Genomic DNA, 56,682 nt, shown 5'->3' with positions numbered 1-56,682 from the left:
CCCCGCACTGAAATTCAGGCGGGGCTTTTTGTTGTGCGGCTTTCAGCGATTACGCCGAAGGATGCACTGCGGCGATCATATCGACTTCGATGGCTGCGTTTTTCGGCAACTGATAGACGCCGACGGTGGTGCGGGTGTGTCGCCCGACATCGCCCAACACATAACTGAACACATCCGACGCGCCATTGGCGACTTCGCTGAGGTCAACGAAATCCGGCGTGGACTTCACGTACACCGTGACCCGCAACAACGACCTGACCTTGTCCAGCGAACCGACTGCATCGACGATAAAGGCCAGACAGCGCATCGCACTGATGCTCGCCGCGGCCTGCGCATCCTTGAGCGTCAACTCCTGCCCCACCCGCCCTGGATACTGAATCTTGCCCTCGGTGCGCGGCACCATGCCGCTGATGTAGATCTCATCGCGATGACGGATCAACGGCGCGTAATTGCCACCCACCGTGTTCTCGCCATTGATGTCGTAGTTCAGCTCTTTTGCCAGGGCAATGAATCGCTCGTCGCAGGTCATCCTCTCAGTCATTTCGCCCAGCCTCTTGATCGATGCATGAAGTTGGATCCGAATCTAGGGCTTTTGCCTGTTGATCGCAACCTGTCGATTTCTAGCTAGTCGTTTCGAGGGAATGGCTGATTACCGCACCCCTTTGGTAGCGAGGCTGTTCACGACAAAGGACGTCGTTTCTCCATCATCCGAGCAACAAAAAACCCCGCTCATCTCTCGATGAACGGGGTTTCTCGTACAACGTTCGAACCTTACGGCGCGTACGTCAGCAGCAGCTCGGTCGGCACCTTGAAGTCCAGGGACATCATGACGCTCAGCGCGGTGATGGTGAAGATCGAGAACACGAACAGCTTGCGTGCCCAGACCGTGTCATCCACCGCCTTGTAGCCGGTCCAGGCCATGTACAGCCAGTACATGCCCATGGCCGCGGCGACGGCGAGGTAGCTCATGCCGGCGTAACCGCTGAAGGTCAGCATCAAGGTCGCCACGAGGAAGGCCAGGATGTAGAACAGGATGTGCTTCTTGGCCACCTGGATCCCGCGCTTCACTGGCAGCACCGGAATCGATGCGGCCAGGTAATCGTTGAAGCGGAAGATCGCGATGGCGTAGGAATGCGGCATCTGCCACAGGCTGAACATCACCAGCAGGGTCAGCGCGGCCATGTCGAAGCTGTTGGTCACGGCCACGTAACCGATCACCGGCGGCATCGCGCCCGACAGACTGCCCACCAGCGTGCCGTGAACCGACTTGCGCTTGAGGTACAGGCTGTAGAAGCCGACGTAGATGATGAAGCCGATCACGGCGAACAGGGCAGCCAACGGGTTGGCCACCTTGTACAGCAACGCAACGCCGGCGACACCCAGGACGGTCGCATAGACCAGGGCCAGTTTCAGGGAGATCAAGCCCTGGACCAGCACCCGGTTCTTGGTGCGCTCCATCTTCAGGTCGATGTCGCGGTCGATGCAGTTGTTGAACACGCAACCGGAGGCCACGACCAGGGAAGTGCCGATCATGGCTGCCAGAAACACGGCCAGATCGACATGCCCTTTCGAGGCCAGGAAGAACCCGCCTGCCACAGAAAGCACGTTACCGAAAATGATCCCCGGTTTGGTGATTTGGATAAAGTGCTTGAGCGACATCGGGTTTACCTCACTTCGCCATCATGTAGGTGTGGATGCTGAACATGATCCACAGCGACAGACCGACCAGCAGCACGATCACGATGGCCGTAAAGACGAACGCAATCACGTTGTTACGTTGAGCGATGGAACGGTCCAGGTGCAGGAAGTAATACAGGTGAACGATCACCTGGATCACGGCGAACAGCAGGACGATTGCCAGCGTCGTCGACTTCGGCAGGGTCGGGAACATCACCAGGCCGAACGGGATGACGGTCAGGATTACCGACAGGATGAAGCCGATGGCGTACGACTTAACGCTGCCGTGGCCAGCATCATGGCTGTCATGGGAGTGTGCATTAGCCATTACAGGGTCCCCATCAGGTAAACAACGGTGAATACGCAGATCCACACCACGTCCAGGAAGTGCCAGAACAGGCTCAGGCAGCTAAGACGGGTCTTGTTGGTCGCCGTCAGGCCGTGCTTGTTGACCTGGTACATCATGATGCCCATCCAGATCAGACCGGCGGACACGTGCAGACCGTGGGTACCGACCAGCGTGAAGAACGCCGACAGGAAGCCCGAACGGCTAGGACCGAAGCCCTCGGAGATCAGCAGGTGGAACTCGTTGATCTCCATGGCGATGAAGCCTGCGCCGAGCAGGAAGGTCATGAACAACCAGCCCAGAACCTGCTGCTTTTTACCCTTGTACAACGCCAGCATGGCGAAGCCGTAGGTGATCGAACTGAACAACAGCAGAGCGGTTTCGCCCAGCACGTATGGCAGTTCGAAGATGTCGTGGCCCGACGGGCCACCGGCGACGTTGTTTACCAGTACCGCGTACACCGCGAAGATCGACGCAAACAGAATGCAGTCGGTCATCAGGTAGAGCCAGAAACCGTATACGGTCATCTCGCCCGAGTCGTGGTGATGGTCATCGTGCCCATGGTCATGACCATGGGCGTGTCCAGCATTGGTCACTAAGTTCGACATTGTTTAAGCCTGTTCCAACTTGGTTTCAACACGGGTTGCGGAAGCAGGGATCTTCCCGGCCGCTACCAGACGCTTGTGCTGCTCGGCTTCGATGCGCTCGATCACGTCGACCGGCACCATGTAGCCCTGATCGTCACGTGCTGCGTGGATCACGAAGTAGATGACAGTGCCGGCCAGGCTGGCGATCGCCAACCACCAGATGTGCCAGATCATCGCGAAACCGAACACGGTCAGCAGTGCGCCCATCACCACGCCAGTGGCGGTGTTGTTCGGCATGTGGATCGGTTCGTACTTGGCCGGAGCCTTGTACGCGGTACCGTTTTCCTTGGCCTCGGTAAACGGATCGATGCAGTCTGCCTTTGGCAGTACAGCGAAGTTGTAGAACGGAGGTGGCGACGAGGTCGACCATTCCAGGGTATGGGCATTCCACGGGTCACCGTGTTCGCACATGTTTTCCGGTTTCTTGCGGTCACGCACCGACACGTACAGCTGGATCAGCTGGCAGGCGATACCCACAGCAATCATCACCGCACCGAACATGGCAACGTACAGGTACGGTACCCACTCAGGGTTGGTGGTGGCGTTCAGACGACGGGTCATGCCCATGAAGCCCAGAGCGTAGAGCGGCATGAACGCGACGAAGAAGCCCGAGATCCAGAACCAGAACGCTGCTTTACCCCAGCCTTCGTGCAGCTTGAAGCCGAACGCTTTAGGGAAGTAGAAGCCGAAACCTGCGATGTAGCCGAATACCGCGCCGCCGATGATCACGTTGTGGAAGTGCGCGATCACGAACAGGCTGTTGTGCAGAACGAAGTCAGCACCCGGGATGGCCAGCAGTACGCCGGTCATGCCGCCGATGGCGAAGGTCACCATGAAGCCCAGGGTCCACAGAACCTGGCTGGTGAAGCGCAGACGGCCCTGGTAGATGGTGAACAGCCAGTTGAACAGCTTCACACCCGTCGGGATGGAAATCAGCATCGTCGCCAGACCGAAGAAGGCGTTGACGCTGGCACCCGAACCCATGGTGAAGAAGTGGTGCAGCCAAACCATGAAGCCCAGTACCGAGATCGCGCCCGAGGCGTAGATCATCGAGTGGTGGCCGAACAGTTTCTTGCCGGTGAAGGCCGAGATGACTTCCGAGAAAATGCCGAATGCCGGCAGGATCAGGATGTAAACCTCAGGGTGGCCCCATGCCCAGAACAGGTTGACGTACATCATTGGATTGCCACCAAGTTCATTGGTGAAAATGTGGAAATCCATGTAACGGTCAAGGGTCAGCAGTGCCAGGGTAGCGGTCAGGATCGGGAACGAAGCCACGATCAGAACGTTTGCCCAGGTGCAGGTCCAGGTGAAGATCGGCATGTCCATCAGTTTCATGCCAGGGGTACGCATTTTCAGCACGGTCGCGAGGAAGTTGACCCCGGTTAACGTTGTACCCAGACCCGATAGCTGTAGCGCCCAGATGTAGTAGTCCATCCCCACGCCAGGGCTGTATTGCAGACCCGACAGCGGTGGATAGGCAACCCAGCCGGTCTTGGCGAATTCGCCGACGCCCAGGGACAGGTTGATCAGCACGACGCCGGACACCAGCAGCCAGAAGCTCAGGGAGTTCAGGAACGGGAACGCAACGTCACGCGCGCCGATCTGCAGCGGCACTGCAAGGTTCATCAGGCCGGTGAAGAATGGCATCGCCATGAAGATGATCATGATCACACCGTGAGCGGTGAAGATCTGGTCATAGTGTTCAGGTGGCAGGTAGCCAGGCGAACCCTCGGTGGCCATGGCCAGCTGGGTCCGCATCATGATGGCGTCGGCAAAACCGCGCAGCAGCATGACCATGGCGACGATGATGTACATCACGCCGATTTTCTTGTGGTCGACCGACGTCAGCCACTCGGTCCACAGGTAAGTCCACTTCTTGAAGTAGGTGATTGCAGCGAACAACGCCAGACCACCGAGCGCGATCATCGAGATGGTGACCATCACGATCGGCTCGTGGAAAGGGATCGCTTCCCAACTTAATTTACCAAACATCGTTTACTCCTCTGCCCCGGCAGCTGAATGCGAATTCGAGTCCATATCCGTTGCCGCCACTTCTTTCTCTTTCTTCTCGTGCTTCAGCGGCTTGCCTGGTTTCATGCCTTCGTACTTGTCGACGATGGTCTGGAACAGGTTCGGCGTGACCGAGGAGTAGAGCTCGACTGGATTGTTCTGGCTTGGCTTGGCAAGGGCTGCGTATTCAGCGGCTTCAAGCTGTTTAGGTGCCTTTTTGACTTCACTTACCCAGGCGTCGAAATCTTCCTGAGAAGTTGCGATCGCTTTGAATTTCATACCGGTGAAACCAGCGCCGCTGTAGTTGGCGGAGATACCGTCCATTTCAGCGTTGCGGTCAGCGATCAGGTGCAGCTTGGTGGTCATGCCCGCCATCGCGTAGATCTGGCCGCCCAGGCCCGGGATGAAGAACGAGTTCATCACCGCGTCCGAAGTGATCCGGAAGTTAACCGGGGTGTGCGCCGGGAACACGATCTTGTTGACCGTGGCGATGCCTTGTTCCGGGTAGATGAACAGCCACTTCCAGTCCAGCGCGACCACTTCGATGGTCACCGGCTTGACGTCGGATTCGATCGGACGATACGGATCCAGCGAGTGGGTCGACTTGTAGGTGATGTAACCCAGGGCAATGATGATCAGGACCGGGATGGTCCAGACTGCCACTTCGATCTTGGTCGAGTGCGACCATTTCGGGGTGTAGACGGCGTTCTTGTTGGAGGCGCGGTACTTCCAGGCGAACAGGAAGGTCATGACGATGACCGGCACAACGACCAACAGCATCAGCAGCGTGGCGGTGATGATCAGGTTGCGCTGTTCCAGGCCGACCTGGCCCGTTGGATTGAGCAAGGTCATGTTGCAGCCTCCCAGCAACAACGTGCCGAGCAGCGGCACTAGGCCTAGTAATCTGGGGTACCTGTTTTTACTCATCTCACGACCTCTAAAGCAGCTTGCGCAATGCAGTTGGGTTTTGATCGCCAACACTTCACCCTGCCAAGGGTTGGCATTTTCTTTGGATTGAATAAGGGCCGCCCGTCGCGCGTCAGACGCTCGACAAAACCTGGGACAGCGGTCAGTTCTTATTCGAATTCGTGGTCAAAGGCCTTGTTACAGACCAATTCCATTTGGTGCGGAAAGTTGGAAAGGCACCGACACCTGGGTGTCTCGCAAGCCTCTCGGCTGCCCGACACCCGACTTCCTGCTCGCCTCCTTAATAAAGGCTGAACAGTGCCGGGAATTCAGTGCGGGCGATTGTAGATAGGTAGCGCCCTATACACCATGTCTTATCCCGAAATAATTTTTATCGCTCAGAGCAACAATCCATCATCGTTTTTGCAAAAGTGCCCCATGTTATCGAAATCGATTCTCAACAAAAACATCAAAAAATGTAGGCCTATCGGCCTCAGTTCAGACAGCTCCGAGAGCTTTTTCCCACGGCGCGATCCGCGCAAAGCCCGATATGCCAAGGCTTTTGGCCATCTGTCAGAGTCTGTTAAAACTGCCTGATCCGGCACTCCCGTGCAAAAACCAAAAAACGCTGAAACAGACCAATCCTTTTTTGTAACAGCACTCCAATCCGGGCCTGTGAACCGCGCTGCGACTGGGCGCGTGTGACAACATGTCGCACACCTGTCGCACCCTTCCTTGCCGTTCGTCACGGTGTTTTCACCAAGACCCTGAAATGCAAAACGCCTCGATTTGCGTCACCGCAAATCGAGGCGTTTGTATTATCGGCGCAGGCGCCGAAAAGTTGATTCAGCGCAATGCTTTTCGGTTACGCGAGGTCAGCAGCGGCACCAGAATCACCACCAGCACAAAGGCCACCAGCGCCCATTGCGCCAGCGACAGGCCGAGGATCGGCGGGTACGGCGTCGAGCAGAAACCGTCAACCTGGAAGCCCAGCGGGAAGATCTTCGCCAGCGGCAGGTCATCGACGATCGGCTGCAACACATCGATGCCGCAGCTCACCGCCGGATAGAACTGGGTGTACACGTGATGCCCGGCGACGCCGGCCCCGGCGATGGCACAAATCACCACCAGCACCTCGAACACGGTGATGGTGCGCCGGGTGCGCATGGCCGCGCCGATGAACGCGAACAACGCGATCAGCAGCAACGCATAACGCTGCAGGATGCACAGCGGGCACGGCGCCTCGCCCAGCACGATCTGCATGTACAGCGCGCCACCGATCAGCGCCAGGCAGATGATGCCCAGCAACACCAGATAGCGCCGTTCACGTCCCAATCGAATCGTTTCCTCGCTCATCGCGTTTCCCTTTCATGTCCATGGTTCAGCTGGCCGGCGGCTGCGCTTGCAGTTGCGCCATCAGGCTGATGTTGTCTTCGATATGCCAATTGGCCGCGATGCGACCGTTGTCGATCTGATAGATATCGGTTGCCCGGAAGTCTACACGCTGGCCCTGCCCATTGAGAGCCTTGAACGTGCCGGTGAAATGCCCGCGAAAGTGCAGGTGCACCACCACGCGATCCCCGGCGACGATCATTTGCTCGATCTCGCAACTCAAGTCCGGCACCGCCGTGCGAAAGAACTTCGACGCCAGCAACGGCCCGGTCGGCCCCTGCACCCGGCCTTCCGGCGGGGTCTTGTCGACGAACTGCGGCGACAGGGCGGCGGTGGCCAACGCCTCTTCGCCCGTGTTCCAGAAACTGCCATAACGCCGCGCCGCCAGTTCCATCGCATCACGCTGGGCCTTGGGCAGGCTCTGATCGACGATCAGGGTCTGCGGCTGGATCAACGCGGATTCGGCGAAGGCGAACGGACTGGACAGCAAGACAAGCGACAGGCCCAACGTGGCCAGGCTGAAACGACGGGAAGAGGCGAAGTGCGACATGGGGACGATCCTGATCATGTAAACGAACGAGCGCCTATCATCAGCATCGGGGAATAAACGATAAACCGGTTAAGAAACGATTAACCTTTAAACAGAATTTAAGAATCAGGGCCGTGTAACGGCCAATCGCTGGCAAGCCAGCTCCCACAAGGACCGCGTCGAACTCAAATCCTGTGGGAGCGGGCTTGCCCGCGAATGAAGGCGACTCGGTTCCGAATTATTCCAAAGCAGCCGCCGGCCCGAAGAACTCATACCGGCTCTGCTTCTCCGGCACACCCAGTGCCTTCAGGTGACGCTTGATCGCCCCCATGAAACCTTTCGGCCCAAGGAAGTAAGCGTCTACATCACGCTCCGCCGGCAGCCACTCGCCCAGTTGCTCTTCACTCAACAACCCGACCTTGTCCGCCGCCGGGCTCACGCCGTCATCTTCGGCGTAGCAATAGAAGCGCTTGAGCTGCGGATGGCGCGCGGCCAGCCCGTCGACCCAGTCACGAAACGCATGCACGCTGCCGTTGCGCGCACTGTGAATGAAGTACACCGGACGCTCGGTTTCCAGCGCCGCTTCCAGCATCGCCAGCGTCGGCGTGATGCCGACGCCGCCGCTGATTAGCACCAGCGGTTTATCACTGGCGGTCAGGGTGAATTCGCCCGATGGCGGGAACAGTTGGATGCTGGAACCGACATGCAACTGATCGTGCAAATAATTGGAAGCTCGACCACCCGGTTCACGCTTGACGCTGATGCGGTACTGACCTTTGTTGGCCAGGGCCGACAGCGAATAGTTGCGGCGGATTTCCTCACCGTCGAGCACCAGCTTCATGCCGATGTACTGGCCAGGTTCGGCTGCGAGGATCGGGCCTTTGTCCGCCGGTTCAAAGTAAAACGAAATGATTTCCGCACTCTCCTCGACCTTGGCCGCGACAATGAACTCCCGCGCCCCGCGCCAGCCGCCGACGGCTTGTTCTTTCTGGTCATAGATGGCGGTTTCGGCGCCGATCAGGATATCGGCCAACTGCCCGTAGGCCGCGCCCCAGGCGCTCATCACCTCCGGGGTGGCGATTTCTTCGCCGAGCACTTCGGAGATGGCGCGCAGCAGGCAGCTGCCGACGATCGGGTAGTGTTCCGGCAGGATCTGCAGCGCAACGTGCTTGTTGATGATCTTGGCAACCAGATCGCCCAACTGGTCGAGTTGATCGATGTGGCGGGCGTACATCAACACACCGTTGGCCAGGGCGCGAGGCTGGTCACCGCTGACCTGGTGAGCCTGGTTGAACAGCGGGCGGACTTCCGGGTACTCGGAGAGCATCATCCGGTAAAAGTGGGTGATCAGCGCTTCACCGCCGCTTTCCAGCAGAGGCACGGTGGACTTGATGATGGCTCGATCCTGGACGCTAAGCATAAGGGTGACTCCTGAGCTTTCTCTAAAAGTGCCTTATCCATTCCAGTATTCGTGCCAACTATTTTTTCTATATAAATCAATAGCTTGAAAATTATGTAGTCAGATCGACACAAGCCACTCTATAGTCGCTTCGACTACAACGTGTCTCTTTGACTACAAGCCTATGTCCGCCAAATCATTGCTCACCGCCCTGCTCCCACTAGTCTCCGACCTGTCCCGCGAACTGCCTGAAGGCGAGCGCTATCGGCGCCTGCTCGAAGCCATGCGCGCCCTGCTGCCCTGCGATGCCGCCGCATTGTTGCGCCTCGACGGAGAATGGCTGGTGCCGCTGGCGGTGGACGGTTTGAGCACCGACACCCTCGGCCGGCGCTTCAAGGTCAGCGAACACCCGCGCTTTGAAGTGCTGTTGGCCGGCCAAGGGCCGACCCGTTTCGCCGCCGACAGCGATCTGCCCGATCCGTATGACGGGCTGGTCGACGGCCTCGACGATCACCTCGAAGTTCACGATTGCCTCGGTTGCCCGTTGTTCGTCGATGAAAAACTCTGGGGCCTGATCACCCTCGACGCCCTCGATCCGGAGCGTTTCGAACCGATCGAACTTGATGCTCTGCAAGCCTTCGCCAGCCTCGCCTCGGCCACTGTGAATGCCGCCGAACGCATCGAACGTCTGGCGATCCGCGCCGAAGACGAACACCAGCGCGCCGAGGTCTATCGCCAGGCCAGCGGCCAGCAGAACCGCGAAATGATCGGCCAGAGCAAGGCGCATAAACGGCTGGTGGAAGAGATCAATCTGGTGGGCGGCAGCGACCTGACCGTGCTGATCACCGGCGAAACCGGAGTCGGCAAGGAGCTGGTGGCCCAGGCGATCCACGCCGCCTCCAAGCGTGCCGACAAACCGATCATCAGCCTCAACTGCGCAGCGCTGCCGGATACCTTGGTGGAAAGCGAACTGTTCGGCCACGTGCGCGGTGCCTTCACCGGCGCCACCAGCGACCGGCGCGGCAAGTTCGAACTGGCCAATGGCGGCACGCTGTTTCTCGATGAAGTCGGCGAGTTGTCGCTGACCGTCCAGGCCAAGCTGTTGCGGGTGTTGCAGAGCGGCCAATTGCAGCGTCTGGGTTCGGACAAGGAACATCAGGTCGACGTGCGCCTGATCGCTGCGACCAACCGTGATCTGGCCGAAGAAGTGCGCAGCGGCCGCTACCGCGCCGACTTCTACCATCGCCTCAGCGTCTACCCGTTGCGGGTGCCGGCGCTGCGTGACCGGGGGCGCGATGTGTTGCTGCTCAGCGGTTATTTCCTGGAACAGAACCGCTCGCGCATGGGCCTCAACAGCCTGCGTCTGAACAGCGACGCCCAGGAGGCGCTGCTGGCCTACAGCTGGCCGGGTAACGTGCGGGAACTGGAACACCTGATCGGACGCAGCGCACTGAAAGCGCTGGGCAACTGCAAGGTGCGGCCGAAGATTCTCAGCCTCAGTGCGCTGGATCTCGATCTGCCGCGCGAGGTTGTGGATAACTCGCCGGCGCCGTCCGAAGCAGCCACCATTCAGCCGTTGATCAGCGGCGACCTGCGCACCGCCACCGAGCAGTATCAGCGGCATTTGATCAGCGCGGCGCTTGAGCGCAATCAGAACAACTGGGCCAGTGCGGCGCGGGAGCTGGGGCTGGACCGGGCGAATCTGGGGCGGATGGCGAAGCGGTTGGGGATGAAAGGCTAAAAGCACACCCTCACCCTAGCCCTCTCCCTGAGGGAGAGGGGACTGATTGGGGGATATTGCAGAAATCCGCCGACGTGAACGATCTTTACTGAATCCAGATCGACTCGGTCATTCAGGTCGATGTACAACGCCAGACACCTCGGTCGGCCCCCTCTCCCTCCGGGAGAGGGCTGGGGTGAGGGGCTCTGGATCTCAAAGCCACCCGACAACTAACCTAAAGCCCAACCTTTTGACGCCGATAACCCGGCATCAATAGTTTCTGGCGACTTCCACCCTCGCCCACCCACCTTTCTCCACAGAAGGTTTTTATGTCTTCCAACAAAGCCCGCGCAGATTCACTTTCGCTTCTGCTGTTTACCTTGCGCAGCGGCAAGCTGATGGCGATCAACCTGCTGAAGGTCAGTGAAATCATCCCCTGCCCGCCGCTGACCAAGCTGCCGGAGTCGCACCCGCACGTCAAAGGCATCGCCACCCTGCGCGGTGCTTCGCTGTCGGTGATCGACCTGAGCCGCGCCATCGGCGAGCGGCCGCTGGAAGACCCGAACGGCGGCTGCCTGATCGTCACCGACGTCAGCCGTTCGAAACAGGGCCTGCACGTGCAGGCGGTGAGCAAGATCGTGCATTGCCTGACCACCGACATCAAACCGCCGCCGTTTGGTTCCGGCGGTTCGCGCGCCTACATCACCGGCGTGACCTCGGTGGACGGCACGCTGGTGCAGGTGCTGGACATTGAAAAAGTCATCCACGGCATCGCCCCGGCACAGATCGAAATGGCCCCGACCGAGCTGAGCATGGAAGACGCCGAAGTGCTGGGCAACGCGCGGATCCTGGTGGTCGACGACAGTCAGGTGGCGTTGCAGCAATCGGTGCACACCCTGCGCAACCTCGGCCTGCAATGCCACACCGCGCGCAGTGCCAAGGAAGCCATCGACTGCCTGCTGGACCTGCAAGGCACGGCGCAGCAGATCAACCTGATCGTCTCCGACATTGAAATGTCCGAGATGGACGGTTACGCCTTCACCCGTACCCTGCGCGAAACCCCGGACTTCGCCCACCTCTACGTGCTGCTGCACACCTCGCTGGACAGCGCGATGAACAGCGAAAAGGCCCGCCTCGCCGGAGCCAACGGCGTGCTGACCAAGTTCTCCTCGCCGGAGCTGACCCACTGCCTGATCGAAGCGGCCAAGCATGTCGCTGCTCAGGGTCACTGAGTCTTGAGCGAGACGTTCTGTTTTCTGATGCGGCGCGACCTGAGCCAGGACGTGCCGACCATCGAATGGCCGAACGGCATCGAACTCACGACTTACAGCGCCGAACGCGCAACCGCCGTGCATGAACTGATGCAGATCGGCTACCGCGAAGGCGGTGGCCGGGTGCCGGCGCTGGACGTCTGGCAACAGCAGTTCGAAACCGACCCGGAATACGATCCGGCACTGTGTTTCATCGCCAGCGATGCCAACGGCGTCATCGGCGTGGCGCAATGCTGGACCAGTTCCTACATCAAGAATCTGGTGGTGCACCCTCGCGCCCAAGGACGTGGATTGGGTCGGGCGTTGCTGCTTCATGCATTCAAGGCGTTTCAGGATCGACGTGAAGGGTTTGTCGACCTGAAGGTGCTGGAAGACAACCGGCGGGCGCAGCGCTTGTACGAAATGTCTGGAATGTATGTGGTTCGCCGGGAAATGGTGCCGGACTGATCCTACGCCATCGCTTGCAGGCAAGCTCCCACAGTTTGAAATGCATTCCAAAGTGGGAGCCAGCCTGCTGGCGATGAGGTCGGCACAAGCAACTTAACGCCTCAGCGGCAATCCAAAGTCCGGCCACACAGACCAAGGATGCCTACACCATGAAATCCATTACATTAAGCCTTCTCTTCCTTAGCGCCCTCGCCTCCCAGGCCCACGCCTCCAGCCCCGACGCCTGGGCGGCCTACGACAAAGCCGTGCTCACCAGCTGCACCAAGGCCAGCGGCCTGAAAAACGCCAAACCGGTCGGCAACGCCGCGCAATTCGATGACCGCGTCGGCTACACCGCGCTGTTGTTGCAAGGCCAGTATCCGCAAAAACACATGAAGGGCCAGCAAGGCACCGAGCTGTGCCTGTACAACAAAAAGTCGAAAACCGCGTTCGTCACCGAATGGGACTCGATCCGCCCCACCGCCAAACCCTGAGCGAATGGCGCACAACTTGCTTCACTCCGGGCCTGTACGGCGGCTTTATGTCGCCGATTCACACCCTGATTGAAGATTGCCCGCTCAATGAATACGACCTTTTCCTGCGTAGGCTGCGGCAAATGCTGCACCGATCACCATGTGCCCCTGACCCTGGCTGAAGCCCGTATGTGGGCGGCTGACGGCGGTCAGGTGATCGTGCTGGTGGAGGCGTTTCTCGCCAACGGCCTGGGCCTGCCGGAACAGCAGCGCGAGCATGCACAACGGCGTTCGGCGGTTGTGCGCAGCGGAATGTCCGACGTACATGTGGCGATCACCTTCGCCGCCTACAACGTAGGTCCCTGCCGGAATCTTGACGAAGACAAGCTGTGCCGCATCTACGAGCGCCGACCGCTGGTGTGCCGCATCTATCCCGCCGAAATCAATCCGCACATCCCGCTGAACCCTGCGGCCAAGGACTGCCCGCCGGAATCCTGGGAGCAAGGGCCGCAACTGATCGTCGGTGGTGAACTGGTCGATCAGGAACTGGTGACGCTGATCCAGCGCTCGCGTCAGGCCGATCGCGACGACATCCGGATCAAGGATGCGATCTGCGGTTTGCTCGGCATCCGCACCACGGCGCTTAAGGGCGATGGGTTCACCGCGTACCTGCCGGACATGGGCGCGTTTGCCTCGGTGATCGATCAGGTCGCGGCGCAGCCATTGAGCGAAGTTTCCAGCGAATGGCTGTTCCATGTCTCCGGCGACGACATCGCCGGGCAAGTGCGGGCGGCCGGGGCACAGGTGGTGTCCGAGCCGCCGCAGACCTACGCGTTCATTTCGTTGCGAGCGGCCTAAGCGCCCTGCCGCCGCCCCCAGAACTCCCGCGCCAGCGAACGCAAATCCCCCGCCAGCCCCGCCACATCCTGTGAGTTGAGCTGGCTCTGGCGCCCTTCATCCACCGTCAACTCGCACGCCGTGCGAATACTGACGATGTTGCGGTTGATGTCCTCGCTCACCGCGCTCTGCTCCTCGACCGCTGCGGCAATCTGCAGACTCATCTCGGTGATCTGCTCGACCCGCCCGCTGATTCCGTCCAGTGCCCGGGCCGCACGCTGGGCCTGTTCGACGCTGTTATCCACATGCTCACTGCTCTGCTGCATCACCAGCACCGCATCCCGCGCGCCGTTTTGCAGGGTGCTGATCATCCGTTGAATCTCGTTGGTCGACTGCTGAGTACGCTGAGCCAGACCACGCACCTCATCGGCCACCACCGCAAACCCGCGCCCGGCATCCCCGGCCCGCGCCGCTTCGATCGCCGCGTTGAGCGCCAGCAGATTGGTTTGCTCGGCGATGCTGCGAATCACCTCCAGCACCCCGGAAATCTCGCTGCTGTGGCCTTCGAGCTGATGAATCACCTCGGTCGCCCGGCCCAATTCCTCGGCCAGCCGCAACACCGCACTGCGACTCTCGCCCACCAGCAGATGCCCCTCACGGGTCTCCGTCCCCGCCATGTCCGCCGCCACCGACGCCTGCTGCGCATGGCTGGCGACCTCGGCCACACTGGCCGCCATCTGATGAATCGCCGCCGCCACCTGATCGGTTTCCGCCTGCTGCGCCAACGTGCTGGTGTGACTGCTGTGCAGATGATCCACCAATTGCGCCGCATGCCCGGCCAGCCGCTGCGACGCATCACCGATCCGCCCCACCACCGCGCCGACCTGCGCTTCAAGCATCTGCAAGGCAAACTCGATCTGCCCGAACTGATCCCGCCGCCCGGTATAAATGCCCTGGCTCAACGGGTTATCGGCAATCAGCCGGGCACGCTCGGTCAAATGCTCCAGCGGCCGCAATAACCAACCCACGCCCAGCGCACACGCGCCACTGCCGGCCACCAGCGCAGCGGCTTCGATGCCCATGGACTCCGGCCGCAGCCAGGCTTCCATCCCCAGCACCAGCGCCAGCACCGAACTGGTCAACGCCATGATCTTCGCCCGCAAACTCAGGCTCGGCAGCCGCGGCCACCGCGCCACCCGCCCCTCGCGCAACTGCGCATACGCCCGCTCCGCTGCCGCAATCTGCCGCGTATCCGGCCGCGTGCGCACCGACTGATACTCCACCGCCGCACCGTTCTGCGTGACCGGCGTGACATAGGCACTGACCCAGTAGTGATCACCATTCTTGCAACGATTCTTGACCAGCCCCATCCACGACCGCCCACCCTTGAGCGTCTGCCACATATGGGCAAACGCCTGCGCGGGCATGTCCGGATGACGCAGCAAATTGTGCGGCGCACCCAGCAGCTCGTCGCGGCTGTAACCGCTGATCCTGATGAAGTCGTCGTTGGCGTAGGTGATCGCGCTGGTCAGATCGGTGGTCGAGAGAATGTTCGCATCCGGCGCAACATCGACATTGCGCCCGGTCACCGGGAGATTGATCTTCATGGAAAGCGCGCTCGTTTTATTGGAAAGAGTCGGCAGGGCTGCTGACTCTAAGCGCACTAACTGGTTAAACGTTGATCTGGCTCAGGAACTGAGCAATTAGCCATCACTGTGACCGAAAATCACAGCGACGGCCGAGGCGGGATTGAATCAGCGCTTGCCCATCGAACGGCGAGTACCCGACGGCGCCACACCCGGAATCTTGGCGTGACGATCACCGTCCTTGCCCTTGAATTGCGGCTGCTTGGCCGCTTTGGCCGCCGCCAGCTCACCTGGCTTGAACGGAAACTTGAACGCAGGAATGGTCGGCTTGGATTCGCCGGCCTCGGCCAGCTCTGCCGGGACATCGCTCACAGCGTTGTCGATTGGGGAAGTCATGAAAGCTCCGCGAAGCAAAAAAGTCCGGCCCGTTGGACGAGCCGCGAAAGCGCGCAGTATACCTGCGTGAGCGGACTTTAAAGAGCCCCCAAAAGGGTACGACTGGTCCCTTTTGGGGACTCTTCGACTAGCGGATCACGTTTGCGGATCAACCCGATCCAGCGCCCTGTTCACCGCCAACTCGGCCAGCATGATGATCTGCTGGATTCCCAGCGCCGTACTGCGCTGCGGGCCCGAAAGCTCATTGGCGAAGTTGCTGGCAATGGTACTGGCCGAGGCCAGGGATTCGCAGGCATTGGCCAGCAGGCTTTCGGTGTCGACGTCAGGAGTGACCATGTACATCGTGCTCGGGCGCGGCTTGGTGGGGTTGGGGCAGAGGTAGTAGTCGAGGGCGCGTTTGATGGCTTCGCGGTTTCGGGCGAGGTCTTCGGCGCGCATGGCCTCTTCGAGTGGGGTGGGTGATTCGAGGGGTGGGTCGGGTATCAGTTTGTCCATGAAAAGCTCCTACTTGGCTATGGAGCCATCCCTTGTCGTTTCCACACGACAAAAGGTGGCAGCTGTACGCAGGGTGGAAAACCGATAAGTAGGCAACCGGCCAGACCGAAGTCTGCCTGCGCACAGCCGCCGCGACGCAGTTTGCAGACGAAAGAAGACATCGGCAACGATTACGGGGAGATGCTTTGCAACTACTTGAAATCAGGTTTCCACGCCTGTTCGCTGAATTGGCAGCGACAGCCAAAGACTAGAGAGCGTGCTTCCGACGGACAACCTGAAAACCTTGTGGGAAGGATCCTGTTTGGTTGTTGAGATTTAAACAACCTCAAAAGCTCCCCTCACCCTAGCCCTCTCCCAGAGGGAGAGGGGACTGACCGAGGTGTTTGGAGGAGGTACGCCGACGTGAAAGACCGAGGTGAATTCAGCTTTTGAAAAGCTCCTGTGTTGTCCTCCACTCCCTCGAGAAAGGGCCGAGGTGAGCAAACCCAACAAAAACCAAAAGCCGACCGCACGCCCTTCACCACTCAGCACGATGAGCGTTAGCTCGAGTACCGCTCTTGACGTGCCGGCCCCATCGGAAGGCTGAGTGGAGGGATTTATCCGGGGGTGGGAGCGCAGCGACCGTGCGGCGCAGCCGCATGCATCGAGAGGAGGTGCAGCGAAGCAAACCGTAGGCGATGCCCCCGGATGAATCCCGGAACGAAGGAACGCCGAGCCACAGCGAGGCGCCGAACGCAGGGGCCAAGCCCTTTGGTTACTTTGGGCTGGGCCGGCATTCCGGCGTTTGCCAAAGTGACCCGCTGTAAGAGCGGAACCGCCAGCCGCAACACCCAAAGAAACGGATATACACCAAAACCCAAAACAGCATGGTCGGCCCAAAGGCCGCCAAGTCAAAAGCCGAAACTGACAGCGCCGTCAGCTAGCCGTCACCCTCCTGACCCCCAAACAAGTTTATAAAGACAAAACCTGCCCAAACCCCGTCCCCCTGGCACCCCACAAGCATGCAAATCCAGAAGAAAAAGGCCCTGCTCGCCACCCTGCTGATCGCCCTCGCAGCCGCCGGCCTGTGGTATGCGATAAAACCCGCACCGGCCAAACTCGCCGCCCCGACTGCGATCCCGGTCAGGGTCGTCGCCGTCAGCGAAAAAGACGTCCCCCGCTACACCAGCGGCATCGGCTCGGTTCTCTCGCTCCACAGCGTCGTGGTGCGCCCACAGATCGACGGCATCCTCACCAAACTCCTGGTCAAGGAAGGTCAGTTGGTAAAACAGGGCGACCTGCTCGCCACCATCGACGACCGCTCGATCCGCGCCAGCCTCGACCAGGCCCGGGCACAACTGGGCGAAAGCCAGGCGCAACTGCAAGTCGCTTTGGTCAACCTCAAACGCTACAAACTGCTCAGCGTCGACGACGGCGTCTCCAAGCAGACCTACGACCAGCAACAGGCACTGGTCAACCAGCTCAAGGCCACCGCCCAAGGCAACCAGGCCTCGATTGACGCGGCACAGGTACAACTTTCCTACACCCAGATTCGTTCCCCGGTCACCGGTCGCGTCGGGATTCGCACGGTCGACGAAGGCAACTTCCTGCGCATGACCGACACCCAGGGTCTGTTCACCGTGACCCAGATCGACCCGATCGCCGTCGAGTTCTCCCTGCCCCAGCAAATGCTGCCGACCCTGCAAGGCCTGATCAGCGACCCGCAGCGCGCGCAGGTCAAGGCCTACATCGGCGCCGACACCGACGGCGAAACCGGCAACCTGCTGGGCGAAGGTCACCTGACCCTGATCGACAACCAGATCAACGCCAACACCGGCACCATCCGCGCCAAGGCCGAGTTCGACAACCCCAACCAGAAACTCTGGCCGGGCCTGCTGGTGACGGTAAAGATTCAGACAGCGCTGGATAAAGACGCGCTGGTGGTCCCGCCCACCGTCGTACAACGCGGCCTCGATCAACACTTCGTGTACCGGGTCAACGGCGACAAGGTTGAAGCGGTGCAGGTGCAAATGGTTTATCAGGGCAGCGGCCAGGACATCATCAAGGGCGTGAAACCCGGCGACATATTGGTCAGTGACGGCCAGTCGCGGCTCAAGCCCGGTTCGACCGTGCAAGTCATGAGCGAACCGCCGCAGGTGGTGCAAGCGGAGCCCAAGCCATGAAGCAGCACAAAGGCGTTTCGACCTGGTGCATCGATCACCCGGTGGCGACGATTCTGCTGACCATCGCGCTGGTACTGGTCGGGTTGATTGCCTTCCCGCGCCTGCCGATTGCCCCGCTGCCGGAAGCGGAATTTCCGACGATCCAGGTCTCCGCCCAACTGCCCGGCGCCAGCCCGGACACCATGGCTTCGTCCGTGGCCACGCCGCTGGAGGTGCAATTCAGCGCCATCCCCGGCATGACCCAGATGACCTCCAGCAGTGCGCTGGGCTCGACCCTGCTGACCTTGCAATTCACCCTCGACAAGAGCATCGACACCGCCGCCCAGGAAGTGCAGGCCGCGATCAACACCGCCGCCGGCAAACTGCCGAAAGACATGCCGACCCTGCCGACCTGGAAGAAGGTCAACCCGGCCGACAGCCCGGTGCTGATCCTCAGCGTCAGCTCCACGCAAATGCCCGGCACTGAACTCAGCGACCTGGTGGAAACCCTGCTTGCGCGTCAGATCAGTCAGATCGACGGTGTAGGCCAGATCAACATCACCGGTCAGCAACGTCCGGCAATCCGCGTACAGGCCTCGGCCGACAAACTGGCGGCCATCGGCCTGACCCTCGCCGACATTCGTGTGGCGATCCAGCAGACCAGCCTCAACCTCGCCAAGGGCGCCTTGTACGGCGACTCGAGCATTTCCACGTTGTCGACCAACGACCAGTTGTTCCACCCCGAGGAATACAGCCAGCTCATCGTTTCCTACAAGGACGGCGCCCCGGTTCACCTCAAGGATGTCGCCAAAGTCGTCAACGGTTCGGAAGATGCCTACGTGCAGGCCTGGGCCGGCGATCGACCGGGGGTCAATCTGGTGATCTCGCGCCAGCCCGGCGCCAACATCGTCGAAACCGTCGACCGGATTCAAGCCGCCCTGCCCGGCCTCGAAGCCATGCTGCCGGCCTCGGTGCAGGTCAAAACCCTGATCGACCGCACCCAGACCATCCGCGCCTCGCTGCATGAGGTGGAAATCACCCTGCTGATCGCGATCCTGCTGGTGGTGGCGGTCATGGCGCTGTTCCTGCGTCAGCTGTCGGCGACGATGATTGTCTCGGCGGTGCTCGGCGTGTCGCTGACGGCCAGTTTCGCCTTGATGTATTTGCTCGGTTTCAGCCTGAACAACCTGACCCTCGTGGCCATCGTGGTGGCCGTGGGCTTCGTGGTCGACGATGCCATCGTGGTGGTGGAAAACATCCACCGTCATCTGGAGGCCGGCGACAGCATGCGCGACGCCGCGATCAAGGGCGCCGGCGAGATCGGTTTCACCGTGGTCTCGATCAGTTTCTCGCTGGTGGCGGCGTTCATTCCGCTGCTGTTCATGGGCGGCGTGGTCGGGCGCTTGTTCAAGGAATTCGCCCTGACGGCCACCTCGACCATCATGATTTCCGTGGTGGTATCGCTGACGTTGGCGCCGACGCTGGCGGCGCTGTTCATGCGCAAACCGGTGCATCACGCCCATGACAAACCGGGCTTCAGCGAACGCCTGCTCGGCTGGTACGAAAAAGGCCTGCGCCGCGCCCTCGCTCACCAGAAATTGATGATCGGCGTGTTCGGCATTTCCGTCGCACTGGCGATTGGCGGCTACGTGTTTATCCCCAAGGGTTTCTTCCCGGTGCAGGACACCGGTTTCGTCCTCGGCACCACCGAAGCCGCCGCCGATATTTCCTACAGCGACATGGTGAAAAAACACCTGGCGATGGCCGAAATCGTCGCCGCCGACCCGGCCGTGCAGGCGTTCTCCCACTCGGTGGGCGTGTCCGGCAGCAACCAGACCATCGCCAACGGCCGCTTCTGGATCGCCCTGAAAAAGCGCGGGGATCGTGATGTTTCCGCCAGCCAGTTCATCGACCGCATCCGTCCGCAACTGATGAAAGTCCCCGGCATCGTGCTTTACCTGCGCGCCGGCCAGGACATCAACCTCAGTTCCGGCCCGAGCCGTGCGCAATATCAATACGTGCTCAAGAGCAACGACGGGCCGACCCTCGCCACCTGGACCCAGAAACTCACCGAGAAACTGCGCAGCATCCCGGCGTTCCGCGACATTTCCAACGACCTGCAACTGGGCGGCAGCATCACCCACATCAGCATCGACCGCAGCGCCGCCGCGCGTTTCGGCCTGACGGCGAGTGATGTCGACGAGGCGCTGTACGACGCCTTCGGTCAGCGCCAGATCAACGAGTTCCAGACCCAGGTCAACCAGTACAACGTGATCCTGGAACTGGACACCAAACAGCGCGGCAAGGCTGAAAGCCTCAACTATTTCTACCTACGCTCACCGCTGAGCGGAGAGATGGTGCCGCTGTCGGCGCTGGCCCGATTCGACGCGCCGACCATCGGCCCGCTGTCCATCGCCCACGACGGCATGTTCCCGGCCGCCAACCTGTCGTTCAACCTGGCGCCCGGTGTGGCACTGGGCGACGCGGTGATTTTGCTCAATCAGGCCAAGGCCGAGATCGGCATGCCGACCGCGATCAGCGGCAACTTCCAGGGTGCGGCCCAGGCGTTCCAGAGTTCGCTGAAAAGTCAGCCGTGGCTGATTCTCGCGGCGCTGGTGGCGGTGTACATCATTCTCGGCGTGCTCTACGAGAGCTTCGTCCATCCGCTGACGATCATTTCGACCTTGCCAGCGGCGGGTCTCGGCGCGGTGATCATGCTGTGGATCTGTGGCCAGGACTTTTCGATCATGGCGCTGATCGGGCTGGTGCTGCTGATCGGTATCGTGAAGAAGAACGGCATCCTGATGATCGACTTCGCCCTGGAAGCGCAGCGTCATCGCGGCTTGTCGCCGCAGGATGCGATTTTCGAGGCATGTATCACGCGGTTCCGGCCAATCATCATGACCACCCTCGCCGCCCTGCTCGGCGCCCTGCCACTGATGCTCGGCTACGGCACCGGCGCCGAACTACGCCAGCCGCTGGGGATCGCAGTGGTGGGTGGCCTGCTGGTCAGCCAGATGCTGACGCTGTTCACCACGCCGGTCATATACTTGTGGCTTGAGCGGCTGTTCCACAAGCCCAAACCTGCGCCCGTCGCGGCGCTGGCAACGACAGACTGAGGCGGGTCATGCGCGTTCTGATTATCGAAGACGAAGAGAAAACCGCGGACTACCTGCACCGCGGCCTGACGGAACAGGGCTACACCGTGGATCGGGCCCGCGACGGCGTCGAGGGCCTGCATCTGGCGCTGGAAAGCGACTACGCGGTGATCGTCCTCGACGTGATGCTGCCGGGCCTCGACGGCTTCGGCGTACTGCGCGCATTGCGTGCGCGCAAGCAGACGCCGGTGATCATGCTCACCGCCCGCGAGCGGGTCGAAGACCGAATCCGCGGCCTGCGCGATGGCGCCGACGATTACCTCGGCAAACCGTTTTCCTTCCTCGAACTGGTGGCGCGCCTGCAAGCGCTGACCCGGCGCAGTGGCGGCCATGAACCGGTGCAAGTGAGCATCGCCGATCTGTGGATCGATCTGATCAGCCGCAAGGCCACCCGCGCCGGCACCCGGCTGGATCTGACCGCGAAAGAGTTTTCACTGCTCAGCGTGCTGGCCCGGCGCCAAGGCGAAATCCTCTCGAAAACCGCGATTGCGGAAATGGTCTGGGACATCAATTTCGACAGCGACGCCAACGTGGTCGAAGTCGCGATCAAGCGCCTGCGCGCCAAGCTCGACGGGCCGTTCGACGAGAAACTGCTGCACACCATCCGGGGCATGGGTTATGTGCTGGAGAGCCGTGGTGTCCAGTAACTCTATCGCGCTGCGCTTGAGCGGGATGTTCACGCTGGTGGCGCTGCTGGTGTTCCTGTTGATCGGCGGCGCGCTGTATCAACAAGTGGACAAAGGCCTGGGCCTGCTGCCGGAAGCGGAACTGGATGCGCGTTACAGCGTTCTGGAATCGGCGCTCAACCGCTATGGCACCCCCGAGCACTGGGTGAAGATCAACGCCAAGCTCAAGCTGCTCGGCGAAGAAGACAAGCGCATCCGGTTCTGGGTGGTCAGCGGCAATCCGGGCTATGAATTCGGCGAGCCCGATGTCTCGATCCGCGCGTTTGCCCAAGGCCCGCTGGGCATGCACGACCTGCAACTGCCCGACCATCCCTATCCGCTGAAAGTGCTGCTCACCGAACTGCCGGCCAAGGATCAACGCCCGCCGCTGCGCTTCATGATCGGCATCGACACCGAGACCTTTCACCAGACCCAGCATCAGTTGCTGATCGCGCTGGTGAGTCTGGCGGTGATCGGCGTGCTGCTGGCCTCGGCGTTGGGTTACTGGGTGGCGCGAATCGGCCTCAAACCGCTGATCAAACTGTCCCACGAAGCCCAGCGGCTGGCACCGCCGTTGCGGGCCGGGCGTCTGCGACTGTCGCCGTTGCCGCCGGAACTGGAGCAGTTCGTCGACTCGTTCAACTCGACGCTGGAGCGGGTTGAGCAAGCCTATTCGCGGCTCGAATCCTTCAACGCCGACGTCGCCCATGAACTGCGCTCGCCGCTGACCAACCTGATCGGCCAGACCCAGGTCGCCCTGACTCGCGGGCGCTCGGCCGAGCATTATTTCGAAGTGCTGCAATCCAACCTCGAAGAACTGGAACGCCTGCGTTCGATCATCAACGACATGCTGTTCCTGGCCAGCGCCGATCAGGGCAGTAAGGCCACCAAACTGACCTCGACCTCGCTGGCCGACGAAGTGGCGACCACCCTCGAATACCTCGATTTCATCCTCGAAGACGCGCAGGTCCAGGTTCGGGTAAGCGGCGATGCGCAGGTGCAGATCGAGATTGCTCATCTGCGCCGGGCCTTGATCAATCTGTTGAGCAACGCAGTGCAACATACCGCGCCGGGACAGGTGATCGAGGTGCAGATCACGGTCGAGGAACATCAGGTCAGCATCGGCGTGGCCAACCCCGGCTCACCGATTGCCAGCGAGCATTTACCGCGCTTGTTCGAGCGCTTCTACCGGGTCGATGCGTCGCGCAGCAACAGCGGCAACAACCATGGCCTGGGGCTGGCGATCGTCAAGGCGATTGCGCTGATGCATGGCGGGGATGTGTTCGTGCGCAGTGATCGTGGGATGAACACTTTCGGAATCCACCTCCCGGTCTGAAAAGCCCCCTCACCCTAACCCTCTCCCGGAGGGAGAGGGAACTGACCGAGTTGTTCTCTCAAGTTACGCCGACCTGAAAAATTTAGTCGAACTCATGCTTTGAAAAGCATGAAGATCGGCTCCCTTTCCCCCTCGCCCCCGTGGGGAGAGGGCTGGGCGGGCGGCGTTCCGATGAGGGGGTAGGCCCTTAGCCACTCTGCAAAAACCGACTCTTACCCGATACGCAACAGTCATTTATGAAAATCACGCTGTTTCCCAACGCCCGGCAACCTTATCTTTGCCCGCACCAAACAGCACTTGCCAAGCAAGAAGGTTTTCAAGATGTCCAACAGTATGGGTATTGCCAGCGCTTTCGTTTTGTCCTCATTGATCCTGTCGCCGATGGCGATGGCTGAAGAATCCCAGACGTTTGTAGCGCAAAACGCCGCTCGCGCTCACGCATTCGAACAGCATCAGGCAGAAGTGATGGCCAAGGCTCAGGACGCTACGCAAGCCCCGCAGGCCTTAAATTCTCAGGCTCAAGCCTCCGAGAAAGACAGCTGAGTCGCGCACTGCGCATCGTTTCCCTCGACGCGGTTGTTTGGCTCTTCCCGTTCAACCGTCGTCCTTGCAGGCCGCTGATTTTCAGCGGCCTTTTTTCGTTGTGGTCTGAAAGCTGTCTGGTACGTCTTTAACAACTGGAAACATCCCGCACCTCATGACATTGAAGTGTCAGTTGACCCAAGGAGCTTTACCGCACGTGCGTTACCCAGTTCGCGTTACCCCGCTGTTCATTGCAATTGCCGCAACGATTGCCCCCGCCGCCCACGCTGCCGAAGCCGAGCAGCAAGGTTTCGTCGAAGGCTCGAGCCTGAACCTCAATGCCCGCAACTACTACATGAACCGCAACCGTCTGCAGCAGACGGACGACAACATCGAGTGGGGCCAGGGGTTTCTCGGCAAATTCGAGTCGGGCTACACCGAAGGCACGGTCGGCTTCGGCATCGACGCCCACGCCATGCTCGGCCTGAAACTTGACGGCGGTGGCGGCACGGACAACTCCAGCATCCTGCCGGTCAGTGACGGCAGCGGCAAAGCGCCGGGCTCGTTCTCCACGGCGGGCGCCACCCTGAAAATGCGTGCGTTCGATACCGAACTGAAGGCCGGCGACCTGTTCCTTGCCAACCCGGTGATCGCCGGTGGCGAGACGCGCATGCTGCCGCAGACCTTTCGCGGCATCAGCCTGACCAACCACAGCTTCGATGGCTGGATGATCGAAGGCGGCCAGGCCAGTTTCACCAAGCCCTACAACCAGAGCGGGCACAAACGCATCGGCACTTCTTACGGCACCCTCGCCGACGACGATAAGAGCCAGCACCTGAACTGGGCCGGCGTGGCCTGGAGCGGCGTCGAAGGCCTGACCAGCAGCCTGTATGCCTCCGAGTTGAAGGACATCTGGAACCAGTACTACTACGACCTCGACTACACCTGGGCACTGAATGACTTGGTGACCCTCAACCCGGGCCTGCACTTCTATCACACCCAGGACACCGGCGACGCGCTGCTGGGCAACATCGACAACAACACCTACAGCCTGCATTTCACCGTGGGCATCGGCAGCCACAGCGTTACCGCCGCGTATCAGCGGGTCAACGGCAACACGCCGTTCGATTACATCAGCCAGGGCGACAGCGTCTACCTCGACAACTCGCAGCAGTACTCGGACTTCAACGGCCCGAACGAGCGCTCGTGGAAACTCAAGTACGCCTACGACTTCGCCGGCGTCGGCCTGCCGGGCCTGACCTCGGCACTGTCCTATTCGCGCGGCACGCTGGACCTGACCAAAGTCGATCCGGACAGCAAGGGTTACGCCTCGTGGTACAGCGCCGAGGGTCGCAACGCCAAACACTGGGAGCGCGACATCGACCTCAAATACGTGGTGCAGAGCGGCCAGGCCAAAGACCTGGCGGTATGCCTGCAATGGGCGACCAACCGCGGCGGCAACGGTTACGGCGCAATCGATACGGACACCGATGAATACCGTGTGATCATCGACTACCCGATCAACGTCTTCTAAGATCGGCACTGCGATAAAAGGCCAGCCTGACGCGCTGGCCTTTTTCTTGCCTGTGGCAGCGAGCGGGTACAACTACGCTTAGAAGAACCCCCAACCGAAAACCGGACCATGATCGCGAGCCGCACCCCTACCGTTCCCGGCACGACCGGACGCTCCGAGCTGCTGCTGATCTCAGGCAGCCTGCTGAGCGTGATCGCGATTGTCTGCATCGTCACGTTCCTGCTGATCCGTGAACGCGCCAACGCCCAGGAATCGGCCACCCGTGGCGCCACCACCATCGCCCAGTTGATCGACGCCGATGTACTGCGCACCGTCGAGCTGTATGACCTGACGCTGCAAGGGCTGATCGCCGCCGCCCAGCGTGACGACCTGAAAGACGTGTCGCCGCAGATCCGCCATCTGGCGTTGTTCGACCGCTCCACTACGGCGCGCTTCAAGGGCGACATCCTGTTGCTCGACAAGTATGGCGAGGTGATTGCCGACTCCTCGCGGGTCGATCCGCTGCCGGGCAATTTCGCCGACCGTGACTACTTCCTCGCCCACGCCTTCAACCGCGACACCGGCATGTTCATCAGCCGTCCGTTCAAACCCCGCTGTGACTGCGATGACGCGGACCAGTGGCGGATCAGTTTCAGTCGGCGCATTTCTTCAGACACCGGTGAGTTTCTGGGCGTGGCCGTGGCGTCGATGAAGCTCGATTACTTCGATCAGTTGTTCAACAGCCTCGACATCGGCATCGACAGCACTCTCAACATCATCAACAACGACGGCATCCTGCTGGCGCAGAAGCCTTATCTGCAGAGCGACTCGATCGGCAAGAGCTTTGCCGCCCGGCCCAATGTGGTGCGGATTCTGCGCGACAACAACGGCAATGGCAGTTTCAACAGCATTTCGAGCATGGATTATCAGCAACGGCTGTACACCTATTCGCGGGTCGGCAATCTGCCGCTGACGGTAATCGTTGCCCTGTCCAGCGAGGAAGTGTTCGGCGCGTGGCGACGCACGGCGATCCTGATCAGCGGCGCTACCGGCGTGTTGTGTGCCGGTCTGCTGTGGCTGACCTGGCTGCTGGCCCGGGAGCTGCGCCTGCGTCAGCGGGCCGAACATGAACTGGCACAACTCGCCGCAACTGATGCCCTGACCGGGGTCGCCAACCGGCGGATGCTCGATCAGTCACTGCGCCACGAGTGGTTCCGCGCCCAGCGCTCGGGCAAGCCGCTTTCATTGCTGATGATCGACGCCGACCACTTCAAGGCCTTCAATGACCGCCACGGGCATCAGGCCGGAGATCAGGCGTTGCGTGAACTGGCCAGGGTGATCACCGCCAATGTGCGGCGTCCGGCGGATCTGGTGGCTCGGTATGGCGGTGAGGAGTTTTCGGTGATCCTCGCGGAAACCGACAGTGCCGGGGCGCAGCAGATCGCCGAACACATTCGTGCAGCGGTGGAGCAATTGCCGAGCCTGAATCAAGACCAGTCACCGATGACCGTGAGCGTCGGTATCAGTACCTGGACGGCGACGAGCGAAATCAGTCTGGAGCAGCTGTTGTTCGCGGCGGACAAGGCGTTGTATCAGGCCAAGGAAGGTGGGCGAAACCGGGTCGTCGTCGCCTGAAAACAGGCATAAAAAAAGGCCACCCAAAGGTGGCCTTCAAAAAACTAGAGAGGTTTTTTACTTACACCGCCGCAACCGGGCGCATGTAAGAGATTGGTGCAGTGCTGGCGTCTTCGAACGTCACGACTTCCCAGGCATCCTTCTGCTCAATCAACTTGCGCAGCAGCTGGTTGTTCAGTGCGTGGCCGGACTTGAAGCCCTTGAACTCACCAATCAGGCTGTTGCCCAGCAAGTACAGGTCGCCAATCGCATCGAGGATCTTGTGCTTCACGAATTCGTCTTCGTAGCGAAGGCCGTCTTCGTTCAGTACGCCATCGGCATCGACCACGATCGCGTTTTCCACGCTACCGCCGAGTGCGAGGTTGTGCTTGCGCAGGTACTCGATGTCACTCATGAAACCGAAAGTACGGGCGCGGCTGACTTCTTTTACGAACGAAGTGCTGGAAAAATCCACGCTTGCACTTTGGGTGCGGTCCCGGAAAACCGGGTGATCGAAATCGATCTCGAAGCTCACCTTGAACCCTTCGAAAGGGACGAAAGTGGCGCGCTTGTCGCCGTCTTCCACTGTCACTTCACGCAGGATGCGGATGAATTTCTTGGCGGCGTCCTGTTCTTCCAGGCCAGCCGATTGAATCAGGAATACGAAAGGTCCTGCGCTGCCATCCATGATCGGGACTTCAGACGCGGAGAGCTCGACGTAGGCGTTATCGATGCCCAGGCCAGCCATGGCCGAGAGCAAGTGCTCCACCGTGTCTACCTTCACGTCACCGTTGACCAGCGTCGTCGACATGGTTGTCTCGCCGACGTTGGCCGCGCGAGCCGGTATCTCGACAACCGGATCGAGATCGGCACGACGAAAGACGATCCCGGTATCGACAGGTGCAGGCTTGAGGGTCAGGTAAACCTTCTCCCCGGAGTGCAGACCTACACCGGTGGCACGGATAATATTTTTCAGTGTGCGTTGTTTAATCATGGCATGGGCCGCTTCAGCGCAAATTGCGAACTGGTATCAACAAAGGCTGGCGATGATAGCAGACCGAGCCTTTGCTGAACACCAATCACCTGAATACCCCTGATACATTTCATCAATCGGCCTGACGACGCAGGAAAGCCGGGATGTCCAGGTAGTCCAGGTCATCTTGCGGATTCATCTTCGCGGCAGTCGCAGCACCGGCCTGAGCCTGGTTGCGCATGACGGTCGGACGGTCCAGGTCACGGTAATTCACCGCTGGCTGCTCCTGACGAGCGGGTGCCGGTTGCTGTACCTGAGCAGCGGCCATCGAGGTGTGAACGGTGTTGTCGATGACCTTCACAGGCTTCTCGATTTTCGCGCCCAGACCGGTGGCAACCACGGTCACGTGCAGTTCGTCGCGCATGTCCGGATCGATAACGGTACCGACCTTGACCATCGCGTGCTCGGAAGCGAAGGCTTCGATGATCGAACCCACATCGGAGTACTCACCCAGGGACAGGTCAGGACCGGCAGTGATGTTCACCAGGATGCCGCGTGCGCCTTGCAGGTTCACGTCTTCCAGCAGTGGGTTGCGGATGGCCGCTTCAGTGGCTTCACGTGCACGGTTCGGACCGCTGGCGCAGCCAGTGCCCATCATCGCCATGCCCATTTCGCTCATCACGGTACGTACGTCGGCGAAGTCGACGTTGATCATGCCCGGACGCTTGATGATGTCGGAGATACCGCGAACGGCACCGGCCAGTACATCGTCAGCCTTGGCGAAAGCCGACAGCAGGCTTGCGTCCTTGCCGAGGATGGTCAGCAGTTTTTCGTTCGGAATGGTGATCAGCGAGTCGACGCTTTCCGAGAGCATGCGGATGCCTTCGTCGGCGATCTGCATACGCTTGCGACCTTCGAACGGGAACGGACGAGTCACGACCGCAACGGTCAGGATGCCCATTTCCTTGGCCACTTCGGCGATGATCGGCGCCGCACCGGTACCGGTACCGCCGCCCATGCCGGTGGTGATGAACACCATATTGGTGCCGGCCAGCACTTCAGCGATGCGCTCGCGATCTTCCAGCGCAGCCTGACGGCCGACTTCCGGGTTGGCGCCGGCGCCCAGGCCTTTGGTCACGCCGGTGCCCAGTTGCAGAATGGTGCGCGCGCCGATGTTTTTCAGCGCTTGAGCATCGGTGTTGGCGCAGATGAATTCCACGCCTTCGATGTTGCTCTTGACCATGTGATTGACAGCGTTGCCGCCGCCACCGCCAACACCGATAACTTTGATTACCGGGCTTGCGGGGATGTTGTCTACGAGTTCGAACATTTTCCCTCTCCTTACATTCTCTAGTTTTTTCGCCTACTGCTGTTTGTTGCGGTGCTGCGGTAAAGCTTTAGAAGTTGCCTTGAACCCACTTCTTCAAACGGTCCAGCAACGGCGCCTGCGGCTCATCGTTGCTGTAGCTGTCGCGGCTGCCGATGCCCGAGAACGAGATCCCGTCGGACTGCTTTTGCAGGCCGTACATCAACAAGCCAACGCCAGTGGAATAAATCGGGTTGCGTACCACGTCATCCAGACCTTTCACTCCGTGGGGCACGCCCAGGCGGACCGGCATGTGGAAGATTTCTTCGGCCAGTTCGGTGGCGCCTTCCATCTTCGACGTACCACCGGTCAGCACGATGCCGGCCGGGATCAGGTCTTCATAGCCGCTGCGACGCAGCTCGGCCTGGATCAGGGTGAAGAGTTCGTCGTAACGCGGCTCGACCACTTCGGCCAGGGCCTGACGGGACAGTTCGCGCGGCGGACGGTCGCCGACGCTCGGCACCTTGATGGTCTCGCCGGCACCGGCCAGTTTGGCCAGGGCGCAGGCGTAGCGGATCTTGATCTCTTCGGCGTACTGGGTCGGGGTGCGCAACGCCATGGCGATATCGTTGGTCACCTGGTCGCCCGCAATCGGGATCACCGCCGTGTGGCGGATCGCGCCTTCGGTGAAGATCGCGATGTCGGTGGTGCCGCCGCCGATGTCGACCAGGCACACGCCCAGCTCTTTTTCGTCGTCGGTCAGGACCGAGTAGGCCGAGGCCAGTTGCTCGAGAATGATGTCGTCGATTTCCAGACCGCAGCGACGCACGCATTTCTCAATGTTCTGTGCGGCGTTGACGGCGCAGGTGACCACGTGAACCTTGGCTTCCAGACGCACGCCGGACATGCCCAGCGGTTCGCGCACGCCTTCCTGGTTATCGATCACGTAATCCTGCGGCAGGGTGTGCAGCACACGCTGGTCGGCCGGGATCGCCACCGCCTGGGCGGCGTCGAGTACGCGCTCCAGGTCAGCCGAGCTGACTTCGCGATCACGAATCGCCACGATGCCGTGGGAGTTCAGGCTGCGAATGTGATTGCCCGCCACGCCGACGAACGCCGAGTGAATGCGGCAGCCCGCCATCAGCTGGGCTTCTTCGATCGCGCGCTGGATCGACTGCACGGTGGACTCGATGTTGACCACCACGCCTTTCTTCAGGCCGCGGGACGGATGAGTGCCGATCCCGACGATTTCCAGCGAGCCGTCGTCCGCAACCTCGCCGACCAGCGCCACCACCTTGGAGGTGCCGATATCGAGACCGACGATCATTTTGCCGCTTTGCACGTTTGCCATGGGTCCTGCCTCTTCTTAATTCTTTGCGACAGCGGGTTGGGCTGTCGTCGGCGCTACTGGTTCCCGCCAGCCAACAGCGAGGCCGTTGGCGTAGCGCAGATCGATGCGCGCAATGTTCGTAATCTGTTCTTTGAGCGTCTTGTCATAGATGGCAATGAAGCGGCGCATCTTTTCCACCAGGTTGCCGCGTCCCAGCAGCAGCTCGATCCCGGGGCCGGAACTGCCGGCACCGGTGGTCAGGAACCAGCTGCCGCGTTCACGCAGCTCGAGCCGCGCAATCGAGAAGCCCAATGGCCGGAGCATCTGGCTCAGCACCTGGTATTGCTGCATCACTTGCTGCTGGGCCCGCTGTGGACCGAACAGCTGCGGCAGGTGTTCGTAGTTCGCCAGTTCCTTGGGCGTGAACGCCTGGCCCTGGTTGTTGAGCAACGACTCGTCGCCCCAACGGGCCACCGGCAGTTGCTCTTCGAGGCGGATCACCACCTGGTCCGGCCACACCCGACGTACTTCGGCGTGGGCGATCCACGGCATCTGCTCAAGCTCCGTGCGCATGCTCGCCAGGTCGATGGTGAAGAAGCTCGACGCCACGTACGGGGCGATCCGCTGCTGCACCGCTTGCTGACTGATGTAACTCAGGTCGCCCTGCACCGCGATCTTGGTGATTGGCCGGTCGGCGTACGGCAGCAGACGCTGTGCGCCTTCGTAAGTGCCGAACCCCAGAGCCACCAGCAGCACCGGCCAGAACAGACCTTTCAAAAAGCCGAAGTTGGCTTTTGGCAGGCGCGCGGACATCGGCTCTTTGGCCACCATTCGGCTGGCACCCCGCGGCACCGGCTTGCGGCCGGGGGCGGGTGGCTGATGTCTGAGATGAGCGCCTTGCATGGTCTTAACCTCGCGCCTCTTTCTTGCCATCGGCATCGACACTGGCGGCCAGAATGGCCAGGACCAGTTGCTGGAAATCCAGACCGGCCGCTTTCGCCGCCATCGGTACCAGGCTGTGATCGGTCATGCCGGGAGCGGTGTTGACTTCCAGGAACCAGAACTTGCCGTCGGCGTCCTGCATCACGTCCGCCCGACCCCAACCGGCAATACCCAGCGCCTCGCAGGCTTGCGCCGTGAGGTCCATGAGTTCTTTTTCCTTGGCGGCATCGAGCCCGCACGGAATCCGATACTGGGTATCGTTGGCAATGTACTTGGCGTCGTAGTCGTAGAACGTGTGTGGCGTACCCAGGGCGATAGGAGGCAACACCTGGTCACGCAGGGTGGCGATGGTGAACTCCGGACCGTGGATCCATTGCTCGACCAACACTTGCGAATCGTAGGTACTGGCCGCTTTCCATGCGTCGATCAACTCGGACGCGGAAGTCACTTTGGCCATCCCGATACTTGAACCTTCATGCGCCGGTTTGACGATCAAAGGGAAGCCCAGTTCCGTCGCTGCCGAAATACAATCGGCCTCGCTGCGCAGCACGGCGTGACGTGGCGTCGGAATCCCGAGCGTGTGCCAGACCTGCTTGGTGCGCAGTTTGTCCATCGCCAGCGCCGAAGCCAGGATGCCGCTGCCGGTGTACGGAATGCCGGCCACTTCGAGCAGGCCCTGCATGCTGCCGTCTTCACCGCCGCGACCGTGGAGGATGATGAACGCGCGGTCGATCTTCTCGCTCAGCAGGCGCTGCAGGATATCGGCGCCGACGTCAATGCCGAACGCGTCCACACCCGCGCTTTGCAGCGCACTGAGCACGGCATTGCCGGACTTCAGCGAGACTTCACGCTCGGCACTCAGGCCACCGAACAGCACGGCCACACGGCCGAAATCCTTCGGGGCGATGGTGGAGAACAGGTTGGCGTAGGCAGCAGTCATTTCAACTTCCCCTCGACCGATGCCGCCACGGCACCGGCGAACAACTCGCTTTTCAACAGTTTCGGTGCGAGGCCGCCGATGTCACCGGCGCCCTGGCACAGCAGAATGTCGCCGGCACGCAGCAACGGCTTGACCAGCGGCGCCAGGTCGACACCGCGCTCGATGTAGATCGGATCGAGCTGACCGCGCTGGCGGATGCTGTTGCACAGCTTGCGGCTGTCCGCGCCCGGAATCGGCTCTTCGCCGGCCGGATAAACTTCCATCAGCAGCAGCACGTTGGCGTCGGCCAGGACATTGACGAAATCGTCGTACAGGTCACGGGTGCGGCTGTAACGGTGCGGCTGGTAGACCATCACCAGACGGCGCTCCGGCCAGCCACCGCGCACGGCTTTGATGACTGCGGCAACTTCGGTCGGGTGGTGACCGTAGTCGTCGACCAGCATCACATTGCCGCCGTCCACCGGCAGTTCGCCGTAGACCTGGAAGCGTCGGCCGACACCCTGGAACCCGGACAGGCCCTGGACGATGGCTTCATCGCTGACGCCTTCGTCGGTGGCGATGCAGATGGTCGCCAGGGAGTTGAGCACGTTGTGGTTGCCCGGCATGTTCACGGACACATCAAGAGGCTCGCGATCAGGGCGCAGCACAGTAAAGAAGGTCTGCATGCCCTGCTGACGAACATTGATCGCGCGCACGTCGGCGTCTTCGCTGAAGCCATAGGTCACGGTCGGACGCTTGACCAGCGGCAGGATTTCACGCACCACCGGATCGTCCAGGCACATCACCGCAAGCCCGTAGAACGGCAGGTTGTGCAGGAACTCGACGAAGGTTTTCTTCAGTTTGTTGAAGTCACCGTCGTAGGTCGCCATGTGGTCGGCGTCGATGTTGGTAACCACGGCCACCAGCGGTTGCAGGTGCAGGAAGCTGGCGTCGCTTTCATCGGCCTCGGCGATCAGGTAACGGCTGGTGCCGAGCTGGGCATTGGTGCCAGCGGCGTTCAGACGGCCACCGATGACGAAGGTCGGATCCAGACCACCGGCGGCGAACACCGAAGCGATCAGGCTGGTGGTGGTGGTCTTGCCGTGGGTACCGGCGACGGCGATGCCGTGGCGGTAGCGCATCAGCTCGGCGAGCATTTCGGCACGCGGCACCACCGGGATGCGGCGTTCCAGCGCAGTCGCGACTTCCGGGTTGGAGGTGTTGACGGCGCTCGACACCACCAGCACATCGGCGGCAGCGGCGTTCTCGGCACGGTGGCCGATGAAGATCTGCGCACCGAAGGATTCCAGGCGCTCGGTCACCGGCGAAGCTTTCAGGTCGGAACCGGACACTTCATAGCCCAGGTTCAGCAGCACTTCGGCAATACCGCACATGCCCACGCCGCCGATCCCGACGAAGTGGATGCGACGGATGCGGCGCATTTCCGGTTGCGGCATGGCTTTCTGATTCTCAACCATGGGCCACCTCCAGACAGGTATCGACCACGCTGCGGGTGGCTTCGGGTTTCGCCAGACGGCGGGCCGCTTGGGCCATTTGTTCGAGTCGTTGCGGTTGCATCAAGACCTCTGTCAGGCGCGCGGCAAGGTCCGCGGCACCAGTCGTTCTTTGCGGCATCAGGAAGGCAGCGCCTTCGCGGGCCAAATAATCGGCGTTGCGGGTCTGGTGATCGTCGATCGCGTGGGGCAAGGGCACCAGCATCGAGGGCAGACCGGCGGCGGCCAGTTCGCTGATGGTCAATGCGCCGGCGCGGCACACCACCAGGTCAGCCCAGCCATAGGCCTGGGCCATGTCTTTGATGAACGGCTGCACCTGCGCGTCCACGCCGGCGGCGCGGTAGCGCTCTGCAGTCACTTCATCGTGGTTTCTGCCGGCCTGATGGAACACTTCCGGACGCAAGTCGGCAGCGACTTGTGCCAAGGCTTCAGGCAGCAACTTGTTCAACGGCTCTGCGCCCAGGCTTCCGCCCAGGATCAGCAAACGCGCCTTGCGTCCGGCCAGGACCGGGCGCGGTGTTTCGAGGAACAGCTCGCTGCGCACCGGGTTACCGGTGGTACGGCGGCTGTCCGACAGGGTAAAGGTGTCGGGGAACGCTTCACACACCCGGGCGGCGAACGGCACCAGCAACCGATTGGCGGTGCCGGCCACGGCGTTCTGCTCATGAACGATCACCGGCACGCCGGCCAGTTTGGCGGCAAGACCACCGGGGCCGGTCACATAGCCGCCGAATCCGACCACGCACACCGGCCGCAAGCGGCGAATGATCGCCCGCGCCTGCCATACCGATTTCAGCAGCATGAACGGCGCCTTGAGCAGCGACAGCTTGCCCTTGCCACGCAGGCCAGTGGCGTTGATGCGGTGCAGTTCAATACCTGCCGCCGGTACCAGATCGTTCTCGATCCCGCGCGGCGTCCCGAGCCAGTGCACGGTGTAGCCGCGCGCCTGGAATTCGCGGGCACAGGCCAGCGCCGGGAACACGTGGCCACCGGTACCGCCGGCCATGATCAATACGTTAGCGCCCATGGTTCGGCTCATCGGCGAAGTCGCTCTCATGGAATTCCATCTCTTCACTGCCCAGGTGGGTCCGGCTCTCCCACTCGATCCTCAGCAACAGGCCAAGGCAGGCGCAGCAGATCACCAGGGAACTGCCGCCATAACTGAGGAACGGCAAGGTCAGGCCCTTGGTCGGCAACAGGCCGACGTTCACGCCGATGTTGATCAGGAACTGGCCGATCCACAGGAACGACAGGCCGTAGGCAACATAAGCGGCAAAAAACTGTTTGGCCTTCTCGGCCCACAGACCGATGTACATCCCGCGAATACACACGAACACGAACAGCGCCACGGTGCACAGCGAGCCCACGGCGCCGAGCTCTTCGGCGAGAACCGAGAACACGAAGTCGGTGTGCGCTTCCGGCAGGTAGAACTGTTTCTGCACGCTGTTGCCAAGACCAACACCCAGCCATTCACCGCGACCGAACGCGATCAAGGCTTGCGACAATTGATAACCGGCGCCGAACTGGTCGGCCCACGGGTCGGCGAAGTTGGTCAGACGCGCCATCCGGTACGGCTGCATCTGAATCAGCAACACCACCGCACCAACGGCCAGCACCACCATGAGCGAGAACCGGAACAGCCCGACCCCGCCGAGGAACAGCATCGCCGCCGCAGCGCCCATCATCACGACGGTGGCACCGAAGTCCGGCTCCATCAGCAGCAGGCCCGCCATCGGCAGCAGCACGATGAATGGCTTGAAGAAGCCCATCCAGCTCTCGCGCACCTCTTTCTGGCGACGCACCAGGTAACCGGCGAGGTAGATCACCACGAACACCTTGGCGATCTCGGACGGTTGAACGTTGAAGAAGCTGAAACCGATCCAGCGCATCGAACCGTTCACCTCACGGCCGATCCCCGGGACGATCACCATCACCAGCAGACCGAACGCACCGATCAGCATCATCCAGCCGAGGCGCTGCCAGGTGGCGATCGGGATCATCATGGTGACGATGCAGGCACCGAGGCCGAGCACCACGTAGATCAGGTGACGGGTCATGTAATAGAGAGCACTGCCCGACTGCGCCGCGCCGACTTCTGTCGATGCCGAGGCGATCATGATCAGGCCCAGACCGAGCAACGCCAGGCAACCGGCGAGCATCGGAAAGTCGAGGTCGATTCCGCGTCCGGTAATCAGCGGCGACGGATATGGCTTGATGATGTTTCTCAAGCTCATGCCAGATCCTCCACGGCGCGGACGAACTGGTGACCACGGTCTTCGTAGTTCTTGAACATGTCGAAACTGGCGCAGGCCGGCGACAGCAGCACCACGTCACCCGGCTGGGCGGCGGCGCGGCATTGGGCGACCGCGTCGACCAGCGTAATCGCACGAGTCAGCGGTACGGCATCGCCGATCGCTTCGCCGATCTTGTCGGAGTCGCGACCCATCAGGATCACGGCGCGGCAGTGGGCCGCCACCGGATCGCGCAGGTCCTTGAAGTCGGCACCCTTGCCATCGCCACCGGCGATCAGCACGACCTTGCCGTCGATGTCCGCACCCAGACCTTCGATGGCGGCCAGCGCAGCGCCGACGTTGGTGGCCTTGGAATCGTTGTAGTAACCGACGCCGTCCAGATCACGTACCCACTGGCAACGGTGTTCGAGACCGGCGAAGGTGCGCAGCGCCGACAGCATGGCGTCGAACGGCAGCCCGACCGCGTGGCCGAGCGCCAGCGCCGCCAGGGCGTTGGACTGGTTGTGGGCGCCGCGAATCTTCAACTCGCGCACCGGCATCAGGTTCTGGAATTCGAAGGCCAGGTATTTCTCGCCATTCTCTTCGCGCAGGCCGAACGCCTTGAAATCGGGTTTGGTCAGGCCGAAGGTCCAGCACGGCTGGCCCTCGCCCATCAGCGGACGGGTCAAAGCGTCCTGGCGGTTGACCACGAACTGCTTCGCACCCCGGAAGATCCGGTGCTTGGCCAGGTGGTAGGCCGGCAGACCGCTGTAGCGATCCATGTGGTCTTCGCTGATGTTGAGCACGGTCGCCACTTCGGCGTTGAGCTGGTCGGTGGTTTCCAGCTGGAAGCTCGACAGCTCCATCACGTACAGCTCGACGTCATCGCTGAGCAGATCCAGCGCCGGCGTACCGAGGTTGCCGCCCACGGCCACGCGCTTGCCGGCCGCAGCCGCCATCTCGCCGACCAGGGTGGTGACGGTGCTTTTCGCATTGGAACCGCTGATGGCCACGATCGGCGCCTTCGCGTTGCGCGCGAACAGCTCGATGTCGCCGGACAGCTTCACGCCACGGGCCGCGGCGGCTTGCAGGGCCGGGGTCGCCAGCGCCAGGCCGGGGCTCACGTAGAGCTCGTCGGCACGGCACAGGAACTCGACGTCCAGCTCGCCACAACGCACTTCCACGTGCGGATAGTCACGCTGGAGCGTGGCCAGTTCCGGTGGATTTTCCCGCGTATCGGCCACAGCAAACGCCACGCCCCGGTTCGCCAGGAAGCGAACCAGGGACATGCCGCTCTTGCCGAGGCCGACAACGATGCGGAAGTGGTCAGAAGCGATCAGAGACACTCGTTCTACCTCAGCTTCAGGGTGGCAAGGCCGATCAGCACGAGAATCACGGTGATGATCCAGAAACGGACGATCACGCGCGGCTCGGGCCAGCCCTTGAGTTCAAAGTGGTGGTGAATCGGTGCCATGCGGAACACACGGCGACCGGTCAGCTTAAAGGAGGCAACCTGAATGACGACTGACAGGGTTTCCATCACGAACACACCGCCCATGATGAACAGGACGATTTCCTGACGGACGATCACCGCGATGGTGCCCAGGGCCGCGCCCAGCGCCAGTGCGCCGACGTCGCCCATGAAGACTTGTGCCGGGTAGGTGTTGAACCACAGGAAGCCCAGGCCGGCACCGATCAGTGCGCCGCAGAACACGATCAGCTCGCCTGCGCCCGGTACGTAAGGAATCAGCAGGTATTCCGCGAATTTCACGTTACCCGACAGGTAGCAGAAGATGCCCAGACCACCGCCCACCATCACTGTCGGCATGATCGCCAGACCGTCGAGGCCGTCGGTGAGGTTGACCGCGTTGCTCGAGCCAACGATCACAAAGTACGTCAGCACGATGAAACCCGCGCCCAGCGGAATGCTGTAGTCCTTGAGCATCGGCAGGATCAGGGTGGTTTCCACCGGAGTGCTGGCAGTCATATAAAGGAAGATCGCCGCACCGAGGCCGAACACCGACTGCCAGAAATATTTCCAGCGGCTCGGCAGGCCACGGGAGTTCTTCTCGATCACCTTGCGGTAGTCGTCGACCCAGCCGATGGCGCCGAACAGCAGGGTCACCAGCAGCACGACCCACACGTAGCGGTTGCTCAGGTCAGCCCAAAGCAGAGTGCTGACTCCGATCGAAGACAGAATCAGCGCACCGCCCATGGTCGGCGTACCGGATTTGGACAGGTGCGATTGCGGGCCGTCGTTACGAACGGACTGGCCGATCTGACGGTTCTGCAGGGTGCGGATCATCCACGGGCCGTAGCACAGCGACAAGACCAGCGCGGTCAGCACACCGAGGATCCCGCGCAGGGTCAGGTACTGGAAGACCGCGAAGCCTTTGTAGAACTGTTGCAGATACTCCGCTAGCAGCAGCAGCATTAATGTTTCTCCAGACTGGACCCGCACAGGGCCGCAACGATGTTTTCCATCGCTGCGCTGCGCGAACCCTTGATCAAAATGGTGGTGTTTGTGTCCTGCTCGGCGCCGAGGGCCTGGATCAGTTCGGCTTGTGTGCCGAAGTGCTGCGCCTCGTTACCGAATGCGTTCACGGCGTGGACCATGTTCGGCCCGACAGCGTAAAGCGCGGAAACCTTGCCCCGGGCGTATTCGCCCACGTCGCGGTGCCCCTGCTCCGCCCAGTCGCCCAACTCGCCGATATCCCCGAGCACCAGAACGGTGCGACCGGAAAAGCCGGCGAGTATATCAACGGCCGCGCACATCGAGGTGGGGTTCGCGTTGTAAGTGTCATCGATCACGCGCATGCCGTTTTTCGCCAGTTGCGCGACGGTGCGACCCTTGACCGGTTGTACCGCGCCAAGCCCGGTGGCAATGCCGAACAGCGACACGCCCAAGGCGTGAGCGGCAGCGGCGGCGGCCATGGCGTTGGCGACGTTGTGGGTGCCGAGCAGGTTCAGTTGAACCCGTTCCATACCTTCAGGAGTGTGAAGGTTGAACGCCGGACAACCACGGGCATCGGTGGCCAGATCGCTGGCGTAAAAATCCGCATGAGTGTTGCTCAGGGCAAACGTCAGCACCTTGCGCGCGCCGGCGCGGGTTTTCCAGATACCAAACGCCTTGTCATCGAGGTTCAGCACGGCGACGCCATCGGCCGCCAGCCCGTCGATGATCTCGCCCTTGGCTTCGACGATTTTCTCCGGCCCGCCGAACTCACCGACGTGGGCGGTCCCGGCGTTGTTGAGGATCGCTACGTGCGGCTTGGTCAGCCCTACGGTGTAGGCGATTTCACCCAGACGCGAGGCGCCCAGTTCGATCACCGCCGCGCTGTGTTCCGGGGCGAGTTCGAGCAGGGTCAGCGGCGCACCCAGATCGTTATTCAGGTTGCCACGGGTCGCCAGCACCGGACCGCGTGTGCGCAGGATGCTTGCGAGCATTTCCTTGACCGTGGTCTTGCCACTGGAGCCGGTAACCGCAGCGACCGGTTTGGTGAACGCGGCACGGTTCAAGGCACCCAGCTGGCCGAGCGCCTGGCGAGTGTCCTTGACCAGCAATTGCGGCAGCGTGCTGTCGGCGACTTCGCGCTCGACCAATGCCGCAACGGCGCCTTTGGCGGCGACTTCATTCAGATAGTCATGACCGTCGAAACGCGGGCCGGTCAGGGCGATAAACAGTTGGCCAGCCTTGATCGCGCGGCTGTCGATGCTCACGCCGTCAAAACTGGCGTCGGCGCTGATCAGGCGGGCGTCGAGCGCGCTGGTCAGCTCGCTGAGTTTCAGGGCCTTAAGCATGGGCCACCTCCCACGCGGTCAGGGCGTGATCCGCCTCGACCAGATCAGAGAATGCATGGCGCTCGCCGTTGATTTCCTGATAGTCCTCGTGACCTTTGCCGGCCAGAACGATCACGTCATCCGCCGAAGCGCCGGCAATCAGTTGCGCGATGGCCTGGCCACGACCGGCCACGAACGTCACCTTGTCCACAGCCGTGAAGCCGGCGCGGATATCATCGAAAATCACCGCCGGGTCTTCGGTGCGCGGATTGTCATCGGTGACCAGCACGCGGTCGGCCAGACGCTCGACCACTTCAGCCATCAACGGACGCTTGCCGCGATCGCGATCACCGCCGCAGCCGAACAGACACAGCAATTGGCCTTTGACATGCGGGCGCAGTGCGGTCAGCACTTTTTCCAGGGCATCCGGAGTGTGGGCGTAATCGACCACCACCAGCGGCTGGGTGCCGCCGCCGAGACGCTGCATGCGACCGGCCGGGCCTTCGAGCTTTGGCAGCACCTTGAGAATTTCGTCGAGGGCGTAATCGAGACCGAGCAATGCACCGACGGCGGCCAGTACGTTGCTCAGATTGAAACGGCCGAGCAGCGTGCTGCGCAGATGGCGTTCGCCTTGCGGCGTGACCAGCGTGGCGCGCACGCCTTCGTCGTCGAACTGCGCTTCACGCACATAGAGATAGGCGCTGCTGTCGAGCAGGCTGTAAGTGATCAAACGTGACTCGCGCTTTTCAGCGGCCAGTTGCCGGCCGAAATCGTCGTCGAGATTGACCACGCGGCACTTCAGGTCATTCCAGGCGAACAGCCGGGCCTTTGCCTCGGCGTACGCTTCCATGGTGCCGTGGTAATCGAGGTGATCACGGGACAGGTTGGTCATCACTGCCACATCGAATGCCAGCGCGGTAACCCGGCCTTGATCCAGACCGTGGGACGAGACTTCCATGGCCACGGCTTTGGCGCCGGCCTTTTTCAGGTCGCCCAAGGTCGCTTGCATGGCAATCGGATTCGGCGTGGTGTGCAGGCCGCTTTGCAGCGCGCCATGAAAACCGGAGCCGAGGGTGCCGACGATGCCGCAATGCTGGCCGAGCAAGTCCAGCGCCTGCGCCACCAACTGGGTCACGCTGGTCTTGCCGTTGGTGCCGGTCACGCCGATCAGGTTCAGGTGATGACTCGGCTCACCGTAAAAACGCCCGGCGATGTCAGACAGTTGCGCCGCCAGGCCCTTGACCGGAATCAGCGGAACTTCGGTGATCGGCAGCACGGTGGCGCCTTCCACTTCATAGGCCACCGCAGCAGCACCGCGCTGCAAGGCGTCGGCGATGTGCGCACGCCCGTCGAACTTACCGCCCGGCACCGCGAGGAACAGATCACCCGCGCGTACATTGCGACTGTCGAGCGCCAGTTCACGGATCAACAGATCATGGCCGGCGTGGGGGAAAATCTTGTTCAGACTCAGAGACATCAGCCGCGCCCTCCATTGGCTTTCAGCGGAACGACCGGGGTGGCGTTGGCCTGTTGTGTGGTCGGCAGGTTGTCCGGGGTAACGTTCATCAGGCGCAGGGTGCCCGACATCACGCGGCTGAACACCGGCGCCGAGACCAGACCACCGAAGTAACCGGCCTTGGTCGGTTCATCGATCACCACGACGATTGCATAACGTGGATCGCTCATCGGGCCGAAACCGGCGAACAGCGAGCGGTAAGAGTTTTCGGCATAGCCCTTGGTGCCAACCGATGTTTTACGCGCGGTACCGGACTTGCCGCCCACGTGATACGCCGGCACCTGCGCACGGAACACGCCGCGCGGGGCTTCGATCACTTGTTGCAGCATGCCTTGCATGGTTTTGGCGACGGCTTCCGGCAGCACCTGGGTGGTCTGCGGCGCCTTGTCGGTTTTGATCAGGGTCAGTGGTGCCAGACGCCCGTTATTGGCCAGCGCCGAGAACGCATGCACCAGCTGGATCGCGGTCACCGAGATGCCGTAGCCGTAGGACAGCGTCGCGGTCTCGGCCTTGCGCCACTCGCGGTAGTTCGGCAGGTTGCCGACACGTTCGCCCGGGAAGCCGAGGCCGGTGTCCTGGCCGAGGCCAACTTTCTGTGCGAGGCGGAAAATGGTTTCGCCGCCGATATCGAACGCGACCTTACTCATGCCGACGTTACTGGAATTGATCAGAATGCCGGTCAGGTCGAGCACCGGACCTTCGGTCTTCGACACGTCCTTGATCGTGTATTTGCCGATCTGCAGGGAGCCCGGATACACCTCGACGGTGTCGCTCGGTTTCCAGCGGCCGGTTTCGATCGCGGCGCTCATCGAGATCGCTTTCATGGTCGAACCGGGTTCGAACACATCGATCATCGCGCGGTTACGCATCATCGCCGGTTGCAGGTTGCGACGGTTGTTCGGGTTGTAGGTCGGCTGGTTGACCATGGCGAGGATCTCGCCGGTCTTCACGTCCATGATCACCAGACTGCCGGCTTTCGCACCGTTCTCAATGATCGCGTTGCGCAGTTCGCGGTTGGCCAGGTATTGCAGGCGCAGGTCAATCGACAACGCCAAGGGCTTGCCGGCCTTGGCGTTTTTGGTGACCTGGACATCCTTGATCAGCCGTCCACGCCGATCCTTGATGACTTGCCGCTTGCCGGGTACGCCGGCCAGCCATTCGTCGTAGGCCAGTTCGACACCTTCACGACCGTGGTCATCGATGTCGGTGAACCCGACCATGTGCGCGGTGACTTCACCGGCCGGGTAGAACCGGCGGAACTCTTCGATGCCGTAGACGCCCGGCACTTTCAGGTCGAGCACGGCCTGGCCCTGCTCGGGGGTCAACCCGCGCACCAGATAAATGAATTCCTTGTTGGCCTGGGCTTCGAGGCGTTCGGCCAAGGCTTTAGGATCCTGCCCCAGCGCGGCGGCCAGTGCCGGCCACTTCTCTTTGGCGGTCTGCATTTCCTTGGCGTTGGCCCACAGCGTGGTCACCGGGGTACTCACGGCCAGCGGCTCGCCGTTACGGTCGGTGATCAGACCACGGTGAGCCGGAATAGGAATGTGCCGAAGACTGCGCGCGTCGCCCTGGCCTTTGAGGAAGTCACGGTCAACCACTTGCAGGTCGATGATGCGCCAGCAGATCGCCGCGACCATCACGCCGAGCAGTGCCACCATCAGACGGAAACGCCATGGGAAAAGAGCCCCCTCGAGTTTCATCATGGCGCCACCATCTTCACGTCAGCCGCGCCGGGAATGTGCATCTTCAGTTGTTCGGTGGCCAGCACTTCGATCCGGCTGTGGGCGGTCCAGGTGCTTTGCTCCAGGATCAGGCGCCCCCATTCGGCCTGCGCCTTGTCGCGCACGCTCAGTTCGTTGTAAAGGGTGTTGAGCAACTGCCGGTTCCAGTGAGCGCTGTAAGACACGCCGATGGCCGACACGAGCACGCCGATGAACAACAGCAGCATGAAAAAGCTGCCGCCGGGCAGTGGCTTGGCGAAAAGCTTGCTCACCGCAGCTTCTCCGCGACGCGCATGACGGCGCTACGGGAACGTGGGTTGGCTTTGAGTTCGGCGTCGGAGGCCGTCTGCGCTTTGCCATGGACTTTGATTTTCGGTTCGAACGCAACATGGCGAACCGGCAGGTTGCGCGGCAGGTTGTCGGCTTCGCCTTTCACCAGCTTGCGCATGAACAGTTTGACGATACGGTCTTCCAGCGAGTGGAAGCTGATCACGACCAGACGACCGCCCACTTCCAGGCATTCGAGCGCGGCTTCAAGACCCGCTTCCAGATCGCCCAGTTCGTTGTTGACGTGAATGCGCAGGCCCTGGAAAGCGCGAGTTGCCGGGTTCTTGCCCTTTTCCCACGCCGGGTTGGCGACTTTCAGGACTTCGGCCAGATCGGCGGTGCGCTCGAACGGCGTGATGTCACGACGTTCGGCCACGGCACGGGCCATGCGACCGGAGAAGCGTTCTTCGCCGTATTCCTTGAACACACGGGCGATTTCTTCCACGGGCGCGGTGTTGACGAACTCGGCGGCGCTGATGCCACGGGACGGATCCATGCGCATGTCCAGCGGACCGTCGTTGAGGAAGCTGAAGCCGCGCTCGGCATCATCGAGCTGCGGCGAAGACACGCCCAGATCCAGCAGAATGCCGCTGACCTTGCCGGCCAGACCCTGTTCGGCAACCACCGAACCGAGCTCGGCAAAGCTGCGCTGCACAACGACAAAGCGGCCGTCTTCGGCCGCTAGCGTTTGCCCGGTGGCAATCGCTTGAGGATCCTTGTCGAATCCGATGAGCCGACCATCCGGCCCGAGCTTGCTCAGGATCAACCGGCTGTGCCCGCCGCGACCGAACGTGCCGTCCAGATAGCAGCCATCAGGACGTACGGCGAGAGCCTCGACGGCTTCGTCAAGCAGTACGGTGATGTGGTTAAAGCCGCTATCAATAGTCACAGGATCAGATCACGCAGTTCGTCAGGCATGGCGCCCGGTTGTTGTATGGCAGCCAGGTCAGCGGCAGAAACCGCGTTCCAGGCATCTTCGTCCCACAGTTGGAACTTGTTCAGTTGGCCCACCAGCATCGCGCGCTTGTCGAGCTTCGCGTATTCGCGCAGGCGCGGCGGCACCAGGAAACGACCACTGCCGTCGAGCTCGAGGTCAACGGCATTACCAATCAATAAACGTTGCAGACGACGGTTCTCTTCGCGAAGCGAAGGAAGCGCGCGCAACTTGGTTTCAATAATTTCCCACTCATCGAGCGGGTAGACACACAAACATGGATCAACGGCATCAATGGTCACGATCAACTGGCCAGAGCTGCGCGAATCGAGCTCGTCACGGTACCGGCTCGGCATGGCGAGACGGCCCTTTGCATCGAGACTGATAGCGTTAGCTCCGCGAAACACGTCTGCGTTTCTCCAATTTTTATCGTTTTGAGCTCAAAAAACCCACTTCATGCCACTTTCCGCCACTTGCGCACACTATAGGAATGCGCCCACCACACCGTCAAGGCGCGGATTAAAGGAAAACCCTTACAGAACGGAGATTTAGGAGCATAAAAGGAGGAGCAACGAGAATCTGGCGGATGCTTTTATCCAATAACTTGAAGCAGCACTGAAAGCTGCGCTCGAAAGTTAAAGTAATTTGTTAAGAGTAAGATTTTTTCGGTATTACAAAAGCGCTTCTGCTGTTGATTGAAGCAAGGTGGGAAATGGCTATTACTGCGTTTGCCGCTGCCAGGTTTCCAGCGCAGGCCTGCTGATAATAAACAGCCCTGTCGCCTTTAATTCAAGCAGGGAAAAGAAAAAGGTGGAGAGTCGATCTGTAAGCCGGGTTCTGTCTTGAACAGTCATTCGTCTACGATGGCCATCACTGGACATCTTTAGCAACCTACCCGGTCCCAGCGCGGGCCACGCCTTGGGACCCTATTTGGTCTTGCTCCAAGTGGGGTTTACCTAGCCACGAACTGTTGCCAGACGTGCGGTGCGCTCTTACCGCACCTTTTCACCCTTACCGGCGCCGAAGCGCTTAGGCGGTTATTTTCTGTGGCACTTTCCGTAGGCTCACGCCTCCCAGGCATTACCTGGCACTTCGCCCTATGGAGCCCGGACTTTCCTCCCCCCCCTAATTTTCATAGAGGGCAGCGACTGTCCGATCGACTCTCCGCCGCGCAGGTTAACGGCAGAGCGGCCGAAGAACAAGCGCTAATAGCCCGCAAACCGGTCTGCGCGACGGGTTACGCGTCTTTTTGCTGATCCAGCGCCACCTGGTACAGCACGTTTTTGCGCTCACCGGTGATTTGCGCCGCCAAGGCCGCCGCACGCTTGAGCGGCATCTCTTCCAGCAACAGATTGAGGATGCGCATCGCCTCGCTGCTGACGGCGTCTTCGGATTCCGGCGCGGTCCAGCCCGCCACTACCACAACGCATTCGCCGCGCTGCTGATTACTGTCCGCCTCGACGAACGCCCGCAACTCGCTCAACGGCAATCCCTTGAGGGTTTCAAAGGTCTTGGTGATTTCACGAGCGAGCAATGCAGGGCGATCAGCGCCGAATACCGCCTCCATATCCTGCAGGCATTCCAGAATACGATGCGGCGCCTCGTAGAAAATCAGTGTGCGCGGTTCTTCCTTGATGGCTTCCAGACGCGCTTTGCGCCCCACGGCCTTGGCCGGCAGAAAGCCTTCGAAGATAAAACGGTCGGACGGCAGACCGGCAGCCGACAACGCCGCGATCAATGCGCACGCACCTGGCACCGGCACCACATTGATCCCCGCAGCACGCGCCTGACGTACCAAGTGATAACCGGGATCGGAAATCAGCGGCGTACCGGCATCGGAAATCAGCGCGACGTTGTCTCCTGCCAGAAGACGGGTGATGAAACGACTGCCTTCGTCCCGCTCATTGTGCTCATGACAGGCTGCCAGCGGCGTGGTAATGCCGAAGTGCTGCATCAGGCGTTGGGAGTGGCGCGTATCTTCGGCGGCGATCAGCGCCACCTCGCGCAGGATCTTCAACGCCCGGGCGCTGATGTCATCCAGGTTGCCGATGGGCGTCGCCACCACATAAAGCGAGCCCGCAGCGGAATTCAAAGGACCTGGAGCAGTCAAAGCGCACACCTCATGATCGGTAAAAGCCGCCATTGTAGCGCGTCGTGCGCCGGACGATGCGTCCGGGTCGGACACGGTTTGTCGCACCATTGTGAGGCTGCGCACTCTTTGTATCAGCTAAATTGACGGTTTCACGCCAGTAACATCGCGCCCCGGCCAGTGCTTGGGTACAATTCGACGCTAATTTGATCGAGTATCAGGAACACTTACATGATCGCTTGCCTGCGGCTGTTCACTGCCCTCTGCCTCGCTGCCTTGTTGGCGGCTTGCGCCAGCTCCCCTTCCTCCAGCCTTGGCGAACTTCCACGGACCCCGGATGCCACCATCGAGCAACTGCTCGAACAGGCTGCCCAGGCCAAATCGCCGGACAAGGCTGCGCTGCTGCGCCTGAGCGCGGCAGATATGGCGTACCGCCAGGGCAATGCCGGACAGTCCGCGCAAATCCTGCAGCAAGTGCCGATGGAACAACTCCAGCCCGGCCAGCAGGCCTTCGCCAGCACGCTGTCTGCAGAACTGGCCATGACCCGCAACCAGCCGAAAGCCGCGCTGACCGCCCTGAGCCACCCAAGCCTGCAACGCCTGAGCGAAATGTCCGTACCGCTGCAAGTTCGCGCCGGCACCGTTCACGCCCGCGCCCTTGAAGCCGACGGCCAGACCCTGGCGGCCGCCCGCGAACGCATCTTCATCGCGCCGATGCTGGAAGGCGAAGCCGCCAGCAAGAACCACGAAGCGATCTGGACCCTGATTGCGTCGCTGCCGGCCGATCAACTGCAAGCGAACACCACCGATGATCTTGGCGGCTGGATGAGCCTGGCTCTGGCAGTGAAAACCGCCGGCACCCTGGAGCAACAGCAAGCCGCCATCGACAACTGGCGCAACCAGCATCCGAAACACCCAGCTGCAATCAACCTGCCGCTGCCCCTGACCAAACTCAAGGAGCTGGCCAGCCAGCCTCTGAGCAAGATTGCCCTGCTGTTGCCACAGGACGGCCAGTTGGCCTCGGTCGGCAAGGCCCTGCGTGACGGCTTCATGGCCGCGCACTATCAGGCTCAGCAAGCCGGCCAGAAACCACCGGCCATCGAATTCTATGACAGCTCGAAACTGACCAACCTCGACGAGTTCTACCGCAAGGCCCAGGCCGATGGCGTGCAACTGGTCGTCGGCCCGCTGGAGAAGCCGCTGGTCAAACAGCTGAGCACTCGCCCGCAATTGCCGATCACCACCCTCGCCCTGAACTACAGCGAAGGCGATCAAGGCCCGGCGCAGCTGTTCCAGTTCGGTCTGGCCGCTGAAGACGAAGCCCGCGAAGTCTCCCGCCGCGCCCGTGCCGACGGCCTGCATCGCGCCGCCATCATGGTGCCGAAAGGCGAATGGGGCGACCGCGTCCTGCGTGCCTTCAGCCAGGACTGGCAAGCCAACGGCGGCAGCATTGTCGCCACCGAGCGCGTCGACCAGCCGGTGCAACTGGCCCAGCAGATCGCCGACATGTTCCAGCTGCGTCAAAGCGAAGCCCGCGCGAAGAGCCTGCAGAATGCCGCCGGCACCAACGTTGCCGCCCAGCCTTCGCGTCGCCAGGACATCGAATTCATCTTCCTCGCCGCCACCCCACAGCAGGCGCAGCAGATCAAGCCGACCCTGAACTTCCAGTACGCCGGTGACGTGCCGGTCTACGCGACCTCCCACGTGTTCAGCGCCAGCGGCGACGTGAACCAGTACAACGACATGAACGGCGTGCGCTTCTGCGAAACCCCGTGGCTGCTGGAAACCAGCGATCCGCTGCGCCAGCAGGTCACCGCGCAATGGCCACAAGCCGCCGGCAGCCTGGGCCGCCTGTACGCGATGGGCGTTGATGCGTATCGTCTGGCGCCACGCCTGGATCAGCTCAAGGCACTGCCGGACAGCCGTATCGAAGGTCAGTCGGGCAGCCTGGGCATGACCCAGTCCCAGCGCGTTGTGCGTCAGTTGCCATGGGCGCAGTTCGTCAGCGGTCAGATTCAGCGCCTGCCGGACACTCCACGCTGATGCCCGACAGGTCACACCTGCAAAGCGGCAAGGATGCCGAGCGCCAGGCGCTCGAGCATCTGCAACACCAGGGTCTGCGCCTGCTGGCGCAGAACTGGTTATGCAAGCGCGGTGAGCTTGATCTGGTCATGCTTGATGGCGATACAGTAGTATTCGTCGAAGTCCGTTACCGAAAGAACACTCAATGGGGTGGCGCACTCGACAGCATCGACGAGCGCAAACAGCAGAAACTGATTTTCGCCGCACAGTATTTTCTTCAGCGCGAGTCGCGTTGGGCCAATTCCCCCTGCCGCTTCGACGTGGTGGCCATCGACAGCCGCCACGGTCAGCTGAACTGGTTGCAGAATGCGTTCGACAGTTGACCGCCTGCTCCGACCCGGACACTTTCACTCAACACTTTTGCTCTTTGCTTTGCGGGCTGCACATTCACGTGCCGGACAGCCGCGCTAATTAAGGTCACACAGATGGACATGCAATCCCGAATTCGCCAGCTTTTCCAGGCCAGCATCGACACCAAGCAACAGGCGATGGACGTACTTGCACCGCACATCGAGCAAGCCAGCCAGGTGATGGTCAACGCCCTGCTCAACGAGGGAAAAATGCTCTCGTGCGGCAACGGCGGCTCGGCCGGCGATGCCCAGCACTTCTCCTCGGAACTGCTCAACCGCTTCGAGCGTGAGCGTCCTAGCCTGCCAGCCATCGCACTGACCACCGACAGTTCGACCATCACCTCGATCGCCAACGACTACAGCTACAACGAAGTGTTCTCCAAGCAGATCCGCGCACTCGGCCAGCCGGGTGACGTGCTGCTGGCAATTTCGACCAGCGGCAACTCGGCGAACATTATTCAGGCGATCCAGGCCGCACATGATCGCGAAATGATTGTCGTAGCATTGACCGGACGCGATGGCGGCGGCATGGCTTCGCTGCTGCTGCCCGAAGACGTCGAGATTCGCGTACCGGCCAATGTCACCGCACGTATTCAGGAAGTCCACTTGCTGGCGATCCATTGCCTTTGCGATCTGATCGACAGCCAACTGTTCGGGAGTGAAGAATGACCCCTAATCGCCTTGGCCTTCTGGCCTTGACCCTGTGCCTCGGCATCAGCGGCTGCACCTCTGTGGTGAATGCCAGCCGTGAAGCGCCGATCGAAGACGACCGCGGCACCCGCACTTTCGGCAGCAAGATCGATGACTCGCTGATCGAAACCAAAGTCGGCGTTAACGTGGCCAAGACCGATCCGGCCCTGGACAACGACTCGCACATCGTCGTCACCAGCTTCAACGGCGTTGTGCTGCTGGCCGGTCAGACCCCGCGCGCGGACCTCAAGGAGAAGGCCGAACAGGCCGCCGCCAACGTTCAGCGCGTGAAAAAGGTCCATAACGAACTGCAAGTGTTGCAGCCCTCCTCCCTGCTGGCCCGCCAGAACGATGCCTGGCTGACCACCAAGATCAAGACCCAGATGCTCACTGACGCCAGCATTCCTGGCTCGCGGATCAAGGTCGTGACCGAGAATGGCATTGTCTACCTGCTGGGACTGCTGACCAAACAGGAAGCCGCCCAGGCGACCAACCTGGTGCAGGGCGTTTCCGGTGTGCAGAAGATTGTGAAGCTGTTCGAGTACATCGACTGAGAACGACTTGCCCTCGGTGGCGCTTACGACAGCGCTATCGCGAGCAGGCTCGCTCCCACTGGCACAAAAAAGGCGATCCAACCGGATCGCCTTTTTTATTACTTCACCACTTTCAGGCTTGGCCGGCCGCTTGGGCGCGGCGGCTCGCTGTCCGGTGGCGGAACGTCGTCGTCCTGCTCGATCTCGTCCTCGTCATCCATCGGCGACTCGAGATCGAACACCATGCCCTGACCGTTTTCCCGGGCGTAGATGCCCAGGATTGCAGCAATAGGCACGTACAGACTATGCGGGACGCCGCCGAAGCGACCTTCGAAGGTCACAACGTCGTTGTCCATGTGCAAATGCCGCACGGCACTTGGCGAAATGTTCAGGACAATCTGCCCGTCGCTGGCAAATCCCTGTGGCACCTGCACCGCCGGGTACTCGGAATTGACCAGCATGTGCGGGGTGCAATCGTTATCTACAATCCACTCGTAGAGCGCGCGGACCAGATAAGGTCGACTGGAGTTCATAGCGGCTCCTTAAGCCTTAGCGCATGTCGCGTTCGACACCAGACAGACTCGCCTGGAATGCCTCACGCGCAAACTGACGCTCCATATAATCAAGCAGCGGCTTGGCCGGCCGCGGCAGTTCTATACCCAGAATCGGCAAACGCCAGAGTATTGGCAATAGGCAGCAATCCACCAGACTTTGTTCCTCACTGAGGAAAAACGGCTTGTCGGCAAACAGCGGCGACACGCCCGTCAGGCTTTCGCGCAATTCCTTGCGCGCCACGGCACGAGCCGCTTCCTTGGTGCGCGAATCCAGAATCAGATCCACCAGACCACACCAGTCGCGCTGAATACGATGAATCAGCAGACGGCTGTTGGCACGCGCCACCGGGTACACAGGCATCAACGGTGGATGCGGGTAACGCTCATCCAGATACTCCATCACCACGGTCGACTCCCACAACGCCAGGTCACGATCGACCAGCGTGGGCAGACTGCCGTAAGGGTTCACTTCAATCAGTTTAGGCGGCTGACGACCAGCCTCCACAAAAATGATTTCGGCGCTGACACCCTTCTCTGCAAGCACGATGCGCACTCGGTGGGAATAGTGGTCGGCGGGGTCGGAGTAACAGGCCAACCGATTGGTCACGCCCATGGCGATCCTCCTCGCTTGTTGAAATTGTCGGAGCCGGAAAAACGCGCGCGCCCAGAGGGCGCCTCCCGCAACCGTTGGATAACCAGGCGTTGCGTTTTCAGAGGCGCCCTTGGGCGCGCGCGATTAACAGCAATTGCTTGAAGCGTTATCAGTGCACGTCTTTCCAGTATTCACGCTTGAGCAGGTAGGCGAACACAAAGAAGAACGCCAGGTACAACAAGACGTAAGTACCGATGCGCTGATGTTGCAGCTTAACCGGGTTAGCCGAGTAAGCCAGGAAGGTTACCAGATTCTTGACCTTCTCATCGAACTGCTCTTCGTTGAGGGTTCCGGTTTTCGGCACGATGGTCAACTGATCGCACGCTTCATGAGTCAAAGGCGTACCGGTCAGCGGGTCATATTGCTTCTTGCCGTCTTCGACGATCTGTACCTGTTTGCAACCTACGACCTGACGACCTTGCAGGCCGACCAGCACGTTAGGCATGCCGACGTTCGGGAAGACCTTGTTGTTCACGCCCCATGGACGTGCAGGATCTTCGTAGAACGACTTGAGGTAACCGTAGAGCCAGTCGGTGCCGCGAACACGAGCCACCAGCGTCAGGTCCGGCGGCGCTGCGCCGAACCAGGTCTTGGCGTCGGCCGGCTGCATACCGATGTTCATGTGATCGCCGATCTTGGCGCCGGTGAACACCAGTTTTTCCAGCATCAGCTCGTGCGGAACACCGAGGTCATCGGCGACACGCTCGTAACGCTGAAACTTGGCACTGTGACAACCCATGCAATAGTTGGCGAACGTACGCGCACCATCCTGCAGGGCAGCCTTGTCGGAAACGTCGATGTCGACCTTTTCCAGTTCCGGACCACCGTGTTCGGCCGCGAAAGACAGCACTGGCAGAGCAGCAAAAATCAGAGCAAAAAATAACTTTTTCATCAGCCAGTCACCCTTTCCGGAACCGGTTTGGTCTTCTCGAGCCTGGTGTAGAACGGCATCAGAATGAAGTAGGCGAAGTACAGGAAGGTGCAGACCTGCGACAGCAGCGTACGGCCTGGCGTCGGGGCCAGAACGCCCAGAATGCCGAGGATCACGAACGAAATGCAGAACACCACCAGCCAGATCTTGCTCATCCAGCCTTTGTAGCGCATCGACTTGACCGGGCTGCGGTCCAGCCATGGCAGGACGAACAGCACCGCAATGGCCGCCCCCATGGCGATAACGCCCATGAGCTTGTCAGGGACCGCCCGCAAGATTGCGTAGAACGGTGTGAAGTACCAGACCGGTGCAATGTGCTCAGGGGTCTTGAACGGGTTGGCTTGCTCGAAGTTAGGCTTTTCGAGGAAGTAACCGCCCATTTCCGGGAAGAAGAACACAATGAAGCAGAAGATAAACAGGAACACCACGACGCCGACGATATCTTTCACGGTGTAGTACGGGTGGAAGGCGATGCCGTCCAGCGGGATACCGTTTTCATCTTTGTGCTTCTTGATGTCCACGCCGTCAGGGTTGTTCGAACCGACTTCGTGCAGCGCCAGGATGTGCAGCACCACCAGACCGAGAATCACGATCGGCAGCGCGACCACGTGCAGGGCGAAGAAGCGGTTCAGGGTGATCCCGGAAATCAGGTAGTCACCACGGATCCACTGGGTCAGGTCGTTGCCGATGACCGGAATCGCGCCGAACAGCGAGATGATCACCTGGGCACCCCAGTAGGACATCTGGCCCCACGGCAGCAGGTAACCCATGAAGGCTTCAGCCATCAGCGCCAGATAGATCAGCATGCCGAAGACCCACACCAGCTCACGCGGTTTCTGGTACGAACCGTAGAGCAGGCCACGGAACATGTGCAGATAGACCACGATGAAGAACGCCGAAGCGCCGGTGGAGTGCAGCAGACGCAGGATCGATCCGTACTCGACGTCGCGCATGATGTATTCGACGGAAGCGAACGCTTCTTCCGCCGACGGGGTGTAGCTCATGGTCAGCCAGACGCCGGTGACGATCTGGTTGACCAGAACGAGCAGCGCCAGCGAGCCGAAGAAATAGAAGAAGTTGAAGTTTTTTGGAGCGTAATACTTGCTGAGATGGTCTTCCCACATTTTGGTGGCGGGGAAGCGTGCATCAACCCAATCCATGAACTTGCTCATCACGCTTTCTCCGTATCGACGCCAATGACAATCAGGTCATCGGTCTCATAGGAATGCGGGGGTACTGGCAGGTTCAAAGGCGCAGGTTGCGACTTGTAGACGCGGCCAGCCAGATCGTAGTGGGAACCGTGGCAAGGGCAGAAATAACCGCCTACCCAGTCTTTGCCCAGATCCGCGGGTGCCACTTCGGGACGGAAGGTCGGTGAGCAACCCAGGTGAGTGCAGATCCCGATCAGCAGCAGGATTTCCGGCTTGATCGAGCGCACTTCAGGGTCGACATAAGTGGGTTGCGTGGAGTTTTTGGAGGTCGGATCGGAGAGTTGGCCTTCGATCTTTTTGAGATTCCCCAGGATTTCCTCGGTACGGCGGACAATGAACACCGGCTGGCCGCGCCATTCAGCAATCATCTGCTGTCCTGGCTCGATTTTGCTGACATTCACTTTCACCGGTGCTCCGGCAGCCTTCGCCTTGGCACTGGGAAACCATGACCCCACGAACGGGACCGCAGCCCCCACCGCTCCTGCAGCACCCACCACGGATGTGGCTGCTACCAAGAAGCGACGCCGGCCTGCATTCACGCCGTCATTGCTCATTCAGTCCTCTCCCATCAGCTTTGTGGCCTGTTAAATCAGGCGTCTACTAAATTGAAACTATGTACTTATAAAAATTTTGCCGAATGGTAATGAAAACCCCCAATTCTGACAAGGTAATTACCCGGAGGGCTGGCCCTCAAGCCTTGTAGTATAGGGGGTCTACGAATGTGGCAAGTTGTCACAGCGCAATTATTCAAGAAATCGCACGCATAAAAAAACGCCCGGTTCCGTGAGGAATCGGGCGTTCTTTTTGAACGTGGAAGCGAAATTAACGCTTCGAGTACTGCGGACGCTTACGCGCTTTACGCAGACCAACTTTCTTACGTTCAACTTCACGGGCGTCGCGAGTAACGAAGCCAGCTTTGCGCAGAGCGCCACGCAGGGTTTCGTCGTAGTCCATCAGAGCGCGAGTGATGCCGTGGCGAATTGCGCCAGCCTGACCACTTACACCACCACCGATGACGGTGACGTAGATGTCGAACTTCTCGACAGTCTCAGTCAGTTCCAGCGGCTGACGAACTACCATGCGGGCAGTTTCGCGACCGAAGAACGTGTCCAGGGAGCGGTTGTTGATGGAGATGTTACCAGTACCCGGACGCAGGAAAACGCGTGCGGTTGCGGTCTTGCGACGGCCAGTGCCGTAATTTTGAGTCGCCGACATAATGAACTATTCCGTTAAATCTTCAGTTCTTGGGGCTGCTGAGCAGTATGAGGGTGTGCAGCGCCCGCATAGACTTTCAGCTTACGGTACATGTCGCGACCCAGTGGGTTTTTAGGCAGCATGCCTTTAACCGCGGTCTCGATCACGCGCTCAGGGGCCTTGGCGATCAGCTTTTCAAAGTTGATCGACTTGATGCCGCCCGGGAAACCGGAGTGGGAGTAGTACATTTTGTCAGTGGTTTTAGCACCGGTAACACGGATCTGCTCGGCGTTGATTACGACGATGTAGTCGCCGGTGTCAACGTGAGGAGTGTACTCAGGCTTGTGCTTGCCACGCAGACGGCTCGCGATTTCGGTGGCCAGACGACCCAGGGTCTGACCAGCAGCGTCGACGACAAACCAGTCGCGCTTTACTGTTTCCGGTTTAGCAGTAAAAGTTTTCATTCTTTATAGCCTCAGGGGCCGCCTGTAAATAAGACGGCGGATCTTACTGAATAGTGCGTACTTTGACAAGTCAAAGGCAGCCGGATACAGACGCTTTCGGGGGCTCGGGTCGGCGCGTCCGTTCAACGGCAAGATTCTTCGGCGGCGGGGCATCACTTCCACTGCAGAAAGAGGTCGGCAATTATGCAGATTGCGAAAAAAATTTCAACCTGCTTTTATGCTTGTTTTGCCCAAGGAGCACCCGATGGACTATCGCCAGCTAGGCCGTACCGACCTGAACGTAAGTGCAATCTGCCTCGGCACCATGACCTGGGGCGAGCAAAACACTGAAGCTGAAGCCTTCGCCCAGATCGAACGGGCAAAAGAGGCCGGGATCAATTTCCTCGACACCGCCGAGATGTATCCGGTGCCACCGAAAGCCGACACCTACGCCACCACCGAGCGCTACATCGGCAATTACTTCAAGAGCCGCGGCGACCGCGCCGACTGGATCCTCGCCAGCAAGATCGCCGGCCCCGGCAACACCATCGACTACATCCGCGACAGGAACCTGCGCCACAATCGCCAGCACATCACCGAAGCGGTGGATGCCAGCCTCAAGCGCCTGCAGACCGACTACATCGACCTCTACCAGTTGCACTGGCCGGAGCGCAGCACCAACTTTTTCGGACAACTGGGCTACAAGCACCAGACCGAAGCCAACCTGACGCCGCTCGAAGACACCCTTGAGGCGCTCGATGAGCAAGTGAGGGCCGGCAAGATCCGCCACATCGGTCTTTCCAACGAAACGCCGTGGGGCACCATGCGTTTTCTCGCCCTGGCCGAAGCGCGGGGCTGGCCGCGCGCAGTGTCGATCCAGAACCCGTACAACCTGCTCAACCGCAGTTTTGAGATCGGCCTGGCAGAAATCGCCATCCGTGAACAGTGCGGCCTGCTCGCCTATTCGCCGCTGGCGTTCGGTTTCCTGTCGGGCAAGTACGAAGGTGGGGCGCGTCCGCCGAAAGGTCGCCTGAGCCTCTACAGCCGCTTCAGCCGCTATTTCAACCCGCAATCGGAAGCAGCATGCAGCCGCTATGTGGCACTGGCCCGTGAACATGGCCTGGATCCGGCGCAAATGGCCCTGGCGTTTGTAAATCAGCAACCGTTCGTCACCAGCAACATCATCGGCGCGACGACGCTGGAGCAACTGGACAGCAACATCGCCAGCTACGAGCTGAAACTGTCGAGGGAAGTGCTGGAAGGGATTGAAGCCATTCACAAGGATCATCCGAACCCGGCACCTTGATCAGCCGCTAGAAGCTTCGCGAGCAGGCTCGCTTGTATGTTTAGACTTGAAGGGGTGGGCGGGACTAAAAGCTCGATTCCGACTCTAGCCAG

The 56,682-nt window shown here is 60.8% G+C and carries 53 protein-coding genes, 1 other RNA gene and 1 pseudogene; 17 read left to right on the top strand and 38 right to left on the bottom strand.

Annotated elements, in window-relative coordinates; all coding sequences use genetic code 11:
* Positions 1–49: 49 nt before the first annotated feature.
* The 9 genes from ACKUG4_RS25675 to hmpA form a co-directional block, all read right to left on the bottom strand.
* Positions 50–541: a RidA family protein gene (locus ACKUG4_RS25675; RefSeq protein ID WP_011335841.1), complete on the bottom strand. Its 492-nt coding sequence runs from the start codon at positions 539–541 to the stop codon at positions 50–52.
* 230 nt (positions 542–771) lie between these two features.
* Positions 772–1,659 carry a heme o synthase gene (cyoE, locus tag ACKUG4_RS25670; RefSeq protein WP_039765651.1) on the bottom strand — a complete coding sequence of 296 codons (888 nt, stop codon included), beginning with the start codon at positions 1,657–1,659 and terminating at the stop codon, positions 772–774.
* 10 nt (positions 1,660–1,669) lie between these two features.
* Positions 1,670–2,005 (bottom strand): cytochrome o ubiquinol oxidase subunit IV, encoded by a 336-nt coding sequence (cyoD, locus tag ACKUG4_RS25665; protein ID WP_007956718.1) that lies wholly within the window; start codon positions 2,003–2,005, stop codon positions 1,670–1,672.
* Positions 2,005–2,631 carry a cytochrome o ubiquinol oxidase subunit III gene (locus ACKUG4_RS25660; protein WP_007956720.1) on the bottom strand — a complete coding sequence of 209 codons (627 nt, stop codon included), beginning with the start codon at positions 2,629–2,631 and terminating at the stop codon, positions 2,005–2,007. Before ACKUG4_RS25660 ends, cyoD begins: the two co-directional genes overlap by 1 nt.
* Positions 2,632–2,634: 3 nt before the next feature.
* A complete protein-coding gene (gene cyoB, locus ACKUG4_RS25655; RefSeq protein ID WP_064383941.1) occupies positions 2,635–4,665 on the bottom strand; it encodes a cytochrome o ubiquinol oxidase subunit I in 2,031 nt (676 codons plus the stop codon).
* 3 nt (positions 4,666–4,668) lie between these two features.
* Positions 4,669–5,610, bottom strand: coding sequence for a ubiquinol oxidase subunit II (cyoA, locus tag ACKUG4_RS25650; RefSeq protein WP_011335843.1), 942 nt, complete (start codon positions 5,608–5,610; stop codon positions 4,669–4,671).
* A gap of 825 nt (positions 5,611–6,435) precedes the next feature.
* Complete coding sequence (locus ACKUG4_RS25645) at positions 6,436–6,945, bottom strand: disulfide bond formation protein B (protein WP_445435105.1); 510 nt, start codon at positions 6,943–6,945, stop codon at positions 6,436–6,438.
* A gap of 25 nt (positions 6,946–6,970) precedes the next feature.
* Positions 6,971–7,531, bottom strand: coding sequence for an ester cyclase (locus tag ACKUG4_RS25640; RefSeq protein ID WP_445435104.1), 561 nt, complete (start codon positions 7,529–7,531; stop codon positions 6,971–6,973).
* Positions 7,532–7,748: 217 nt separating this feature from the next.
* Positions 7,749–8,930, bottom strand: coding sequence for an NO-inducible flavohemoprotein (gene hmpA, locus ACKUG4_RS25635; protein ID WP_445435103.1), 1,182 nt, complete (start codon positions 8,928–8,930; stop codon positions 7,749–7,751).
* Between the two features lie 163 nt (positions 8,931–9,093).
* On the opposite strand from hmpA, the gene norR reads away from it, so the two are divergent.
* The 5 genes from norR (at position 9,094) to ACKUG4_RS25610 (ending at position 13,657) form a co-directional block, all read left to right on the top strand.
* Positions 9,094–10,650, top strand: coding sequence for a nitric oxide reductase transcriptional regulator NorR (norR, locus tag ACKUG4_RS25630; protein ID WP_445435102.1), 1,557 nt, complete (start codon positions 9,094–9,096; stop codon positions 10,648–10,650).
* A gap of 308 nt (positions 10,651–10,958) precedes the next feature.
* Positions 10,959–11,861 (top strand): chemotaxis protein CheV, encoded by a 903-nt coding sequence (locus ACKUG4_RS25625; protein WP_011335848.1) that lies wholly within the window; start codon positions 10,959–10,961, stop codon positions 11,859–11,861.
* Positions 11,862–11,888: 27 nt separating this feature from the next.
* Positions 11,889–12,347 carry a GNAT family N-acetyltransferase gene (locus tag ACKUG4_RS25620; RefSeq protein ID WP_445435123.1) on the top strand — a complete coding sequence of 153 codons (459 nt, stop codon included), beginning with the start codon at positions 11,889–11,891 and terminating at the stop codon, positions 12,345–12,347.
* Between the two features lie 149 nt (positions 12,348–12,496).
* Complete coding sequence (locus tag ACKUG4_RS25615; protein WP_445435101.1) at positions 12,497–12,820, top strand: hypothetical protein; 324 nt, start codon at positions 12,497–12,499, stop codon at positions 12,818–12,820.
* Positions 12,821–12,907: 87 nt separating this feature from the next.
* The gene (locus ACKUG4_RS25610) at positions 12,908–13,657 is read left to right on the top strand and encodes a YkgJ family cysteine cluster protein (protein ID WP_085649352.1); all 750 of its coding nucleotides are present in this window, start codon (positions 12,908–12,910) and stop codon (positions 13,655–13,657) included.
* Here the strand turns inward: ACKUG4_RS25610 and ACKUG4_RS25605 are convergent.
* From ACKUG4_RS25605 to ACKUG4_RS25590, 4 genes and pseudogenes are all read right to left on the bottom strand, one after another.
* Positions 13,654–14,718 (bottom strand): methyl-accepting chemotaxis protein, encoded by a 1,065-nt coding sequence (locus ACKUG4_RS25605; protein WP_371857950.1) that lies wholly within the window; start codon positions 14,716–14,718, stop codon positions 13,654–13,656. The two genes, ACKUG4_RS25610 and ACKUG4_RS25605, sit on opposite strands and share 4 nt — an antisense overlap.
* Positions 14,719–14,961: 243 nt before the next feature.
* Positions 14,962–15,243: pseudogene (locus ACKUG4_RS25600) on the bottom strand (PAS domain-containing protein); the annotation flags it as partial.
* A 147-nt stretch (positions 15,244–15,390) separates the two neighbouring features.
* Complete coding sequence (locus ACKUG4_RS25595; RefSeq protein ID WP_039765632.1) at positions 15,391–15,618, bottom strand: hypothetical protein; 228 nt, start codon at positions 15,616–15,618, stop codon at positions 15,391–15,393.
* A 135-nt stretch (positions 15,619–15,753) separates the two neighbouring features.
* On the bottom strand, positions 15,754–16,113 hold the full coding sequence (locus tag ACKUG4_RS25590; protein ID WP_445435100.1) for a DUF6124 family protein: 360 nt from the start codon (positions 16,111–16,113) through the stop codon (positions 15,754–15,756).
* A gap of 1,001 nt (positions 16,114–17,114) precedes the next feature.
* Here ACKUG4_RS25590 and ACKUG4_RS25585 point away from each other — a divergent pair.
* The 7 genes from ACKUG4_RS25585 (at position 17,115) to ACKUG4_RS25555 (ending at position 27,083) form a co-directional block, all read left to right on the top strand.
* On the top strand, positions 17,115–18,275 hold the full coding sequence (locus ACKUG4_RS25585) for an efflux RND transporter periplasmic adaptor subunit (protein ID WP_445435099.1): 1,161 nt from the start codon (positions 17,115–17,117) through the stop codon (positions 18,273–18,275).
* On the top strand, positions 18,272–21,373 hold the full coding sequence (locus ACKUG4_RS25580) for a multidrug efflux RND transporter permease subunit (RefSeq protein WP_445435098.1): 3,102 nt from the start codon (positions 18,272–18,274) through the stop codon (positions 21,371–21,373). Before ACKUG4_RS25585 ends, ACKUG4_RS25580 begins: the two co-directional genes overlap by 4 nt.
* Before the next feature lie 8 nt (positions 21,374–21,381).
* Positions 21,382–22,059, top strand: coding sequence for a heavy metal response regulator transcription factor (locus ACKUG4_RS25575; RefSeq protein WP_011335857.1), 678 nt, complete (start codon positions 21,382–21,384; stop codon positions 22,057–22,059).
* Positions 22,049–23,413 carry a heavy metal sensor histidine kinase gene (locus ACKUG4_RS25570; protein WP_445435097.1) on the top strand — a complete coding sequence of 455 codons (1,365 nt, stop codon included), beginning with the start codon at positions 22,049–22,051 and terminating at the stop codon, positions 23,411–23,413. The genes ACKUG4_RS25575 and ACKUG4_RS25570 overlap by 11 nt, the downstream gene beginning before the upstream one ends.
* Positions 23,414–23,734: 321 nt before the next feature.
* Positions 23,735–23,956 carry a hypothetical protein gene (locus ACKUG4_RS25565; protein WP_039766234.1) on the top strand — a complete coding sequence of 74 codons (222 nt, stop codon included), beginning with the start codon at positions 23,735–23,737 and terminating at the stop codon, positions 23,954–23,956.
* A 196-nt stretch (positions 23,957–24,152) separates the two neighbouring features.
* On the top strand, positions 24,153–25,469 hold the full coding sequence (locus ACKUG4_RS25560; RefSeq protein WP_445435096.1) for an OprD family porin: 1,317 nt from the start codon (positions 24,153–24,155) through the stop codon (positions 25,467–25,469).
* Positions 25,470–25,577: 108 nt separating this feature from the next.
* Positions 25,578–27,083 (top strand): sensor domain-containing diguanylate cyclase, encoded by a 1,506-nt coding sequence (locus ACKUG4_RS25555; RefSeq protein WP_445435095.1) that lies wholly within the window; start codon positions 25,578–25,580, stop codon positions 27,081–27,083.
* Between the two features lie 61 nt (positions 27,084–27,144).
* On the opposite strand, the gene lpxC is transcribed toward ACKUG4_RS25555, so the two are convergent.
* The 18 genes from lpxC to rsmI all read right to left on the bottom strand — a co-directional run bounded on the left by lpxC (position 27,145) and on the right by rsmI (position 46,698).
* Positions 27,145–28,056, bottom strand: coding sequence for a UDP-3-O-acyl-N-acetylglucosamine deacetylase (gene lpxC, locus ACKUG4_RS25550; RefSeq protein ID WP_007956752.1), 912 nt, complete (start codon positions 28,054–28,056; stop codon positions 27,145–27,147).
* 112 nt (positions 28,057–28,168) lie between these two features.
* A complete protein-coding gene (gene ftsZ, locus ACKUG4_RS25545) occupies positions 28,169–29,365 on the bottom strand; it encodes a cell division protein FtsZ (protein ID WP_007956754.1) in 1,197 nt (398 codons plus the stop codon).
* A 67-nt stretch (positions 29,366–29,432) separates the two neighbouring features.
* Positions 29,433–30,692: a cell division protein FtsA gene (gene ftsA / locus ACKUG4_RS25540; protein WP_007956755.1), complete on the bottom strand. Its 1,260-nt coding sequence runs from the start codon at positions 30,690–30,692 to the stop codon at positions 29,433–29,435.
* A gap of 15 nt (positions 30,693–30,707) precedes the next feature.
* Positions 30,708–31,574, bottom strand: coding sequence for a cell division protein FtsQ/DivIB (locus tag ACKUG4_RS25535; RefSeq protein ID WP_039766241.1), 867 nt, complete (start codon positions 31,572–31,574; stop codon positions 30,708–30,710).
* 4 nt (positions 31,575–31,578) lie between these two features.
* The gene (locus ACKUG4_RS25530) at positions 31,579–32,553 is read right to left on the bottom strand and encodes a D-alanine--D-alanine ligase (RefSeq protein WP_039766243.1); all 975 of its coding nucleotides are present in this window, start codon (positions 32,551–32,553) and stop codon (positions 31,579–31,581) included.
* Positions 32,550–34,010, bottom strand: a complete 1,461-nt coding sequence (gene murC / locus ACKUG4_RS25525) for a UDP-N-acetylmuramate--L-alanine ligase (protein WP_011335862.1) — start codon at positions 34,008–34,010, stop codon at positions 32,550–32,552. The genes ACKUG4_RS25530 and murC overlap by 4 nt, the downstream gene beginning before the upstream one ends.
* Positions 34,003–35,073, bottom strand: coding sequence for an undecaprenyldiphospho-muramoylpentapeptide beta-N-acetylglucosaminyltransferase (gene murG, locus ACKUG4_RS25520; protein WP_445435094.1), 1,071 nt, complete (start codon positions 35,071–35,073; stop codon positions 34,003–34,005). Before murG ends, murC begins: the two co-directional genes overlap by 8 nt.
* Positions 35,063–36,280 (bottom strand): putative lipid II flippase FtsW, encoded by a 1,218-nt coding sequence (gene ftsW, locus ACKUG4_RS25515; RefSeq protein WP_445435093.1) that lies wholly within the window; start codon positions 36,278–36,280, stop codon positions 35,063–35,065. Before ftsW ends, murG begins: the two co-directional genes overlap by 11 nt.
* On the bottom strand, positions 36,277–37,623 hold the full coding sequence (gene murD / locus ACKUG4_RS25510) for a UDP-N-acetylmuramoyl-L-alanine--D-glutamate ligase (RefSeq protein ID WP_445435092.1): 1,347 nt from the start codon (positions 37,621–37,623) through the stop codon (positions 36,277–36,279). Before murD ends, ftsW begins: the two co-directional genes overlap by 4 nt.
* A gap of 5 nt (positions 37,624–37,628) precedes the next feature.
* Positions 37,629–38,711, bottom strand: a complete 1,083-nt coding sequence (gene mraY / locus ACKUG4_RS25505) for a phospho-N-acetylmuramoyl-pentapeptide-transferase (RefSeq protein WP_007956769.1) — start codon at positions 38,709–38,711, stop codon at positions 37,629–37,631.
* Positions 38,711–40,078 carry a UDP-N-acetylmuramoyl-tripeptide--D-alanyl-D-alanine ligase gene (locus ACKUG4_RS25500; RefSeq protein WP_445435091.1) on the bottom strand — a complete coding sequence of 456 codons (1,368 nt, stop codon included), beginning with the start codon at positions 40,076–40,078 and terminating at the stop codon, positions 38,711–38,713. The genes mraY and ACKUG4_RS25500 overlap by 1 nt, the downstream gene beginning before the upstream one ends.
* Positions 40,071–41,534: a UDP-N-acetylmuramoyl-L-alanyl-D-glutamate--2,6-diaminopimelate ligase gene (locus tag ACKUG4_RS25495; protein ID WP_163976425.1), complete on the bottom strand. Its 1,464-nt coding sequence runs from the start codon at positions 41,532–41,534 to the stop codon at positions 40,071–40,073. Before ACKUG4_RS25495 ends, ACKUG4_RS25500 begins: the two co-directional genes overlap by 8 nt.
* Positions 41,534–43,273, bottom strand: a complete 1,740-nt coding sequence (locus ACKUG4_RS25490) for a peptidoglycan D,D-transpeptidase FtsI family protein (RefSeq protein ID WP_170844883.1) — start codon at positions 43,271–43,273, stop codon at positions 41,534–41,536. The genes ACKUG4_RS25495 and ACKUG4_RS25490 overlap by 1 nt, the downstream gene beginning before the upstream one ends.
* Complete coding sequence (gene ftsL, locus ACKUG4_RS25485) at positions 43,273–43,566, bottom strand: cell division protein FtsL (protein WP_007956777.1); 294 nt, start codon at positions 43,564–43,566, stop codon at positions 43,273–43,275. Before ftsL ends, ACKUG4_RS25490 begins: the two co-directional genes overlap by 1 nt.
* Entirely contained in the window at positions 43,563–44,510 is a 948-nt protein-coding gene (gene rsmH / locus ACKUG4_RS25480) for a 16S rRNA (cytosine(1402)-N(4))-methyltransferase RsmH (RefSeq protein WP_039766256.1), read from the bottom strand. The genes ftsL and rsmH overlap by 4 nt, the downstream gene beginning before the upstream one ends.
* Positions 44,507–44,962 (bottom strand): division/cell wall cluster transcriptional repressor MraZ, encoded by a 456-nt coding sequence (gene mraZ / locus ACKUG4_RS25475; protein ID WP_007917012.1) that lies wholly within the window; start codon positions 44,960–44,962, stop codon positions 44,507–44,509. The genes rsmH and mraZ overlap by 4 nt, the downstream gene beginning before the upstream one ends.
* 403 nt (positions 44,963–45,365) lie before the next feature.
* Positions 45,366–45,719: RNase P RNA component class A (gene rnpB, locus ACKUG4_RS25470), an RNA gene on the bottom strand.
* Between the two features lie 73 nt (positions 45,720–45,792).
* Positions 45,793–46,698 (bottom strand): 16S rRNA (cytidine(1402)-2'-O)-methyltransferase, encoded by a 906-nt coding sequence (gene rsmI, locus ACKUG4_RS25465; RefSeq protein WP_085649196.1) that lies wholly within the window; start codon positions 46,696–46,698, stop codon positions 45,793–45,795.
* Between the two features lie 177 nt (positions 46,699–46,875).
* On the opposite strand from rsmI, the gene ACKUG4_RS25460 reads away from it, so the two are divergent.
* The 4 genes from ACKUG4_RS25460 (at position 46,876) to ACKUG4_RS25445 (ending at position 50,320) form a co-directional block, all read left to right on the top strand.
* On the top strand, positions 46,876–48,687 hold the full coding sequence (locus ACKUG4_RS25460) for a penicillin-binding protein activator (RefSeq protein WP_064599306.1): 1,812 nt from the start codon (positions 46,876–46,878) through the stop codon (positions 48,685–48,687).
* Positions 48,687–49,049: a YraN family protein gene (locus ACKUG4_RS25455; RefSeq protein ID WP_445435090.1), complete on the top strand. Its 363-nt coding sequence runs from the start codon at positions 48,687–48,689 to the stop codon at positions 49,047–49,049. Before ACKUG4_RS25460 ends, ACKUG4_RS25455 begins: the two co-directional genes overlap by 1 nt.
* 102 nt (positions 49,050–49,151) lie before the next feature.
* Entirely contained in the window at positions 49,152–49,745 is a 594-nt protein-coding gene (locus tag ACKUG4_RS25450) for a phosphoheptose isomerase (protein WP_007928463.1), read from the top strand.
* On the top strand, positions 49,742–50,320 hold the full coding sequence (locus tag ACKUG4_RS25445) for a BON domain-containing protein (protein ID WP_445435089.1): 579 nt from the start codon (positions 49,742–49,744) through the stop codon (positions 50,318–50,320). Before ACKUG4_RS25450 ends, ACKUG4_RS25445 begins: the two co-directional genes overlap by 4 nt.
* Before the next feature lie 98 nt (positions 50,321–50,418).
* Here ACKUG4_RS25445 and ACKUG4_RS25440 read toward each other — a convergent pair whose 3' ends face one another.
* From ACKUG4_RS25440 to rplM, 7 genes are all read right to left on the bottom strand, one after another.
* Positions 50,419–50,832, bottom strand: coding sequence for a ClpXP protease specificity-enhancing factor (locus ACKUG4_RS25440; protein WP_007956787.1), 414 nt, complete (start codon positions 50,830–50,832; stop codon positions 50,419–50,421).
* Positions 50,833–50,848: 16 nt separating this feature from the next.
* Positions 50,849–51,466 (bottom strand): glutathione S-transferase N-terminal domain-containing protein, encoded by a 618-nt coding sequence (locus tag ACKUG4_RS25435; protein ID WP_011335872.1) that lies wholly within the window; start codon positions 51,464–51,466, stop codon positions 50,849–50,851.
* 148 nt (positions 51,467–51,614) lie between these two features.
* A complete protein-coding gene (locus ACKUG4_RS25430; protein WP_007956790.1) occupies positions 51,615–52,397 on the bottom strand; it encodes a cytochrome c1 in 783 nt (260 codons plus the stop codon).
* A complete protein-coding gene (locus ACKUG4_RS25425; RefSeq protein ID WP_007956792.1) occupies positions 52,397–53,608 on the bottom strand; it encodes a cytochrome b in 1,212 nt (403 codons plus the stop codon). Before ACKUG4_RS25425 ends, ACKUG4_RS25430 begins: the two co-directional genes overlap by 1 nt.
* On the bottom strand, positions 53,608–54,201 hold the full coding sequence (petA, locus tag ACKUG4_RS25420; RefSeq protein ID WP_007917031.1) for a ubiquinol-cytochrome c reductase iron-sulfur subunit: 594 nt from the start codon (positions 54,199–54,201) through the stop codon (positions 53,608–53,610). Before petA ends, ACKUG4_RS25425 begins: the two co-directional genes overlap by 1 nt.
* A gap of 268 nt (positions 54,202–54,469) precedes the next feature.
* Complete coding sequence (rpsI, locus tag ACKUG4_RS25415) at positions 54,470–54,862, bottom strand: 30S ribosomal protein S9 (RefSeq protein ID WP_039766266.1); 393 nt, start codon at positions 54,860–54,862, stop codon at positions 54,470–54,472.
* 14 nt (positions 54,863–54,876) lie between these two features.
* Positions 54,877–55,305 carry a 50S ribosomal protein L13 gene (gene rplM, locus ACKUG4_RS25410; protein ID WP_003228062.1) on the bottom strand — a complete coding sequence of 143 codons (429 nt, stop codon included), beginning with the start codon at positions 55,303–55,305 and terminating at the stop codon, positions 54,877–54,879.
* A 244-nt stretch (positions 55,306–55,549) separates the two neighbouring features.
* Between rplM and ACKUG4_RS25405 the strand changes: the two genes are divergently transcribed.
* Positions 55,550–56,590: an NADP(H)-dependent aldo-keto reductase gene (locus ACKUG4_RS25405; protein ID WP_445435088.1), complete on the top strand. Its 1,041-nt coding sequence runs from the start codon at positions 55,550–55,552 to the stop codon at positions 56,588–56,590.
* The last annotated feature ends 92 nt before the right edge of the window (positions 56,591–56,682 follow it).

Source organism: Candidatus Pseudomonas auctus, from assembly GCF_048654275.1.
In the GTDB taxonomy this organism is placed as follows: Bacteria; Pseudomonadota; Gammaproteobacteria; order Pseudomonadales; family Pseudomonadaceae; genus Aquipseudomonas; species Aquipseudomonas pharyngis.
The sequence above is the reverse complement of the archived record's forward strand: the minus strand, read 5'-3'. Positions and strand labels throughout refer to the sequence as shown.

Bases quoted from the DNA above. Each gene is read 5' to 3' on its own strand.
- ACKUG4_RS25675 (WP_011335841.1), bottom strand. From the start codon at position 541: ATGACTGAGAGGATGACCTGCGACGAGCGATTCATTGCCCTGGCAAAA.
- cyoE (WP_039765651.1), bottom strand. From the start codon at position 1,659: ATGTCGCTCAAGCACTTTATCCAAATCACCAAACCGGGGATCATTTTC.
- cyoD (WP_007956718.1), bottom strand. From the start codon at position 2,005: ATGGCTAATGCACACTCCCATGACAGCCATGATGCTGGCCACGGCAGC.
- ACKUG4_RS25660 (WP_007956720.1), bottom strand. From the start codon at position 2,631: ATGTCGAACTTAGTGACCAATGCTGGACACGCCCATGGTCATGACCAT.
- cyoB (WP_064383941.1), bottom strand. From the start codon at position 4,665: ATGTTTGGTAAATTAAGTTGGGAAGCGATCCCTTTCCACGAGCCGATC.
- cyoA (WP_011335843.1), bottom strand. From the start codon at position 5,610: ATGAGTAAAAACAGGTACCCCAGATTACTAGGCCTAGTGCCGCTGCTC.
- ACKUG4_RS25645 (WP_445435105.1), bottom strand. From the start codon at position 6,945: ATGAGCGAGGAAACGATTCGATTGGGACGTGAACGGCGCTATCTGGTG.
- ACKUG4_RS25640 (WP_445435104.1), bottom strand. From the start codon at position 7,531: ATGTCGCACTTCGCCTCTTCCCGTCGTTTCAGCCTGGCCACGTTGGGC.
- hmpA (WP_445435103.1), bottom strand. From the start codon at position 8,930: ATGCTTAGCGTCCAGGATCGAGCCATCATCAAGTCCACCGTGCCTCTG.
- norR (WP_445435102.1), top strand. From the start codon at position 9,094: ATGTCCGCCAAATCATTGCTCACCGCCCTGCTCCCACTAGTCTCCGAC.
- ACKUG4_RS25625 (WP_011335848.1), top strand. From the start codon at position 10,959: ATGTCTTCCAACAAAGCCCGCGCAGATTCACTTTCGCTTCTGCTGTTT.
- ACKUG4_RS25620 (WP_445435123.1), top strand. From the start codon at position 11,889: ATGCGGCGCGACCTGAGCCAGGACGTGCCGACCATCGAATGGCCGAAC.
- ACKUG4_RS25615 (WP_445435101.1), top strand. From the start codon at position 12,497: ATGAAATCCATTACATTAAGCCTTCTCTTCCTTAGCGCCCTCGCCTCC.
- ACKUG4_RS25610 (WP_085649352.1), top strand. From the start codon at position 12,908: ATGAATACGACCTTTTCCTGCGTAGGCTGCGGCAAATGCTGCACCGAT.
- ACKUG4_RS25605 (WP_371857950.1), bottom strand. From the start codon at position 14,718: ATGGGCATCGAAGCCGCTGCGCTGGTGGCCGGCAGTGGCGCGTGTGCG.
- ACKUG4_RS25595 (WP_039765632.1), bottom strand. From the start codon at position 15,618: ATGACTTCCCCAATCGACAACGCTGTGAGCGATGTCCCGGCAGAGCTG.
- ACKUG4_RS25590 (WP_445435100.1), bottom strand. From the start codon at position 16,113: ATGGACAAACTGATACCCGACCCACCCCTCGAATCACCCACCCCACTC.
- ACKUG4_RS25585 (WP_445435099.1), top strand. From the start codon at position 17,115: ATGCAAATCCAGAAGAAAAAGGCCCTGCTCGCCACCCTGCTGATCGCC.
- ACKUG4_RS25580 (WP_445435098.1), top strand. From the start codon at position 18,272: ATGAAGCAGCACAAAGGCGTTTCGACCTGGTGCATCGATCACCCGGTG.
- ACKUG4_RS25575 (WP_011335857.1), top strand. From the start codon at position 21,382: ATGCGCGTTCTGATTATCGAAGACGAAGAGAAAACCGCGGACTACCTG.
- ACKUG4_RS25565 (WP_039766234.1), top strand. From the start codon at position 23,735: ATGTCCAACAGTATGGGTATTGCCAGCGCTTTCGTTTTGTCCTCATTG.
- ACKUG4_RS25555 (WP_445435095.1), top strand. From the start codon at position 25,578: ATGATCGCGAGCCGCACCCCTACCGTTCCCGGCACGACCGGACGCTCC.
- lpxC (WP_007956752.1), bottom strand. From the start codon at position 28,056: ATGATTAAACAACGCACACTGAAAAATATTATCCGTGCCACCGGTGTA.
- ftsZ (WP_007956754.1), bottom strand. From the start codon at position 29,365: ATGTTCGAACTCGTAGACAACATCCCCGCAAGCCCGGTAATCAAAGTT.
- ftsA (WP_007956755.1), bottom strand. From the start codon at position 30,692: ATGGCAAACGTGCAAAGCGGCAAAATGATCGTCGGTCTCGATATCGGC.
- ACKUG4_RS25535 (WP_039766241.1), bottom strand. From the start codon at position 31,574: ATGCAAGGCGCTCATCTCAGACATCAGCCACCCGCCCCCGGCCGCAAG.
- ACKUG4_RS25530 (WP_039766243.1), bottom strand. From the start codon at position 32,553: ATGACTGCTGCCTACGCCAACCTGTTCTCCACCATCGCCCCGAAGGAT.
- murC (WP_011335862.1), bottom strand. From the start codon at position 34,010: ATGGTTGAGAATCAGAAAGCCATGCCGCAACCGGAAATGCGCCGCATC.
- murG (WP_445435094.1), bottom strand. From the start codon at position 35,073: ATGGGCGCTAACGTATTGATCATGGCCGGCGGTACCGGTGGCCACGTG.
- ftsW (WP_445435093.1), bottom strand. From the start codon at position 36,280: ATGAGCTTGAGAAACATCATCAAGCCATATCCGTCGCCGCTGATTACC.
- mraY (WP_007956769.1), bottom strand. From the start codon at position 38,711: ATGCTGCTGCTGCTAGCGGAGTATCTGCAACAGTTCTACAAAGGCTTC.
- ACKUG4_RS25500 (WP_445435091.1), bottom strand. From the start codon at position 40,078: ATGCTTAAGGCCCTGAAACTCAGCGAGCTGACCAGCGCGCTCGACGCC.
- ACKUG4_RS25495 (WP_163976425.1), bottom strand. From the start codon at position 41,534: ATGTCTCTGAGTCTGAACAAGATTTTCCCCCACGCCGGCCATGATCTG.
- ACKUG4_RS25490 (WP_170844883.1), bottom strand. From the start codon at position 43,273: ATGAAACTCGAGGGGGCTCTTTTCCCATGGCGTTTCCGTCTGATGGTG.
- rsmI (WP_085649196.1), bottom strand. From the start codon at position 46,698: ATGGCGGCTTTTACCGATCATGAGGTGTGCGCTTTGACTGCTCCAGGT.
- ACKUG4_RS25460 (WP_064599306.1), top strand. From the start codon at position 46,876: ATGATCGCTTGCCTGCGGCTGTTCACTGCCCTCTGCCTCGCTGCCTTG.
- ACKUG4_RS25455 (WP_445435090.1), top strand. From the start codon at position 48,687: ATGCCCGACAGGTCACACCTGCAAAGCGGCAAGGATGCCGAGCGCCAG.
- ACKUG4_RS25450 (WP_007928463.1), top strand. From the start codon at position 49,152: ATGGACATGCAATCCCGAATTCGCCAGCTTTTCCAGGCCAGCATCGAC.
- ACKUG4_RS25445 (WP_445435089.1), top strand. From the start codon at position 49,742: ATGACCCCTAATCGCCTTGGCCTTCTGGCCTTGACCCTGTGCCTCGGC.
- ACKUG4_RS25440 (WP_007956787.1), bottom strand. From the start codon at position 50,832: ATGAACTCCAGTCGACCTTATCTGGTCCGCGCGCTCTACGAGTGGATT.
- ACKUG4_RS25435 (WP_011335872.1), bottom strand. From the start codon at position 51,466: ATGGGCGTGACCAATCGGTTGGCCTGTTACTCCGACCCCGCCGACCAC.
- ACKUG4_RS25430 (WP_007956790.1), bottom strand. From the start codon at position 52,397: ATGAAAAAGTTATTTTTTGCTCTGATTTTTGCTGCTCTGCCAGTGCTG.
- ACKUG4_RS25425 (WP_007956792.1), bottom strand. From the start codon at position 53,608: ATGAGCAAGTTCATGGATTGGGTTGATGCACGCTTCCCCGCCACCAAA.
- petA (WP_007917031.1), bottom strand. From the start codon at position 54,201: ATGAGCAATGACGGCGTGAATGCAGGCCGGCGTCGCTTCTTGGTAGCA.
- rpsI (WP_039766266.1), bottom strand. From the start codon at position 54,862: ATGTCGGCGACTCAAAATTACGGCACTGGCCGTCGCAAGACCGCAACC.
- rplM (WP_003228062.1), bottom strand. From the start codon at position 55,305: ATGAAAACTTTTACTGCTAAACCGGAAACAGTAAAGCGCGACTGGTTT.
- ACKUG4_RS25405 (WP_445435088.1), top strand. From the start codon at position 55,550: ATGGACTATCGCCAGCTAGGCCGTACCGACCTGAACGTAAGTGCAATC.